The 57,671-nt window shown below is 42.0% G+C and carries 50 protein-coding genes (1 of these 50 running past the window's edge); 19 read left to right on the top strand and 31 right to left on the bottom strand.

All coding sequences use genetic code 11. The features are described 5' to 3' along the window. Positions 1–831, top strand: the end of a protein-coding gene (locus tag EXT43_RS05525; protein WP_062564859.1) for a hypothetical protein. Its footprint begins 1,098 nt before the window's first position; 831 of the gene's 1,929 nt are visible here — the last part of the coding sequence; its start codon lies beyond the left edge, outside the window; it ends in the stop codon at positions 829–831. Positions 832–1,046: 215 nt separating this feature from the next. Here the strand turns inward: EXT43_RS05525 and EXT43_RS05520 are convergent, their stop codons facing one another. Together EXT43_RS05520 and pepB are read right to left on the bottom strand one after the other, a co-directional pair. Then, complete coding sequence (locus EXT43_RS05520; protein WP_054560872.1) at positions 1,047–1,613, bottom strand: phosphoribosyltransferase family protein; 567 nt, start codon at positions 1,611–1,613, stop codon at positions 1,047–1,049. Positions 1,614–1,820: 207 nt separating this feature from the next. After that, positions 1,821–3,116, bottom strand: a complete 1,296-nt coding sequence (pepB, locus tag EXT43_RS05515; protein ID WP_054560873.1) for an aminopeptidase PepB — start codon at positions 3,114–3,116, stop codon at positions 1,821–1,823. Positions 3,117–3,265: 149 nt separating this feature from the next. Here pepB and sfsA point away from each other — a divergent pair, with 149 nt between their 5' ends. The 10 genes from sfsA to mdoH all read left to right on the top strand — a co-directional run bounded on the left by sfsA (position 3,266) and on the right by mdoH (position 13,708). Continuing rightward, positions 3,266–3,985, top strand: a complete 720-nt coding sequence (gene sfsA, locus EXT43_RS05510; protein WP_130166536.1) for a DNA/RNA nuclease SfsA — start codon at positions 3,266–3,268, stop codon at positions 3,983–3,985. A 252-nt stretch (positions 3,986–4,237) separates the two neighbouring features. Then, positions 4,238–4,681 (top strand): RNA polymerase-binding protein DksA, encoded by a 444-nt coding sequence (dksA, locus tag EXT43_RS05505; protein WP_054551179.1) that lies wholly within the window; start codon positions 4,238–4,240, stop codon positions 4,679–4,681. A 20-nt stretch (positions 4,682–4,701) separates the two neighbouring features. Continuing rightward, on the top strand, positions 4,702–5,646 hold the full coding sequence (gluQRS, locus tag EXT43_RS05500) for a tRNA glutamyl-Q(34) synthetase GluQRS (RefSeq protein WP_130166530.1): 945 nt from the start codon (positions 4,702–4,704) through the stop codon (positions 5,644–5,646). A gap of 292 nt (positions 5,647–5,938) precedes the next feature. Beyond that, on the top strand, positions 5,939–7,225 hold the full coding sequence (gene pcnB, locus EXT43_RS05495; protein WP_240701472.1) for a polynucleotide adenylyltransferase PcnB: 1,287 nt from the start codon (positions 5,939–5,941) through the stop codon (positions 7,223–7,225). 2 nt (positions 7,226–7,227) lie between these two features. Continuing rightward, complete coding sequence (folK, locus tag EXT43_RS05490) at positions 7,228–7,716, top strand: 2-amino-4-hydroxy-6-hydroxymethyldihydropteridine diphosphokinase (RefSeq protein ID WP_062564857.1); 489 nt, start codon at positions 7,228–7,230, stop codon at positions 7,714–7,716. A 29-nt stretch (positions 7,717–7,745) separates the two neighbouring features. Beyond that, a complete protein-coding gene (panB, locus tag EXT43_RS05485) occupies positions 7,746–8,540 on the top strand; it encodes a 3-methyl-2-oxobutanoate hydroxymethyltransferase (RefSeq protein WP_062564856.1) in 795 nt (264 codons plus the stop codon). Beyond that, on the top strand, positions 8,541–9,392 hold the full coding sequence (panC, locus tag EXT43_RS05480) for a pantoate--beta-alanine ligase (protein ID WP_062564855.1): 852 nt from the start codon (positions 8,541–8,543) through the stop codon (positions 9,390–9,392). 57 nt (positions 9,393–9,449) lie between these two features. Next, positions 9,450–9,689, top strand: coding sequence for a hypothetical protein (locus tag EXT43_RS05475; protein WP_062564854.1), 240 nt, complete (start codon positions 9,450–9,452; stop codon positions 9,687–9,689). Positions 9,690–10,035: 346 nt separating this feature from the next. Next, complete coding sequence (locus EXT43_RS05470) at positions 10,036–11,754, top strand: glucan biosynthesis protein G (protein ID WP_130166529.1); 1,719 nt, start codon at positions 10,036–10,038, stop codon at positions 11,752–11,754. After that, complete coding sequence (gene mdoH, locus EXT43_RS05465; protein WP_062564852.1) at positions 11,726–13,708, top strand: glucans biosynthesis glucosyltransferase MdoH; 1,983 nt, start codon at positions 11,726–11,728, stop codon at positions 13,706–13,708. The genes EXT43_RS05470 and mdoH overlap by 29 nt, the downstream gene beginning before the upstream one ends. A 52-nt stretch (positions 13,709–13,760) precedes the next feature. Here mdoH and EXT43_RS05460 read toward each other — a convergent pair whose 3' ends face one another. The 12 genes from EXT43_RS05460 to EXT43_RS05405 all read right to left on the bottom strand — a co-directional run bounded on the left by EXT43_RS05460 (position 13,761) and on the right by EXT43_RS05405 (position 27,389). Further along, positions 13,761–14,729, bottom strand: a complete 969-nt coding sequence (locus tag EXT43_RS05460) for a phosphate ABC transporter substrate-binding protein PstS family protein (protein ID WP_054560880.1) — start codon at positions 14,727–14,729, stop codon at positions 13,761–13,763. 91 nt (positions 14,730–14,820) lie between these two features. Beyond that, a complete protein-coding gene (phoR, locus tag EXT43_RS05455; protein ID WP_062564850.1) occupies positions 14,821–16,152 on the bottom strand; it encodes a phosphate regulon sensor histidine kinase PhoR in 1,332 nt (443 codons plus the stop codon). Between the two features lie 56 nt (positions 16,153–16,208). Then, on the bottom strand, positions 16,209–16,898 hold the full coding sequence (gene phoB, locus EXT43_RS05450; RefSeq protein WP_054551169.1) for a phosphate regulon transcriptional regulator PhoB: 690 nt from the start codon (positions 16,896–16,898) through the stop codon (positions 16,209–16,211). Positions 16,899–17,044: 146 nt separating this feature from the next. Next, positions 17,045–17,995 (bottom strand): porin, encoded by a 951-nt coding sequence (locus EXT43_RS05445; RefSeq protein WP_062564849.1) that lies wholly within the window; start codon positions 17,993–17,995, stop codon positions 17,045–17,047. Between the two features lie 400 nt (positions 17,996–18,395). Beyond that, the gene (gene fba, locus EXT43_RS05440) at positions 18,396–19,460 is read right to left on the bottom strand and encodes a class II fructose-bisphosphate aldolase (protein ID WP_054560883.1); all 1,065 of its coding nucleotides are present in this window, start codon (positions 19,458–19,460) and stop codon (positions 18,396–18,398) included. 196 nt (positions 19,461–19,656) lie between these two features. After that, a complete protein-coding gene (locus EXT43_RS05435; RefSeq protein WP_054551165.1) occupies positions 19,657–20,832 on the bottom strand; it encodes a phosphoglycerate kinase in 1,176 nt (391 codons plus the stop codon). 42 nt (positions 20,833–20,874) lie between these two features. Then, on the bottom strand, positions 20,875–21,891 hold the full coding sequence (gene epd / locus EXT43_RS05430; protein ID WP_054551164.1) for an erythrose-4-phosphate dehydrogenase: 1,017 nt from the start codon (positions 21,889–21,891) through the stop codon (positions 20,875–20,877). Positions 21,892–22,342: 451 nt separating this feature from the next. Beyond that, complete coding sequence (locus EXT43_RS05425; RefSeq protein WP_062564848.1) at positions 22,343–22,804, bottom strand: isoprenylcysteine carboxylmethyltransferase family protein; 462 nt, start codon at positions 22,802–22,804, stop codon at positions 22,343–22,345. Next, entirely contained in the window at positions 22,801–23,424 is a 624-nt protein-coding gene (locus EXT43_RS05420) for a 3'-5' exonuclease (RefSeq protein ID WP_062564847.1), read from the bottom strand. The genes EXT43_RS05425 and EXT43_RS05420 overlap by 4 nt, the downstream gene beginning before the upstream one ends. Before the next feature lie 8 nt (positions 23,425–23,432). Then, positions 23,433–25,271, bottom strand: a complete 1,839-nt coding sequence (locus tag EXT43_RS05415) for a DUF294 nucleotidyltransferase-like domain-containing protein (protein WP_062565099.1) — start codon at positions 25,269–25,271, stop codon at positions 23,433–23,435. A 119-nt stretch (positions 25,272–25,390) separates the two neighbouring features. Continuing rightward, positions 25,391–27,115, bottom strand: a complete 1,725-nt coding sequence (locus EXT43_RS05410; protein ID WP_062564846.1) for a sodium:solute symporter family protein — start codon at positions 27,113–27,115, stop codon at positions 25,391–25,393. A gap of 10 nt (positions 27,116–27,125) precedes the next feature. Beyond that, positions 27,126–27,389 carry a DUF4212 domain-containing protein gene (locus tag EXT43_RS05405; RefSeq protein ID WP_054551160.1) on the bottom strand — a complete coding sequence of 88 codons (264 nt, stop codon included), beginning with the start codon at positions 27,387–27,389 and terminating at the stop codon, positions 27,126–27,128. A gap of 387 nt (positions 27,390–27,776) precedes the next feature. Here EXT43_RS05405 and EXT43_RS05400 point away from each other — a divergent pair, with 387 nt between their 5' ends. Next, positions 27,777–31,217, top strand: a complete 3,441-nt coding sequence (locus EXT43_RS05400) for a PAS-domain containing protein (RefSeq protein ID WP_130166528.1) — start codon at positions 27,777–27,779, stop codon at positions 31,215–31,217. Between the two features lie 23 nt (positions 31,218–31,240). Here the strand turns inward: EXT43_RS05400 and EXT43_RS05395 are convergent, their stop codons facing one another. Together EXT43_RS05395 and EXT43_RS05390 are read right to left on the bottom strand one after the other, a co-directional pair. After that, positions 31,241–33,844, bottom strand: a complete 2,604-nt coding sequence (locus tag EXT43_RS05395; protein ID WP_130166527.1) for a DUF2339 domain-containing protein — start codon at positions 33,842–33,844, stop codon at positions 31,241–31,243. 106 nt (positions 33,845–33,950) lie between these two features. Next, positions 33,951–35,312 (bottom strand): hypothetical protein, encoded by a 1,362-nt coding sequence (locus tag EXT43_RS05390; protein ID WP_062564843.1) that lies wholly within the window; start codon positions 35,310–35,312, stop codon positions 33,951–33,953. Between the two features lie 340 nt (positions 35,313–35,652). Here EXT43_RS05390 and purU point away from each other — a divergent pair, with 340 nt between their 5' ends. Then, positions 35,653–36,483 carry a formyltetrahydrofolate deformylase gene (purU, locus tag EXT43_RS05385; RefSeq protein ID WP_062564842.1) on the top strand — a complete coding sequence of 277 codons (831 nt, stop codon included), beginning with the start codon at positions 35,653–35,655 and terminating at the stop codon, positions 36,481–36,483. A gap of 52 nt (positions 36,484–36,535) precedes the next feature. Here purU and EXT43_RS05380 read toward each other — a convergent pair whose 3' ends face one another. Together EXT43_RS05380 and acs are read right to left on the bottom strand one after the other, a co-directional pair. Further along, positions 36,536–37,186 (bottom strand): response regulator transcription factor, encoded by a 651-nt coding sequence (locus EXT43_RS05380; RefSeq protein WP_054551155.1) that lies wholly within the window; start codon positions 37,184–37,186, stop codon positions 36,536–36,538. Positions 37,187–37,282: 96 nt separating this feature from the next. Further along, a complete protein-coding gene (gene acs, locus EXT43_RS05375; protein WP_054551154.1) occupies positions 37,283–39,223 on the bottom strand; it encodes an acetate--CoA ligase in 1,941 nt (646 codons plus the stop codon). A gap of 282 nt (positions 39,224–39,505) precedes the next feature. Here acs and EXT43_RS05370 point away from each other — a divergent pair, with 282 nt between their 5' ends. Both EXT43_RS05370 and EXT43_RS05365 read left to right on the top strand, forming a co-directional pair. Then, positions 39,506–40,672, top strand: coding sequence for a DcaP family trimeric outer membrane transporter (locus tag EXT43_RS05370; protein WP_062564841.1), 1,167 nt, complete (start codon positions 39,506–39,508; stop codon positions 40,670–40,672). 192 nt (positions 40,673–40,864) lie between these two features. Continuing rightward, the gene (locus EXT43_RS05365) at positions 40,865–42,988 is read left to right on the top strand and encodes a TonB-dependent siderophore receptor (RefSeq protein ID WP_062564840.1); all 2,124 of its coding nucleotides are present in this window, start codon (positions 40,865–40,867) and stop codon (positions 42,986–42,988) included. Positions 42,989–43,299: 311 nt separating this feature from the next. On the opposite strand, the gene recA is transcribed toward EXT43_RS05365, so the two are convergent. Together recA and EXT43_RS05355 are read right to left on the bottom strand one after the other, a co-directional pair. Then, complete coding sequence (gene recA / locus EXT43_RS05360) at positions 43,300–44,346, bottom strand: recombinase RecA (protein ID WP_054560894.1); 1,047 nt, start codon at positions 44,344–44,346, stop codon at positions 43,300–43,302. Positions 44,347–44,404: 58 nt separating this feature from the next. Further along, positions 44,405–44,902 carry a nicotinamide-nucleotide amidohydrolase family protein gene (locus EXT43_RS05355; RefSeq protein WP_062564839.1) on the bottom strand — a complete coding sequence of 166 codons (498 nt, stop codon included), beginning with the start codon at positions 44,900–44,902 and terminating at the stop codon, positions 44,405–44,407. A 21-nt stretch (positions 44,903–44,923) separates the two neighbouring features. Here EXT43_RS05355 and mutS point away from each other — a divergent pair, with 21 nt between their 5' ends. Further along, positions 44,924–47,497 (top strand): DNA mismatch repair protein MutS, encoded by a 2,574-nt coding sequence (gene mutS / locus EXT43_RS05350; protein ID WP_055021014.1) that lies wholly within the window; start codon positions 44,924–44,926, stop codon positions 47,495–47,497. 86 nt (positions 47,498–47,583) lie between these two features. Here the strand turns inward: mutS and rpoS are convergent, their stop codons facing one another. Genes rpoS through EXT43_RS05295 form a run of 11 tightly spaced genes read right to left on the bottom strand, consistent with a single transcriptional unit; the run spans position 47,584 to position 55,160 of the window. Continuing rightward, a complete protein-coding gene (gene rpoS / locus EXT43_RS05345; RefSeq protein ID WP_062564838.1) occupies positions 47,584–48,567 on the bottom strand; it encodes an RNA polymerase sigma factor RpoS in 984 nt (327 codons plus the stop codon). Between the two features lie 60 nt (positions 48,568–48,627). Continuing rightward, positions 48,628–49,452 (bottom strand): peptidoglycan DD-metalloendopeptidase family protein, encoded by an 825-nt coding sequence (locus EXT43_RS05340; protein WP_130166526.1) that lies wholly within the window; start codon positions 49,450–49,452, stop codon positions 48,628–48,630. Positions 49,453–49,494: 42 nt separating this feature from the next. Next, positions 49,495–50,073 (bottom strand): YqaA family protein, encoded by a 579-nt coding sequence (locus tag EXT43_RS05335; protein ID WP_054551145.1) that lies wholly within the window; start codon positions 50,071–50,073, stop codon positions 49,495–49,497. An 11-nt stretch (positions 50,074–50,084) separates the two neighbouring features. Further along, entirely contained in the window at positions 50,085–50,723 is a 639-nt protein-coding gene (locus EXT43_RS05330; protein ID WP_054551144.1) for a protein-L-isoaspartate(D-aspartate) O-methyltransferase, read from the bottom strand. Further along, entirely contained in the window at positions 50,713–51,477 is a 765-nt protein-coding gene (surE, locus tag EXT43_RS05325; RefSeq protein WP_130166525.1) for a 5'/3'-nucleotidase SurE, read from the bottom strand. The genes EXT43_RS05330 and surE overlap by 11 nt, the downstream gene beginning before the upstream one ends. Next, positions 51,478–52,506, bottom strand: a complete 1,029-nt coding sequence (locus tag EXT43_RS05320; RefSeq protein WP_130166524.1) for a tRNA pseudouridine(13) synthase TruD — start codon at positions 52,504–52,506, stop codon at positions 51,478–51,480. After that, entirely contained in the window at positions 52,503–52,985 is a 483-nt protein-coding gene (gene ispF, locus EXT43_RS05315) for a 2-C-methyl-D-erythritol 2,4-cyclodiphosphate synthase (protein WP_055198208.1), read from the bottom strand. Before ispF ends, EXT43_RS05320 begins: the two co-directional genes overlap by 4 nt. Further along, the gene (ispD, locus tag EXT43_RS05310; RefSeq protein ID WP_054560902.1) at positions 52,982–53,683 is read right to left on the bottom strand and encodes a 2-C-methyl-D-erythritol 4-phosphate cytidylyltransferase; all 702 of its coding nucleotides are present in this window, start codon (positions 53,681–53,683) and stop codon (positions 52,982–52,984) included. The genes ispF and ispD overlap by 4 nt, the downstream gene beginning before the upstream one ends. Further along, the gene (gene ftsB / locus EXT43_RS05305) at positions 53,673–53,963 is read right to left on the bottom strand and encodes a cell division protein FtsB (RefSeq protein ID WP_054560903.1); all 291 of its coding nucleotides are present in this window, start codon (positions 53,961–53,963) and stop codon (positions 53,673–53,675) included. Before ftsB ends, ispD begins: the two co-directional genes overlap by 11 nt. 22 nt (positions 53,964–53,985) lie before the next feature. Next, positions 53,986–54,618, bottom strand: coding sequence for a hypothetical protein (locus EXT43_RS05300; protein WP_130166523.1), 633 nt, complete (start codon positions 54,616–54,618; stop codon positions 53,986–53,988). Positions 54,619–54,677: 59 nt separating this feature from the next. Then, on the bottom strand, positions 54,678–55,160 hold the full coding sequence (locus tag EXT43_RS05295; protein ID WP_062564834.1) for a DUF2947 domain-containing protein: 483 nt from the start codon (positions 55,158–55,160) through the stop codon (positions 54,678–54,680). A 78-nt stretch (positions 55,161–55,238) separates the two neighbouring features. Here EXT43_RS05295 and EXT43_RS05290 point away from each other — a divergent pair, with 78 nt between their 5' ends. From EXT43_RS05290 to EXT43_RS05280, 3 genes are read left to right on the top strand one after another with little or no spacing between them, the layout of a single operon-like run. Next, entirely contained in the window at positions 55,239–55,457 is a 219-nt protein-coding gene (locus EXT43_RS05290; RefSeq protein ID WP_055021017.1) for a DUF1653 domain-containing protein, read from the top strand. Positions 55,458–55,509: 52 nt separating this feature from the next. Further along, entirely contained in the window at positions 55,510–56,358 is an 849-nt protein-coding gene (locus EXT43_RS05285; RefSeq protein ID WP_054560907.1) for a MoxR family ATPase, read from the top strand. A 1-nt stretch (position 56,359) separates the two neighbouring features. After that, entirely contained in the window at positions 56,360–57,547 is a 1,188-nt protein-coding gene (locus EXT43_RS05280; protein ID WP_062564833.1) for a VWA domain-containing protein, read from the top strand. The last annotated feature ends 124 nt before the right edge of the window (positions 57,548–57,671 follow it).

Here is a 57,671-nt window from a genome sequence, read left to right as displayed (position 1 = left end):
ATCGCTGTAGGTGATGTATTCCCAGTTTGGAGTTATGATGAAGACGCTGGTAAGTGGTCTTTTGAAAGCTATGGTGAAGTTACAGACAATGATAGTGCAGACACGTTTGACGTTTCTGTAGACGTTAATCACTTATCTTATTGGAACTTAGATTACTTCAACAATAATCAATGTTCTAGCGTATCATTCGATATTGTTGACAGTAACGACCAACCAAATGCAGGCCGATATAGTCTAGTAATTGAGAATAACGGTTTCCGCCGTAATGTTCGTAATTTAAGAGCTAATAGAGGCGATTATTCACAAGCTAATATAGCTAATCCTCCTGGCTTCCCTGTTACATTGAAAATACGTCAAAAGGGTGCAAACGTTTTAGCCGGTTTAGCAAGTGATGCGGGTACTACTGCTACGAAATTGAGCGTTAGTAATATTTGTGATTTAGATGGCGAAACTTTAAAGCTAACTACTTCAAACCCTGGCATTATTTCTAAGCAAGTTACTACTCAGTTAGTTTGTAGTAACACTGAAGACTTTGATGTTAACGCTGATCCAGTTCCTACACCTACATATTCTCGTCTATTCTCAGGTAATGCACTTGTAAATACTTACTATGGAGAAGGTGCTACATTTAATGTTGCTTTAGAGGAAGGTTCAAGCTATTCAATTAGATATTATGACTATGGTAATAGACAATGGCTTTCTCAAGATTTAGAGGTAAACACAACACCTGTAACTCTTGATATACCTACAGTTTGTGAAGTTGTTGAGCAACCAATCACAGGTGGTACTGGTGGTACTGGTGGTACTGGTGGTTCTGGTAACGGTGGCTAGTCCACGACGCTAATAAAGCTTTTAAAACCGCGCTTATGCGCGGTTTTTTATTGCCTTTAAAAAATATACATAAACACCAATCTTTTCTTTTTTGATAAGCATCAATGCATTTGTGCAGCTTAAACTACCCTATTATCAATAGGGAGTTTTACGCTCTTAATTTAAGACAATAAAAAAGGCTCACTAAGAGCCTTTTATGAAAAATTTGGACAAGGTTACTTTTCAAGTAAAATGTCGTGGATGTTCGCTAAATCAGATTTACCTTCGATAATTTCGTCTGGCGTTAGGCCTGAAAGTTCATGAGGGAACACTAACCACTCTTCAGACTCATGAATGAAGTAATCTGGCACCATGTCTACCTTTGAGTTCTTCGGCTTGTAATATGGGCATGCAACGCGAATATCACGTGGTAGGTTTAAACGCATTAACTCCGAAAGCTTTTCTTTTAATGCAAAAATACTGCGGCCAGAATCGAACACGTCATCAACGATTAGTAATGAATTGTCTGCATTGGCATTTTCAATGATGTAATGCAAACCGTGAACTTTGATCTCTTTAGATTGCTGGTTAATACCGTAATACGAAGAAGTACGCACTGCGATATGGTCAGTTTCTATACCTTTGTAATCGTAATATTCTTGAACTGCGATACCAATTGGAGCACCACCACGCCAAATACCAATGATGAAATCAGGACGGAAACCATCTTCATAAACTTGTGCCGCAACACGAAATGAATCTTCAAGAAGCTGCTGCGCAGTGATATAGCACTTATCTGACATAAATAGAGACCCCAGTGTGAATTGATCATTCAAGTGTAGCTAATTTAATAAAAACTAACCACAGGATGAGAAAATGTGGGGCGTGATTTTATACTAATTTACTCAAAAAAGCTTGTATCAGTTTGTAAAATTACCCTTTAGATTAAAAAAGCCCCTTAACTTAGATAAAGTTAAGGGGCTTTTAATTAACTAGAAAAAGGTAATTGCTTATGCTTTTTCTAGTAATGTTCTTGCAACGGTACGCATACCTTGTGTTGTTGCGCCTGCAGCCCACTCGCTTGTGCTACCCATGTTAAATGCAGCAGCAAGGTCAATGTGAACCCAACCTTTACCTTCATTTGGCACAAAGCGTGATAAGAAACCAGCCGCATTAGAAGCACCACCGTAGCCACCACCTTTTTGTGGACGACTGTTTGCCGTATCAGCATATGGCGACGGGCAATTTTGTTGGTGCCACTTTTCAAGTGGTAGTGGCCAAGCAGCTTCCATTTCTTGCTCTGCAAAGTCTTGTACGTCACGTACAAGCTCTTTATCAAGACCGAACAATGCATTGTACTCTTGACCAACAGCAACAAGCGCAGCGCCTGTTAGCGTTGCTGCATCAATGATTAATGGCGCGCCAGACTCACCTGCAGCCATTAAGCCATCAGCTAGCACTAAACGACCTTCAGCGTCGGTATTAACGATTTCAACTGTGGTGCCATTTTTATACGTTAAGATATCACCAAGTTTGTAGGCATGGCCTGAAATTAAGTTTTCAGCACAGCATAAGAACAACTTAATGCGTTTGTTGATACCACGGCTAATAGCAAGTGCTAAACCTGCAGTCACAGTTGCTGCGCCACCCATGTCGCATTTCATGCCTAACATGCCTTCACTTGCTTTGATTGAGTAACCACCTGAATCAAACGTAATGCCTTTACCAACTAAAGCGGCTGCAACAGGCGCGTTTTCATCACCAGTTGGGTTGTAATCTAATGCTAATAATACTGGTGGACGTTCACTACCACGGCCTACCGCATGGATACCAATCCATTGTTGCTCTAATAAAGCATCACCTTTAATAATTTGGTAGCTTACGTGCTCAGGTGCTAGTGACTGAATAAACTCAGCTGCTTTACCAGCTAGGCTCTCTGGGAAAATATCATCAGCTGTGCCATTGATCATTTGACGAGCCCACGTCGCAGCTTGCTTTAAAGAAGCCAATTCTTTGCCGTCTGTTTTTGCATTTTCAACAAACTCAATAGCATCTAAATTCTTTGGTGAAACAAAGCCTTGGTAGAAAGCCCATTGTGTTTCTGTACACCAAACATCGCCCACTAAGGCAATATTTTTTAAGCCTTGATTAGCTAACGTACGTGCTGCTTTTTGTACGTTTTTAAGTGTATCTTGCTCAGTTAAATGAACAGTTGCGCCTTGTTCAGTAAAAGAAAGAGCGGCTTTTTCGCCCCAATGTGCGGCAGCGCCCTGCTCGCTAAGTTGAACTAGAAATTTTTCTGACATGTTAGAATACTCTTTGCGCTAAAAATGTTACTCGAGTTTACTACAGCCAACGTCAGTTCCCAACAGCTTGCGATAAATAGCATTATGAGATGTGGTTCAATCCTCGTAATGAATCACTTACAATAAAGAAAAACGAATTACTAAGAGCCATGAAATTTACTCCCGCATTACAAACAGCTACCTTAATTAAACGCTACAAACGTTTTTTAGCCGACTTAAAAACTGCCGATGGCACAGAGTTTACAGCTCACTGTGCTAATACCGGCAAAATGACGGGATGTGCAGAGCCTGGGTTTAAAGCGTTTTATTCAACCAGTGATAATGCTAAACGTAAGTTCCCTCAATCCTTGCAATTAACTCAGAACCAATTCGATCACTTAATATGTGTTAATACCGCGATTGCAAACAAAGTTGTGCAAGAAGCCTTAAATGCAGGCGCGATTGCTGAACTTGTTGACTATCAAAGAATTGCTGCAGAAGTAAAATACGGCCAAGAAAATAGCCGTATCGACTTTTTATTAACAGATAAACATAAACCCCATTGCTATGTAGAAGTAAAATCTGTGACATTGCTTTCGCAAACAGAACCACAATCTGGGCAAGGGTATTTTCCGGATGCAAAAACTGAGCGAGGCCAAAAACATCTGCGAGAGCTAATAGAGATGGTGCAACAAGGGCATCGTGCAGTGCTATTTTTTGCAGTTTTACATGAAGGTATCAATCAAGTGAGTGCGGCAAAACATATCGACTCAAAATACGCCCAACTTTTAACTGAAGCTATAGATAATGGTGTTGAAGTGATTGCTTATAAAGCAAAAATTTCGGCAGAAGAAATTAAGTTGCAAGAAAAATGTGATTTTCTGAACTAAGCTACTCTTTTACGAAAACGACAATAAAAGCACTATTTTAGTTGTATTATTTTTTTTTGCCCATATAACTTAGCAAATTTAAAAAATTTATGGATAGTTAAGGGCTTACAAAACCGCCCATAATTATTTGAGCAATCATTAGCGCAAGGTCAAGAGGATTAATTAAAAATAAATTTGCCTCAGTCTAATGATTCTGCTATTTATAGCCGCCGGCTAACGCTGGGCAAAATATTAAGGATTTAGGAGAAAGTTATGCCAGACCAAAAAAGACTAGGGTTATTGGCTCAGGCCGGGTTAGAACCATATCAGGAACAGCCAGGTGAAGAGTATATGAATGAAGCACAACGTGCTCATTTCAAAACAATTTTAGAAGCTTGGCGTAACGATTTACGTAACGAAGTAGACCGTACTAAATCGCATATGCAAGACGAAGCAGCTAACTTTCCGGATCCAGTAGACCGTGCAGCACAAGAAGAAGAATTCTCATTAGAACTTCGTACTCGTGACCGTGAGCGTAAACTGATCAAGAAAATTGAAAAAACGATTCAATTAATCAAAGAAGACGATTTTGGTTTCTGTGAATCATGTGGTATCGAAATTGGTATCCGCCGCCTAGAAGCGCGTCCTACAGCTGATTTATGTGTAGACTGTAAAACGCTTGCGGAAATTAAAGAAAAGCAATCTGGACGCGGTTAATTACATCCTTTAATTAGCCCATGTCTACCACAGCCGTTAACACGCCAATGCGTGAATATCGTGGCCGCTTTGCGCCATCCCCTTCAGGGCCATTACATTTTGGCTCACTTATAGCGGCTGTGGGTAGCTTCCTTGATGCAAAAGCCAATCAAGGAAAATGGTTAGTACGCATTGAAGATATCGACACAACGCGTGTTGTAAGCGGTGCTAGCGACGATATATTACATACCTTAGAGGCTTACGGTCTTTACTGGGACGAGCCTGTTATATACCAAACCCAGCGTCATGAGCAATACCAAGCCATTGTTGACGAGTTAATTTCGAAAAACCTTGTTTATGCATGTCATTGCACGCGCAAAGAAATTAAAGCAATCGGTGGGGTATACCAAGGCCACTGCCGTTATAAAAACCACGCTTTAACTGATTCAGCGCTACGTTTAACCCAGCAATTTGCAACCAGTCACTACCATGATTTAATTCAAGGTAAAGTGTCTGTTGATAGCCAACTTGCCAAAGAAGATTACTTAATAAAGCGCAGCGATGGTTTATTTGCTTACCAACTGGTCGTAGTCGCCGATGATATTGCACAAGGTATTACAAGAGTCGTTCGCGGAGCTGATTTACTCGAACCGACCGCACGACAACTCAGTTTGTTTAAGCAGCTAAATAAACCGGCCCCAGAATACGCCCACCTACCTTTAGCAGTAGCTAAACCCGGTTTTAAGCTATCAAAACAAAATTACGCTCCGGCAATAGCAAAATCAGATCCAAAGCCCGCGTTGTTCGATGCCTTGCGCTTTTTAGGCTTAAAGCCAGAAAGCTCACTTTTATCGTTAAATATCGAACAGATGTTAGTTTGGGCTATTGAAACTTACCGCCTTGAACACATACCAAAGGTGCAAGAAATACAAGTTAGCGAGGATCCAAACTCTCCTTTTTGTAACTTTGTTACTATTGAAAAATAAATTGCCAATTTTAAAGGCCGAGTAACTTAATTTTTCAGCCCTGCTGGTATATGATAGCGACCCAAAGTGTGCGAATCATCAACACCTTAATTTAGCGCCATTTAAAACACACTGATTACACGTCAATCTCACATCGGCGAAGTATCAAACAAACGCTATACTTGATGAGTCGCAAAGTCCGCGTCGTAGGAGACAGATTATTATTTCTAAGCTTTTTCAATTTTGTCGGCAGATTATTGGCCCAAATGCCACGACATCAAGTGATGCTTTGCCAACGAGCGAGTTACCTTTGGTGATCGAGCGCAGTGAACATGGTATTTCGCGCAAACAATTTAGCCCAAATGCAATCAAAGTATTGTACCGCCTTAAAGAAGGTGGTTTTGATGCCTACCTTGTAGGTGGTTGTATTCGAGATATATTGTTAGGCCAACAACCAAAAGACTTCGACGTTGTAACAAACGCAACCCCTGAGCAAATCAAAAAGCTATTTCGTAACTGTCGCCTAATTGGTCGCCGTTTTCGTTTAGCCCATATCGTGTTTGGTCGAGAAATTATTGAAGTGGCGACCATGCGTGGCCATCACGAAGCCGAAGAAAGCAAAAATCAAATTAGTCAATCAAGTGAACACGGCCAACTCCTGCGTGACAATGTCTATGGCAGCATCGAAGAAGATGCCGAGCGCCGCGACTTTTCGATTAATGCACTTTACTACTCAATTAACGATTTTTGTATTTATGACTATGCCAATGGCATTAGCGCGATAAAAGCAAAACAAATTGAGCTGATTGGCGACCCAGAAACACGTTACCGTGAAGACCCTGTGCGCATGTTACGTGCAGTGCGTTTTGCCACCAAACTAGGAATGAGCATTGCACCTGGCACCGAAAAGCCAATTAAAAGCCTTGCTAACTTACTTGATCATATTCCGCCAGCTCGTTTGTTTGAAGAATCACTCAAATTGTTTTTAAACGGCAAAGCTGAAGAAAACTACTTAATGCTACGCCAATATGGTTTATTCAAAGCATTATTTCCTGCGCTTGATAAAATCTTAGATGCCAACCCTGAAGGCTTTGAGCATACGTTTATCCTGCAAATGTTTAAAAACACCGATAAACGTATTAATGCTGATAAAAAAGTCACCCCAGCCTTTATTTTTGCAGCCTTATTGTGGTTCCCATTGCAGAGCATTGCGAAGAAGTTACAACAACGCGACCAACTTTCAGAGTACGATGCATTTGCACAAGCAATGAACAAAGTGCTGAGTGAAAACGCGCAACAGGTAGCAGTACCAAAACGCTTCACCTTGGGTGCACGCGATATTTGGCATATTCAGCAACGCCTTGATAAACGAGGTGGTCAGCGCGCTTATAGGCTCACTCAACAGCCTCGCTTCAAAGCCGCTTATGATTTCTTATTACTGCGTGTGCAAGCTGGCGAAGAGCAACAAAAAGAGCTTGCTGATTGGTGGACAACCTACCTAAGCCAAGACATTAATGGCCAAAAAGAGATGGTTAAAAACTTAGGACACCAAGGTGGCCCTAAGCGCCGTCGTCGCCCACGCAAGAAAAAAGTAGACTAAGTATGCATACCGTTTATTTAGGTTTAGGTGCCAACTTAAACACACCACGTAAACAAATTCATGCTGCTGTCACTGCCCTAAAAGCATTAAAAGATGTTGAGTTTGTTTGTGTATCCCATGATTACGCAAGCAAACCAATGGGGCCACAAGATCAACCCGATTATGTAAATGCAGTCGCGTGTGTTAAAACTGCACTTAAGCCAGAGCAGTTACTTGATTTAACTCAAGCCATTGAGCTTGAGCATGGCCGTGTTAGAAAAGAAGAACGCTGGGGTCCGCGTACCCTTGATATAGATATTTTATTGTTCGGTAATGACGTGATAGACACCCCTCGCTTAACTGTGCCTCATTATGGCCTAACAGAGCGAGAGTTTGTTGTTTATCCCTTGTTGGAAATTGCACCAACACTTGTACTACCGAATAATCAATCACTTGCTGATATAACAAAAACGTTGCCTTTAAACGATTTACAACAACTCCCTCAGCAGTAATCAACCAAGGCTAAGCCTTAGAGGAAATTATGTCTAAAATCACCGTTTCAACCTTGAATAAAATGAAACAAGAACAACAAAAAATCACCGCATTAACGGCTTACGACGCCAGCTTTGCTAAATTGTTTCATGATAATGGCGTCGAGGTGATCTTAGTCGGTGACTCACTAGGCATGGTATTGCAAGGTGCTGATGACACCCTTGCTGTAACCAACACAGATATTGCATACCATACTCGCTGTGTGCGTGCCGGTAGCCGCGAATTATTTGTGATTGCTGACTTACCATTTATGACCTATGCCAACCCAGCTGATGCCTGTAAAAATGCAGCAGAGCTGATGCGTGCTGGGGCAAACATGGTTAAGCTTGAAGGTGGCGAATGGCTGCACGACAGCATTCGTGCAATGACCCAACAAGGTATTCCAGTATGTGGCCACCTAGGCTTAACACCTCAGTCAGTGCATGTTTTTGGCGGTTTTAAAATTCAAGGTCGTGAGCAATCTCAAGCCGATAAAATGGTCAGCGATGCGAAAGCACTTGAAGCGGCAGGTGCACAGTTACTTGTTTTAGAATGTATTCCAAGTGAGCTTGCTAAACGTATTACTGATGAGCTAAACATTCCTACCATTGGTATTGGTGCAGGTAATCAAACTGATGGCCAAATCTTAGTAATGCACGACCTAGTTGGTATTTCGGCAGGTTATATCCCTAAGTTTTCAAAGAACTTTTTATTAGAAACCGGCAATATGCCAGCAGCAGTGCAAAAGTATTGTGAAGATGTAAAAAGTGGTGCTTTCCCAAGTACCGAACACGAGTTTAAATAAATGCAATCAATCACTGAAATTAAATCGTTACGCAGCCAAATCAAAGCTTGGCGTCAAGCGGGCCTGAGCATTGCGCTAGTGCCTACCATGGGCAATTTACACCAAGGTCACTTTTCACTTGTTGAAAAAGCCAAAACATTGGCTGATAAAGTGGTTGTGAGTATCTTTGTAAACCCGATGCAATTTGGTGCCAACGAAGACCTTGATAGTTACCCGCGTACACTAAACGAAGATAAACAAGGTTTAGCAGATCTTGGTACTGATATCGTGTTTACCCCATCCGTTGAAACAATTTACCCAAATGGTTTAGGCGAGCAAAGCTTTGTCGATGTACCGGGGGTTTCTATGGGTTACTGTGGAGGCTCGCGTCCTGGTCACTTCAAAGGCGTTGCAACCGTTGTCACTAAATTATTTAATTTAGTACAACCTGACTTTGCTTGTTTTGGTGAAAAAGATTTTCAGCAGCTACAGGTTATTAAAACCATGACGCGCGACCTATCTATCCCAGTTGAAATTATTGGCGTACCTACTTGCCGCGAAATCTCTGGTTTAGCAATGAGCTCTCGTAATGGCTATTTATCTGATGAGCAAAAAGACACCGCAAAAGTACTGTTTGCCACACTAAATAATACTGCAACGGCACTTAAACAAGGCAGCGCAGACATTGCAGCTCTTGAGGCAGATGCAAAAGCACAACTTGAAAAGGCAGGACTAAAACCTGACTATTATTCGATTGCAGAGCGCTCTACACTAAAACCAGCCACCGTGGCTGACAAACAACTTGTTATTTTAGCTGCTGCTTATTTGGGCTCAGTACGTTTAATTGACAATTTACAAGTTGAGCTGGATTAAATAGCAACAATCTGGGTAAGATGGATTGCAAAGAAAAGACATAAACTAGGGATAAGCATGAAAAAATTACCAGCAATTGCAGCAACATTGTTTGCTATGACATTACTGTCTGCCTGCTCAAACAAAATTGACAACCCAGAAATGCAGCAATGTGCTCAGCAAAACTATCAATGCGAAGCGAGCTGTGAGCAACAAAGCACCGCTGATGGCTTAGTTCATAAAGTCTGTAGCAACAAGTGCATTGAAGCTTACAACCAATGTAAAGCCAATGCAGAAAAGTTAGGCGAAGTTAAATAACAACGACTCGCTTTTTAAGGCACTGAAAACCTATTCGGTGCCTGCACTCCCCCTCACGATTACAATTTCACTCGCACAATTAAGCCTCTGGTAATTTTGTTCATATTTTTGTTTACCCTTTAAGCTATTCATATTAGGGCAAGCTTTCGTTCATTAAACTTCTCCATATTGGTGACGAATAAACAACTGCAACCGTGTAATTGTTTCGCACTAATTTCAAAATTTTACTCTTCGCATTTAGCTGCACCAACTCAAAGCCATTGAGATTGTTAGTTTTTATTTTGGGTCCAGTAATTGCTATGAGATATGAAAGAATTAACGTGATTTACGGCTAAAGGAAAATTGAATGAAACCAGAAACCCGAACTAAGCTCTTCAGCGCTATTAAAAAGAAGACCTTCTTGGGCGTATTATTAGCCATCAGCGCAGGTCATAGTTACGCAGTTGAAGAACCAGATCAGCCAAAAGCAACTGAAACAGAACAAACAGCCGCTGAGGTTCAAGCAACCGAAAATGAAAAACAGCAAGTAAAGGATAGTGCTGCGGTTGAGCTTAAGCCTGCAATGATCACGATTCCAGAAGAAAAGCTATTTGAAGTTATCACTGCACGTGCGAAGAAATTAGCCTCTGAGCCGTATGTAGCCCCTAAGGAGTTAGAGCTTGAAGCATTAACTAGCATTGGTTATCAGGACTACCGTGCAATTCGTTTTCGTACTGAGCAAGCAATTTGGAAAGATCAAAGCCTGTATGAAGTGCAGTTATTCCACCCAGGCTTCTTATATCGCTCACCGGTTGCAATTAATACTCTTGAGCAAAATGCCGAAGTAAAAAGTTTACCTTTTAAAACAGATTACTATCGTTACGATGCAACTGCTGCCCCGTTAGAGCAAGAGATCAGCACCGCTATTGCCAATACACAACTTGGCCATGCAGGTTTTCGTTTGCATTTTCCACTGAACAACAACCAGTACAAAGACGAAGTAGCTGTGTTCCAAGGTGCTTCGTATTTTCGTTTAGTTGGCCCGCATCAAGTATATGGTCTGTCAGCTCGAGGTCTTGCAGTTGATACAGCACTGAGCTCAGGCGAAGAATTTCCTGTATTCAAAGAGTTCTGGTTAGTAAAACCTGCACCCGAAGATACTACCATCGTGCTTTATGCATTATTAGATAGCCCTTCAGTGTCGGGAGCCTATCGTTTTGAACTAACACCTTCTACTAACACTGAAGTAAAAACCGAGATGCAAATTTTTGCCCGTAAAGACATTAAAAAGCTCGGCATAGCCCCGCTAACAAGTATGTTTTACCACGGTGAAAATAGTACTAAGTTTTTTGATGATTACCGCCCTGAAGTACATGATTCTGATGGCCTATTAATGCAATCAGAACAAGGTCAATGGATTTGGCGTGCACTGAATAACCCGAAGAAATTGAGCGTGACTTCGTTTAGCTACGCGAACCCTAAAGGCTTTGGCCTTGCGCAGCGAGACCGAGATTTTAATAACTACCTTGATACCGAAGCGCATTATCACAACCGTCCGAGCATGTGGATTGAGCCAGTGGGTAATTGGGGTAAAGGGCGTGTTGAGTTAGTAGAGATCCCAACAGATACCGAAACTAACGACAATATTGTTAGCTACTGGGTGCCAGAGCAGCCAATGAAAGCTGGTGACAGCTTAAGTTTTAGTTACAAGCTGTCGACTTTCAATGCCACACTTGCAACTCAAGATAAAGCGAGTGTGTTAAGAACTCGAATTGGTAGTGCAGCATTACCTGGTGAAGACAATCCACCACCAAAAAGCCACCGCCAATTTACCGTTGATTTTAGTGGCGAAACGATTAATCAACTATCTGCTAATTTTGCCATGCAGGCGGATCTTACACTCTCAGCTGGGCAAATAAGCGATAAAACGGTACAGCAGTTACCAAACAATCAAGGATGGCGCGTAGCATTTAAAGTGGCGCCAGAGGGAGATAAGCCTGTTGATATGCGCTTATCGTTAAAACTACGTGATAAAGAAATCAGCGAGGTATGGAGCTATGTCTGGTATCCAAACGACGTCCAATAGTAAAGCATTAAAGGCAACAGCAATGCCATTTAAGAAGACCCGCGCTTGGCTTTTTTCGAGCCTAGCGCTTACCATTACCGCCTATGGCGTGTGGATCATGTTCGATATTTTAAATTCAAACGGCATGACACCGCTTGAGTACGCTTTACTGGCATTATTTACAGTTACCTTCGCGTGGATTGTTACAGCCTTTTGTAGTGGCTGTATGGGCTTTATCTTGCAATTATTTCGTATTGACCCGTTGACCTTAAAACGTCAAAAGCCAATCGAGATTAATCAGCATGCCTTGAGCCAAACTAAAACAGCCATTGTTATGCCTATCTACAACGAAGATACAGAGCGTGTCATCGCCGGTTTTGAAGTAAGTTTACGCTCGCTGGCTAAAACAGGGCAAATGCCGCATTACGACTTTTACTTGCTAAGTGATACGCAAGACCCTGAAATTGCACGTAATGAACTTAAAGCGTGGAATGCACTTACTGAGCGCTTAGGTGATTTAGCAAAGCATACTTTTTATCGTCGCCGTGAAGATAATAAACACCGTAAAGTGGGTAACTTAACTGATTTTTGTGAACGTTGGGGTAGCCAGTACGATCACATGATTGTGCTTGATGCCGATAGCATTATGACGGGTCAATGTATGCTTGAACTGACTTCTAGCATGATCAGCAATCCAAAATCAGGCTTGATCCAAACGATCCCTATTCCAGTTCGCCAAGACACGTTTTTTGGTCGTTTTTTACAGTTTGCATCAATTTTATATAGCCCAATGCTGGCAACTGGTTCTGCTTTTTGGCAAACAAACCAAGCAAACTACTGGGGCCACAATGCGATTATTCGCGTTGAAGCATTCACAAAGTGCTGCGGCCTACCTGTTTTAAAAGGTAATGCCCCATTTGGTGGTGAGATCTTAAGTCATGACTTTGTAGAAGCTTCTCTGCTACACCGCAGTGGTTGGGATGTGTTACTGCTTAGCGATGTTGAAGGCAGTTACGAAGAAGTACCAAGTAACATTCTCGATTACGCGATTCGTGATAGACGTTGGGTGCAAGGTAATATCCAGCATTTAGGTTTACTGCCTAAATCAGGTCTTAAGCTAATGAGTAAAATGCACTTTTTATTTGGTGCCACAGCTTATATTTCATCGTTGATTTGGTTATCTATGCTGGCATTAAGTACCTTAGATGCAGTAACTCGTGCACTTAATAGCGACGTGTACTTTAATCATGCTTATCAACTTTTCCCAACCTGGCAAATTGCTAAAACGGATTTAATTGATTCGTTGTTATTTATTACAGCTGTATTGTTGTTACTGCCTAAATTAATGGGCGTAATTGTGACTTTAGTGCATCGTAATAAAGCCTTTGGCGGTACGATGAAATTAATTGCCGGTTCACTCATCGAAACTATTTTTGCGATTGTGATTGCCCCTTTAATGATGGTGTTTCATAGCTACTTTGTAGTGTGCGTATTTTTAGGCAAAAAAGTTAGCTGGGATGCACAACCTCGCGAAGGCAGAATGGTGCCGTGGAAAGAAGCGATTGGTTATACGTTATTTTCGACTATTACCGCGATTATCTGGGGTTCGGTTGCCTACTATTACACACCGACTTTCTTTTGGTGGTTATCACCTATTTTAGTAGGCCTTATTTTAGCAGCGCCAATTGTACGCTATTCAAGCAGCATCGGCTTAGGTGTGAAAATGCGAAAAATGGGTTTATTTTTATGTCCAAGTGAAGTTGAAAACGATGATACCTTAGCGGCACTTCGTGTACATCAACAAGAAATTGGCTTGCCAAAAGATGAACACGCTGACTTTAATGTACCAGCATTACCTAATGAATACCCAACGGTAATGCCTATTCAAAGCTTTAAGGCACCCTCAGGCAAAAAGCGCAAGCAAGTACGTATTGCTCAGCAACGTATTAAAGCCAAGCTCTTTGCCAAAAGCTAAACGAAAAAAAACCGCTCAATGAGCGGTTTTTTCATCTATGTCTGTATGGTTGTTACAGAAGGCCTAGCTTTTTAAGTTCAGCCATTGCCATTTTGCCTGAAAGTGGCACATAACCATCTTTCTCAACAATTTTTTGACCATCTACAGAAAGAACCATTTTTAAGAACTCTGCATCGATTGGTGAAAGCGGCTTGTTAGGGTGCTTGTTCACGTAAACATATAAGAAACGAGATAGTGGATATTTACCTGTTGCTACATTTTCTAATGTTGCATCAACAAAGTTATCGCCTTTCTTAGAAAGTGGTACTGTACGTACACCTGATGTTTTATAACCGATACCTGAGTAACCAATCGCGTTCACAGAAGAAGAGATTGACTGTACTACAGATGCAGAACCTGGTTGTTCGTTTACATTGTTACGGAAGTCACCTTTACAAAGGGCTTTCTTCTTGAAGTAACCGTAAGTACCTGATACTGAGTTACGACCGTAAAGCTGGATATCTTTTGCAGCCCAATCACCCTCAAGACCTACTTCGCTCCAACGGTTAACTTGTTCACTTGCACCACATTTACGTGTAGAAGAGAAAATCGCATCAACTTGGTCAATACGTAAACCTTTGATTGGGTTATCTTTGTGTACGAATACAGCTAGAGCATCGATTGCAACGCGAACTTCAGTTGGCTTGTAGCCGTAACGCTTTTCGAATGCTTCGATTTCTTTTGACTTCATACGACGGCTCATTGGGCCGAAGTTTGCTGTACCTTCAGTTAATGCTGGAGGAGCAGTTGAAGAACCCGCTGCTTGGATTTGAATGTTTACGTTTGGATAGAAGCGTTTGTACTCTTCTGCCCAGAACGTCATCATGTTTGCAAGAGTGTCAGAACCAACAGATGAGAAGTTACCAGAGATACCACTTGTTTTAGTGTACTCAGGCATATCTTTATCAACTGCAGCTGCTTGTGCTGATACAAATGTTGTTACAGCCACACCCATTGCGGCAACGAGATTTTTGAATTTCATAGGGGTTACTCCGATTTGTTCGTCCCATTTCCTAACTGCGGTCTACTCTAATGACACTAGATGACAGTTAGATTACCCTTAAATGACATTTTTATGACTTTGCAGTTTTTTCTATTTTTTCTTCAATACGTACGACTTTTTCGCTACCAAATGCAAACGCAAAGGTAGAGCCCTGTCCTAATTTACTGCTGATATCTAATCGACTGTCATGCCTTGTAAGTACATGTTTTGTAATTGCTAAACCTAGCCCAGACCCACCTGTCGTTCGGCTACGAGCTTTATCGACACGATAAAAACGCTCGGTTAAACGGTTAATATGCTCTGCGGCAATACCATCACCATTATCAGTCACACTAAATGCGGCTTGGTTATTTTTAAGCTGCCAATCAACCACAATCTTGCCACCTGGCTTGGTGTAATGAATGGCATTAAAAACAAGGTTAGAAAAGGCACTACGTAATTCGTCTTCGGCCCCTTTAATGTCTAAACTCGTATCAACATTAAATATAAGCTCATGGCCTTTGTCTTGGTTCAATGACTGTGCTTCGGTTTGAATATAGGTAAGAAGCTGCGGCACATTGACAGGCTTATCGTTATCTTGACGACGTGCCCCTTCAATACGCGACAAAGACAGTAATTGATTGACCAAGCTATCCATACGCTTACATTGTTCAAGCATGGTTGTTTGCGCTTTTTGCCACATTGCAGGAGGTGGTAAGCTATCTGAATCAAGCATTTCTAAGTAACCGGTTACCACAGTAAGCGGTGTTCTCAGCTCATGAGAAACATTGGCCACAAAGTCTTTACGCATCTGCTCAAGTTGCTTTAAGCGAGTAACATCACGCACCACCATCATCAACTGTGAACTCGCATAGGGCATAACACGAAACTCTAAGGTTTGATCGTAGCTGTGGCCACCATCAAGCTCGAGCGGTTCATCGAAACAAGCTTTATGCATGTACTTTGCAAACTTAGGATCGCGAATAAGATTATCTAAGCGTTGCCCATGATCGGTAGGCCATTGTAAACCTAAAACCTTTAAAGCCAATTGGTTACACCAAATAATGCTAAGATCTTTTTGTAATACGACAACCGCATCAGGCACAGCTTCGGCACCATCACGAAAACGGCGTATTAAGTCTGCCAATTCATTGCGTTTTTTACGGTTGCGGTGTTGTAAATGATAGATCCCTTCAAAGACTTGCTCCCACGCTCCCTCCCCTTCGGGTGGGTTAAAACTACGTTGATTAAGGAGCCAATCGCTGAGGCGATATAATTGATGATAATGCCAAATTAAAAGTGCAAAAGAGCCTAAAAATAAAAGCAAAAAAGGCGCACCTACAAGTACGCCAACTAATAACAAGGGTAAGAAATACATAAACAGGCGTTTTGCTAACGCCTGTTTATTCACTACTCGATACATACACTCACTTTACCTTAAGTATGTAAATTAGCTTGTTAAGGTCATTGCCATGACACTTATAATTTACTTGAAAAACGATAGCCTGCACCGCGAACGGTTTGCACTAAACGGTCATGCCCTAATGGTGCAATCGCTTTACGTAGACGGCGAATATGTACATCAACAGTACGGTCTTCTACATATACATTTGTTCCCCATACATGATCAAGTAATTGTTCACGGCTGTAAACACGTTCAGGATGCGTCATGAAGAAATGTAGTAATCTAAATTCAGTAGGCCCCATATCTAATTCACTACCTTCTGATGTTACACGGTGTGAGATTGGGTCAAGGCGTAAGCCATGAACTTCAATGGCTTCTTCTAATGAGGTTGGTGAAACACGGCGAATAACCGCTTTAATGCGCGCCATTAATTCTTTAGGAGAAAATGGTTTGGTTACGTAATCATCAGCACCTACTTCAAGGCCGCGTACTTTGTCTTCTTCTTCACCGCGAGCAGTCAGCATAATGATAGGGATCTGACGAGTATATTCGTTTTGCTTAAATTTCTTAGCAATTTGAATACCGCTACCACCAGGTAACATCCAATCTAATAAAACCATATCTGGGTATGGTTCAACCATAGCTTCAATCGCAGAGTCATAATCTTCTGCTTCAATTGCTTGAAAACCATTTTGCTCTAAAACAAAAACCAGCATCTCTCTGATAGGCGCTTCGTCATCGACGACTAGTACTTTACGTGACATTCCAATTTATCTCTTTCGTTAGCGAACTGGTTTCATTATTATGACTAAGTATGACATTTTTATGAAAGTCTAACGAGTAATTGAAAAAGCGCAAAAGAATCAAAGCAAAAATAGCCATTTTTTACGCTTAAATAGTAAATTTCGGATTAAAAGTCATACCTTAAAGTGACTGCAAGATGATCTTCATCAGCATTATTATCTAGTGAAAATTGCGTATACCACATGTACATACGTGCTTGTTTTGACAGGCTTCGTTCAACACCAACAGAAGTACCGCTACCCGAATCTTTCAATTTACCAAAGCTGCCATCAGTATCTTGATATTGCGCCAGCAACTTATATTTATCTATTTTGTAAGATGCGCTCACCAAAAAGCCATCTTCTTTGTCAGAACCTGTGACTTTTTCGCTTTGTTGATACATACCGCCTAGGGTTAAATCGCCTAATTGGCCTTGCGCCGTAAACCGTGTTGTATCATAACCGGCTACTTTACTGTCGTGGGCAACACTTACAAAGTAAGGCGCTTTTTTAAATTTACTATCACCATACATAAATGCCGCAGAAACACCGGTTTCTTCATCTTGTTTGGAGTTATCTTCAGCAATATAGGTGACCACAAATTGCATATTGCCAACAATTGGCGAACTGTAATGAACCACATCACCAAGGCGATTTTCACCATTGAACAAGGCTTTAACATCACCATTAAAGTCGTTCATTAAATCAATTTTACCCTGCGATACTTTTAACGCCGTATCGTGACGACCAAGCACTACCTGCCCATAACTGCCTTGTAGACCAACATATTGATTACGCGCAGTAATATTCTCTTCAGTTTTACCATCGCTATCTTGATCTGCCGCATTTACTGCAAATTCAAACTTATATACGGCTTTTAACCCATCGCTTATTTCACCGCTGCCTTTGATCCCCATACGAGAGTTATAGCTCTCAATAGAAGTTTCGCTGCCATCGCCAGTGTCGCTATTAGCAACCCCTAAATGGGCCCGACCATACACATCTACAGCTTCGGCAGCACTATGAAAAGAAATAATGCACATTGCAAAGCTCGACAACATCATGGCAGGTTTATTCATGGTAGCGATCCTCAATTTAAGCAATAACTTAAAAATCGAACATAAAGGGCTTTTGGTCAAGCCGAGGAGGAGATATTTCACATAAAAATCACGGATCACTGATCTACCAACTTAATCAGATCAGGATCAGATTTTTACTAAGAAGATCAACTTCAGATCAGTTTTTTACTTAGAGAATAAGATAACTTGTTGATTTAATGTTAAGGCGCTCAGCATTTCGTTTAAAAGATGAGCAAAGAAAAGCCTGTGATCAGTATACAACTAGTAAAATCATGATCCGTGAAAGCTAAGGTTAGTAAAACAGTGATCCTGAAAAACACGAGTAAGTATATCGCTGATCCGCCTTGATCGAATCATATAAAAAACCGGCATAAAGCCGGCTTTTTCACTTTACTATCAATCACTTGATTTGTGGATCAAGTTCACCTGATAAGTATTTAAGATGCATATCATCTAAAGAGATTGGCTTGATCTTACCAGCTTGACCTGCCGTACCAAATGCTTCGTAGCGAGCAACACAGATCTCTGTCATTGCTTTCGTTGCTTCAGCTAAGTATTTACGTGGATCAAAGTTAGCTGGGTTTAAAGCTAAGTGACGACGAATTGCACCTGTTGATGCTAAACGAAGATCGGTATCGATATTAACTTTACGAACACCATATTTAATACCTTCGATGATCTGCTCTACTGGCACGCCATACGTTTCAGGAATTTCGCCACCGTATTGGTTAATCACTTCTAACCACTCTTGTGGCACAGAAGACGAACCATGCATTACTAAGTGTGTGTTAGGAATACGCGCGTGGATTTCTTTAATGCGATCAATCGCTAAGATATCGTCTGTTGGTGGACGAGTGAACTTGTACGCACCATGTGATGTACCACAAGCAATAGCAAGTGCATCAACCTTAGTTTTACTAACGAAATCAGCGGCTTCTTCAGGATCTGTTAGCATTTGATCAGTAGACAATTTACCTTCAGCACCAACGCCGTCTTCTTCACCTGCTTCACCTGTTTCCAGTGAACCTAAAACACCTAACTCGCCTTCAACAGACACACCACAAGCATGTGCCATTTCAACTGTTTGACGTGTTACATCAACATTGTATTCGTAGCTTGAAGGGGTTTTACCATCAGACATTAATGAGCCATCCATCATAACTGACGAAAAGCCTAACTGGATTGAGCGCTGACATACACCTGGTGAAGTTCCGTGGTCTTGGTGCATTACAACTGGGATATGAGGCCATTCTTCAACGGCTGCTAAAATCATATGACGAATAAAAGGGGCACCAGCATAGGCACGTGCGCCTGCTGAGCCTTGTACAATTACCGGGCTGTTTGTTTTGTCAGCCGCTTCCATAATTGCACGCATTTGCTCTTGGTTATTAACGTTAAACGCAGGTACGCCGTAACCATTTTCAGCTGCATGATCAAGAAGTTGTCGCATACTGATTAAAGCCATTTGGTATTCTCCAAATTGTATCGACAGTAGTTTCCTACTATCTAGTTTGAACGGATAAGTTATTTTTTGATGCATCACTGCATCACGAAAAGCTCGCGCCTACCGTAACAGCTGTAAATAAAACGAGGGTGAGAGGTATTTTATTAACAGCTAAACCAGCGTAATTACCTAATAACTACGCTGGCATACGCACTAATTACTTAGCACGTTCTTCAAGCATAGCAACTGCTGGTAATTTTTTCCCTTCTAAAAATTCAAGGAAAGCACCACCACCGGTTGAAATGTAAGAAACTTTATCGGCAATGCCGTATTTATCAATCGCTGCAAGCGTATCACCGCCACCAGCAATCGAGAATGCACTTGAGTTAGCAATCGCATCAGCAATAGCACGTGTGCCGTTGCCAAATTGGTCAAATTCAAATACACCAACTGGACCATTCCATACAACAGTGCCCGCATTAGCAATGATTTTTGCTAATTGGTTTGCTGTATCAGGACCAATATCGAAGATCATGTCTTCGTCTGTTACTTCATTCACATCTTTTAATGTCGCCACTGCAGATTCTGAGAACTCATTACCTACAACAACATCAGTTGGTACCGGGATTTCACCGTTATTAGCTTTTGCCGCAGCACTTAATTTGTTTGCTTCATCAATTAAGTCAGCTTCAAATAAAGATTTACCTACTGGGTGACCTGCCGCTGCGATGAAGGTATTAGCGATACCACCACCCGTTACAAGTTGATCAACCACTTTCGAAAGTGAATCAAGTACAGTTAACTTAGTCGATACTTTAGAGCCACCAACAATAGCAACCAAAGGACGAGCTGGGTTATCAAGCGCTTTACCTAGTGCGTCTAGCTCTGCCGCAAGTAGTGGACCTGCACACGCAACATCAGCAAATAAACCCACACCGTGAGTCGATGCTTGTGCACGGTGAGCCGTACCAAATGCGTCCATTACGTAAACATCACATAATGCAGCTAGTTTTTTAGACAGTGCTTCGTCGTTTTTCTTTTCGCCAGCGTTAAAACGCACGTTTTCGAAAACAACCACTTCGTTATCAGCAACGTCTACGCCTTCTAGGTAGTCTTTTTCAAGACGAACTGTTTGCTCAAGGGCATCATTTAAATAATTAACCACAGGGGCAAGCGAAAACGCTTCATCATATTCCCCTTCCGTAGGGCGGCCAAGGTGTGACATCACCATTACTTTAGCGCCTTTTTCTAACGCTAATTTGATAGTTGGTAATGCTGCACGAATACGTGCATCAGAGGTCACTTTACCTTCTTTTACAGGCACATTTAAATCTTCACGAATTAACACGCGTTTGCCGTTTAAATCTAAATCTGCCATTTTAATGACCGACATGGACTTCTCCTTAGTTAACGATACTAATATTATATTTATAAATTATTGGCTTACAGCCATCATCGCACGCGCAGTGTCGAGCATACGATTCGCAAAGCCCCACTCATTATCGCACCACACTAACAACTTTATCAGTCGTTTATGACTAACACGTGTCTGAGTGCCATCTATGATACAAGAATGTGGGTCATGATTAAAATCTACCGATACCAATGGCTCTTCTGTGTAGCTTAAAATACCGTCAAGGCGGTCTTTTGCAGCTAACTTAAGTGCCTGATTGACAGTCGCTAAATTCACATCGGTATTCACTGTTACACTTAAATCCATCGCCGTCACATTGATAGTTGGTACCCTAACAGCAATGGCTTCGAAGCGACTATGAAACTTAGGCAAAATACGCTCAATACCACGAGCAAGCTTTGTATCTACCGGAATAATAGACTGGCTTGCAGCGCGAGTACGACGTAAATCATGATGATACGCATCAATCACTTGCTGATCATGCATCGAGGCATGAATCGTTGTAATAGCCCCAGATTCAATCGAAAATGCGTCATCCAGCACTTTAATTACTGGCACAATACAGTTTGTGGTACATGAACCGTTTGAAACAATCGTATGTTCAGCTTTTAGCTCATCATCGTTAATACCATACACAATTGTGGCATCAACATCAGCATCTGCAGGCTGTGAAAACAATACTTTTTTTGCACCAGCAGCCAAGTGTAGTTCTGCATGTTCACGAGAGTGATACACCCCAGTACATTCAAGAACCACATCAACATCAAGAGTTTGCCAAGGTAGTTCTGCAGGGTTTTCTTCTGCAAATAAGGCTATAGAGTCGTTAGCAACCGTTAAAGTATCTTCGCCAAGATTAACAGGGAATGAAAAGCGGCCGTGAGATGTATCGTATTTAAGGAGATGGGCAATGCCCTTAGGGTCGGCTAATTCGTTAATAGCGACAATTTTGATTTGATCTTCAAGCCCTGATTCATACAGTGCACGGACGATATTGCGCCCGATTCGACCAAAACCATTAATTGCAAGTTTGATTGCCATGAAGAAGAAAATCCACTCTATTTGCTTGCAGATAAAGGCAACTGCCTTTTAGATGGCGGTATTGTAATCGACCTTTGAAGTTTTTATAAGAGGGCAAGGTAAATAAAACTACTTTAACAACCCTAGATGGCTCAATTTTGGGAATCGACCTGAAGAGTTTTTATAAGAGGTCAGCCAAAATAAAAATTGCTTAGCATGTTTTAGATGGCGCAGTTTTGGTAATCGACCTTACACATTTTTATAAGAGGGCAAGGTAAATAAAACTACTTTAACAACCCTAGATGGCTCAATTTTGGTAATCGACCTGAAGAGTTTTTATAAGAGGTCAGCCAAAATAAAAATTGCTTAGTATGTTTTAGATGGCGCAGTTTTGCTAATCGACCTTACACATTTTTATAAGAGGGCAAGGTAAATAAAACTGCGTTAGCAACCTCAATCTTACTTTTTTCCTTTATAGCCAGCGACGAACAGATTTTTTGTATTGCTGGTATGCTGACCCAAACTTCTCTGCCATAAACGTTTCTTCTGGCATAATTTGAAATCGATTCATATAGAGAATAAATACCGGCAGCATTATAAAACTCGCAATATTACCAAGATAAATTCCCCAACCAACTAACATTAATAACATACCTACATACATTGGGTTACGGCTAAATTGATAAACACCACTTGTAACAAGACTCGCCGACTTTTCTGGAATTCGAGGGTCAACGGTCGTGCCTTGCTTGCGAAATTGATAAACCCCTAATAAAGCAAACATCACACCTGAAAATGCTATGAGTAGTGCTACAAAAGGTGATACAAAAAACGAGAAGCTAAAACTCGTAAACAACTCAGCTGTGCCCCACATCATCAATGCAATGATCAGCAGCAGCGCGACTGGAGGAATTTTTAATTCTAACTGATTCACACAAGCTCCCCTACTTTCAATGCCTTACCACGACTAATTTGATGACACTGGGCTAAGAATAACTCGGCCGTTGCCATGGCATCAGTAAGGGCATGGTGCGAGCTGTAATGCGGTAAGTTGTAGCGTTTACGGCATTCGCTAAGTGTTAAATCATCGTGGCCAATTTCGTGGCCTTGCTGGTGCAGGCGTTTTTTTTCAATAACAAAGGTATCAAGAATTAAACGCGCTTTTGCATCTAAGCCAAGCGTTCTGCAGGCCTGTTTTAAAAACCCCCAATCAAGTGCCGCATTATGAAACACTAAAATGCACTCACCAAAATGCTGATGCAGCTTGCCAAGAATGATTTCGAGGCTTTCACCAGTATCTATGTCTTGTTTTGCAATACCGTGATAAATCGGGCTTTGTTCTAAGCTTTGCACGTCTTTATTTATTAAATGCTGCGCACCGCTGAGCTTAATGCACTGATCTTCTATCATTACCCACGCCACTGAGACAATTTCGTGCTGGCGAGGGTCAAGGCCCGTTAATTCCATGTCTATCACTACGTAGCGCTCTTTATAGGCATCGGCTGCCAAGAGTTGCTTACGTGCTAAATACCGACTTAACCAGCGTTTAACCATAACGCCTCCTATAAACTACCGCGAGCAAATTTAAATGCGGCCGCTTGCTGTGCCTGTTTAACCAAATAAAATGCTTCTTTTAATTGATGTCGCTCTAATGAATTCAACGCATTTGGGTTAATACAGTTGCTAGGCAATCCCTCTTCGTTAATTTGCGTACCTAAACGCAGCTGGGTTAAAAAGCGCCAACAGTCTTTTAGGTTATATAAGTCATCTTTATTGAGTAGCGAAAATTTCATTAACGCATCAATACGCTCTTGCGTATTAGCACGCTGAATACCCGCTTTAAGCGAATATAAACGTACTATGTCGTTGATGATCACCACACCGCGTTTTTTTAAGTCGAGGTACTTATGCTGCTTTTCGTCAGTTTCTAATTTAAATTGATTAAACAAACCAATAGGCACTGGCGTATTTTTAATGTCGCTGGCCATAGCTGCATAGAATAAGTCGTTTTTAGAAATGCGTTTTAGCTGCTCACAAAAGCGCGCATATAAGGTGGTTGAGCCTTCAATAAAACGTAGATCAAAAAATATCTTACAATTGAGCATCGCCTCTGGTGTGGGTGAGGTGATCCACTTATGAAACTTTTCTGTCCAAGCATTAATGCCCATACGGCACTGTGCATTGCTCGCCATAATATTGCCAGGGCAACGTTTTATACCGCACTCAATTAAGTGCTCACAGACATACTCGCCCATGCGCTTAAAGTAATCGTGTTGTTCTTCTGTTAAATCATCAGGTAACAACAGGCCATTATCTTGGTCAGAATGCAGTGTTTGTTCTTCTCGCGCTTGTGAACCAAAACAAATAAAACTAAAGCTGGTTGGTGCCGCGCCATTATCTTCTTGGAACAAACGGATCAAACGCGAAGTCAGTGCATCGGTTAAGCCACTTAATAATTTACCAATCAAGGAGATATCATCAATATTGTTTGAAAAACCTTTTAATAAACCGGGTATCTCTTGCGAATAACGCTTTAAGTCAACCACGCTGTGCGCTTTGTAAATTCGCCCAATTAATTGTACTGGGTCGCTTTTTTGCTGACGCAGTAAATCAGTACTGGTGAGCATACCAAGCGGTTTATGATGTTCATCAAGCACTGGTAAATGGTGAATATTATGCTTAAGCATTAAGTGCAGCGCCGAAAACACGCGGTTATTTTCAAAAATAAACTTGGGTTTACACGTCATGATGCTACTTACTGACTCTTGAGGGTCAACCTCATCGGCCAATACGCGGTTGCGTAAATCTCGGTCGGTGACAACCCCAACGAGGCGATCATGTTCAGTTAGCATAATCGACGAAACACCCTGTTGTTTCATTTTTTTAGCGGTTTGACGAATACTTGCATCAGGAGCCAAGGTAACGGCTTTGCGATTCATCAATTCGCAAATTTTCTTCTCCGACCAACTGTCGTTTTGACTTTTATAATGAGACGACAATAAACGGTTTTTGTGGGCGCGAACAAAGTATTGCTCAAACACTTTATACTCACGGCGTAAGTAATCAAATGCCGCTTGGTTTAGCATGTAAACAATGCCTTCCTTTTGCACTGAAATGCTATTTTGAATCGCTTCGCCAGTTAACAGTGAAGGAAAACCAAAGTAATCGCCACTCGATAACTTAGTAATCACATCGCCTTTTGGGTCGACTAAATCATAATCGCCAGAGCGAATTAAAAATAATCTGAGATTATCTGAACTTAACCACTGATTTTGATTTTCGCGGGTCAGATAAATAATATCGAGATGGTTTACAAAATACTCACTGGCAGCACCATCAAGCTGATTAAATGGCGTTTGCTGCATCACAAATTGGGCGACTTCCTGTTGCTCGGTATTCATGGTCATTCTCGCTATAAAATAGAGACAATATCTACACTACCCCTGTTTGAAATAAATAAAAAGCCCGACTTAAGTCGGGCTTTTGAACTTCAAGAGTGTGTTCTTATAAAATGGTTTTATTAGTGCGCGTGTGCTGCGCTCGAACCTTTAGGGTTACGGATACCTTCAACCATTTCTTGGATTTCAACTGGTGTTTCAGCCGTTAGTTTAAGTACGATAGCTGCAACTACAAAGTTAACAATCATACCAACAAGACCGATACCCTCAGGTGAAATACCAAATAACCAGTTTGCAGGTGCATTCAATTCAGGGCTTACGAACTTGAAGTAGATAATATAAGCCGCTGTGAATGTAATACCTGTCACCATACCCGCAATCGCACCTTCTTTATTCATCTTCTTAGAGAAGATACCCATAATGATGGCTGGGAAGAAGCTCGCCGCTGCTAAGCCGAAGGCAAAGGCAACAACCGAGGCCACGAATCCTGGCGGGTTAATACCAAAGTAAGCTGAAATTACAATCGCTATCATCGCAGCTAGGCGCGCTGCTAGTAGCTCTTGTTTGTCACTTATATCTGGTTTTAAGGTACGTTTTAATAAGTCATGCGATACCGAGGTCGAGATCACCAATAGTAAGCCAGCTGTTGTTGATAGCGCTGCTGCGATACCACCTGCTGCTACTAATGCAATCACCCATGCTGGTAAGTCTGCAATCTCAGGGTTTGCAAGTACCATGATGTCGCGGTCAACTTTAACTTCGTTTGCACTGTTTGGATCATCAATCTTACCTGCTGAGTAGAACATTTTGCCGTCACCATTTTTATCATTAAAGGTGATTAGGCCTGTTCTTTCCCAGTTTTTAACCCAAGCTGGTGCTTCAGCGTACTCTGTACCGCTACCGTCTTTACCGTTAATTGTATCAATCATGTTTACACGAGCGAATGACGCTACAGCTGGTGCTGTTGTATAAACAATTGCAATGAAAACAAGTGTCCATGCAGCTGAGATACGCGTGTCTTTAACACGAGGAACAGTGAAGAAACGAACGATTACGTGAGGTAAACCTGCAGTACCAACCATTAGTGCGCCTGTGATTGCGAATACATCAATCATGCTCTTTGAGCCTTCGGTGTACTGCGCAAAGCCAAGCTCGGTACTGAGCCCATCTAATTTATCGAGTACAAACTGTCCTGAGCCATCGCTAAGCGTTGCACCAAAACCTGTTTGTGGGAAGAAGTGACCTGTCATCATCATTGAAATGAAGATTGCTGGAACAAGGTAAGCAAATACCAGTACACAGTACTGAGCTACTTGCGTATATGTAATCCCCTTCATACCGCCTAATACAGCGTAGAAGAATACAATCACCATACCAATGTAAACACCGGTCTCAATATCTACTTCTAAGAAGCGAGAGAAAACCACACCTACACCACGCATTTGACCTGCGATGTATGTGAAACAGATAAAGATGGCGCATAAAATTGCAACAACTCGTGCAGCTTGTGAGTAATAACGGTCACCGATGAAATCTGGCACCGTGAACTTACCAAACTTACGTAGGTAAGGTGCTAAACAAAGTGCAAGTAATACATAACCACCTGTCCAACCCATTAGATATACACCACCGTCATAACCCGCAAACGAGATAATACCCGCCATTGAGATAAACGATGCCGCACTCATCCAGTCAGCAGCGGTTGCCATACCATTTGCTAGCGGCGGAACACCACCACCTGCAACATAGAATTCATTTGTAGACCCAGCACGAGCCCAGATTGCGATGCCGATATAAAGCGCAAAGCTTAAACCGACGATAATAAACGTGAGTGTTTGAACATCCATTGCTTAGCTCCTATTCGTCTACGCCGTATTTTTTATCTAACGTATTCATTTTGAAAACGTAAACAAAAATCAAAGCAACAAAGGTGTAAATAGCGCCTTGCTGGGAGAACCAGAAGCCGAGTTTAAACCCAAAGAAACGTATCTCGTTAAGTACGTCTACCAGTAAAATGCCGAAGCCAAATGACACGACAAACCAAATTGCTAATAATTTAAATAGCAGTGCGAGGTTTTCCGCCCAATAAGCTTTTGCTTGTTCTTCATCTTTAAAAGCCATTTTTTATCCCCTTATGCATTACAAGAAAGTAATGAGTGGTATTAGTTGTCATTAACTAAGTTAGCAAGGGTTCTGATTTATGGAATTGAGACCATAGTCGTAACAGCCAGTTTACGTTTACGTAAACTGTAAAACACTATTTGTTAACAAACGGTAAAAAATAATAATTAACAACAACTTAACCTATAAAGATAAATTTGCGAAATAGCGAAAATAGTAAAAACGAATGATCTGCGACATTAGTCTAATAAAGATACATAAAACAGTACTATTCATTAATTTTCAACAACTTACATTTCATTAATTATTACTGCAAAAAATCTTGCCATCGAAATCGCGCATAATTCTGGTAAGGTAGTGTTATTACAATAATTACTGAATTTAAACATGACAGCTGCGCTTTTATTTGTTGCACTCGCCTATATTGGCGTGTTGTTTTGGTTGGCAAATTGGGGAGACAAAACCACTCCTCTTGCTAAAAGAATTAGTCACCACCCATTTGTTTATTCTTTTTCATTAGGGATTTACTGTACGTCTTGGACCTACTACGGTTCAGTTGGTACAGCAGCCACCAGCAGTTGGAATTACTTACCTATTTTAATCGGCCCTGCGTTGCTTTTTTTCTTTGGCCAAGGGTTTTTACGCAAATTAGTACTGGTCAGTAAAAAACAAAATATTACGACCATCGCCGACTTTATTTCAGCTCGCTATGGTAAACGGCAAACCACCGCCATTATGGTAACCATTATCGCTTTATTGGCGACGATTCCGTATATCGCACTGCAATTAAAAGCACTGAGTAGCAGCTTCTTACTACTGCAAAACGACGATCGTATTTCTGGCTCTGTGCTGGCCCTTTCGGCAACACTCATTATGGCGATGTTTGCGATATTCTTTGGTACTCGTAAAGTCGATGTAACCGAATATCGCTCAGGGCTAATGCTCGCTGTCGCCTTTGAATCTATGATTAAGTTATTAGCTTTGGTGGCCGTTGCTGGGCTTGCTTTATACACATTATTTAATTTAACTACGGTGCAAACAGAGCAGCTAACGGGCTCAATTTGGCAGCACTGGCAGAACTTCGACTTTTTTAGCTTTAACTTTATCGGCCAGTCATTAATGGCAGCAGCGGCGATTATTTGTTTACCAAGGCAATTCCACGTAACTGTGGTCGATAACCAAGATAAACGCCACCTTTATACAGCCCGCTGGGCATTCCCCCTGTATTTATTACTGACTGCTGCAATGATATTCCCTATTGCAACGGCAGCTATTCACCCAGGCATTGGCAGTGGCTTCTCACCAGATAGCTTTGTATTGGCCCTACCGCTGATGCACGAAAACGCCTTTTTAACGACCTTTGTATTTATCGGAGGTCTATCAGCGGCTACAGCGATGATTGTTGTAGCCACACTCACGCTCAGTACCATGATTTCAAACGATGTAGTGCTGCCGTTAATGCTGCGTCGTAAGTTTAAACGTAACCTCATTACTAGCAGCTATAAGTCGCAAATCCTGTTAGTGAGACGCTTCACAATTGCTGGCATTTTGATTTTGTCGTATTTCTACCAGCAATGGTTTGGCCATGGTAAAGCGCTGGCTAGTATGGGTTTAGTGGCCTTTTCTTTGGTATCGCAATTACTCCCAGCTATTGTTGGCGGCTTATACTGGCGAAAAGGCCATGCTTATGGTGTTTATGCTGGGTTATTAGCAGGCTTTATTTGCTGGGTTTTGTTCTTAATGCTGCCTATTTTAGATGCAGGCAATACCTTAAACGCAGAGCTGCAACAAACACTTATTACTCGTGGCACCCTAATCGCCTTATTTGCCAATATTGGCTGTTACATAAGTTTTTCGCTCGGTGCAGATGAGCGTTTAATTGATAAAATTCAAGCAGCTGCTTTTGTTAATCCAAAAGAGCAAGCGGTATTCGCAAGACGTTTAAATAAAAACGTAAAAGCCACTGTTTACGACTTTAAAGTACTGCTACAGACCTTCTTAGGTGTGCAGCGCTCGCAGCAAGTGCTGGCTCACTTTGCGTTGTCGCATAACTTAGACGACAACAACGCGCACCCAGAACCTGAGTTTATTGCTTATTGTGAGCGCGCCTTAACCGGTGTACTTGGCGCCTCTTCAGCACAAGCGCTGATCCACACGGTTGCTTCTGGTAAACGTATGGCCTTTGAAGAAGTGGTTAACTTTTTTGATGAAACCACACAAGCCCTGCAATTTAATCAAAACTTATTATTTACCTCTCTCGAAAACCTCAGCCATGGTATTTCGGTTGTTGATAAAGAACTTAATTTAGTGGCGTGGAATAAGCGCTACGCAGAGATGTTTGCCTACCCAGATGACTTTCTCGAAGTAGGCCAACCAATTGAAGATGTGCTTAGATACAATGCCGAGCGCGGTGAATGTGGCCCCGGTGAAGTTGAACGCCATGTAGAAAAGCGCGTGCAGCATCTTAAAAACGGCACGCCCCATCACTTTATTCGTCACCGCCGTAATGGCCAAGTGTTCGAAATGATTGGTAACCCACTGCCTGATGGCGGCTTTGTAACAAGTTTCTCTGATATTACCACGCATATCGAAACGCAAAATGCGCTTGAAGAAGTAAACATGGATCTTGAAAACCGCATTGAAGCGCGTACTCAAGAAATCCGTACTATCAATAAAGATTTACAAGCACAAATCGATAGCCGAGTACAAACTGAGCAAGCACTTACTTTAGCCAAAAAAGAAGCTGAGCAAGCTAATGACAGTAAAACGCGATTTTTAGCCTTGGCTAGCCACGATATTTTACAACCGCTGAATGCGGCGCGCCTATATCTTGCAGCTATTGATGATAAAACCCTTTCGAGCAACAACTTAAATAACTTTGAAAAGCTGGGTGCAAGCTTAGATTCAACGGTGCATTTGATGTCGGCGCTGTTAGAAATTGCCAAGCTCGAGCAAGGAGCAATGACCCCTACTCCGCGTCACTTTAGTATTGATGACATACTTGCCCCACTGAAAAATGAATACGCCATTATGTCGAGCGAAAAAGGCTTAAAACTGACAGTGCGTTCAAAGGGAATTATCGTTCATAGTGATATCACTTACTTACGCCGAATTATTCAAAACTTGGTGTCAAATGCGGTTAAATACACCGATAGTGGCAGAGTTTTAATTGCTTGTCGCAAACGCAAACATCATTTACGGATTGAAGTATGGGACACAGGCCCCGGCATTACAGAAGTAGAGCAAGCGAAAATCTTCAATGACTTTTATCGTATTGAAGCCGGTGATAACAAAGGGGTTGGCCTTGGCTTAGGAGTTGTAAAACGAATGGCCGACTTACTTTCTTTACGTTTAGATGTAAGTTCAACACCTGGCAAAGGTAGCCGCTTTAGTATTGAAGTACCTTATGGTGAAAGCCAATTTATTCAACAAAAAGATACGCCTAAAAAAGGGGTTGAGAACCGCAGTGCAATGAACATTATTGCTGTGGATGATGACCCTGAAAACCTTAATGCCATGGCAAGCCTATTGCAAAAGTGGCAGGCAAATTATCAGCTCTTTGATCAAGTTGAAACCGTGATGGCCTATGCCAAAGAGCACCGAGCGCCCGATGTGATCTTAATGGATTACCAGTTGGGTCATGATTGCGATGGCATCACGCTTATTAAAACCCTAAGAGAAATTTGGCAAAGCCCAGTGCCTGCCATTTTAATCACAGCGGTGCGTGATGAAGCCCTAAAACAGCAAACCAAAGAAGAGCAAATTCATTACCTTAGTAAACCTGTTAAGCCCGCAAAACTTAAAGCACTGCTTAACCACAGTACTTAACCAACGTTTTTAACAACATCGATTTAAGGCAAAGCAGTAGGCTTTGCCTTAAATTTTTGGAACAACCAACTAAGCCCAACTAACGACAAGCCTAAGCCGATAAACGAAATAGCTCGCAGCAACCCGGTTAAGTTTGCCATATCAATCAAGAACACTTTTAACACCACCAGCGCCAATAAGCCAATGCCGAGCTTTTGTAATACCGTAATGGTTCTTAACTGCCCCACCACAACCACCAAGGCACCGATAACAAGCCAAACTAAAGAATAACTGTAAAGCTCGGCATCTGAGGTTGGCAAAGCAATATTTATAAACTCGCCTTGCCAGTTATGGCGAATTTCCGCATTGATATATAAAACACTCATCACACCTGCAAGTGCTGTAAACAGCTTTTGTAAATAGTGCTGAGATTTAGTCAGTTGGCTTGCCCAAATTGCAATACAGGCGGGGACTAACCAAAGTAATAGTAACCAGTTAATAATCGGCCAACTGCCTATATTTATCGGCTCAAAAAACGGATTTACAGCAGTAAAGCTTTTCAGTATTAGTAAGCCACTCAGTGTTAATAACGCAAAACCTGCTACTTGATAGAGTTTTGCCAATTGCGCAGTAAAGCGTGAACGCAGTAAATAAATACAACCTAATATACCCCAGTTACAGGTTAATAAAATATGCTCATACACAGACAAGTTCTCAAAGTCTGGGTAGTGCCCCACCAACTGATAGCTCGTCTCTGTGGTAAGAAATAAAGCAATACAATGAAGCGTTGCACCTTCTAGCCACACCCGAACAGATTGCTGCTGCCAGTGCCTCGCTGCAAAGTAAAATAAGCAAGCGCAAACTGGGTATACAACCAAACTCCAGTGCACACCGAGCAGCAACGCACCACTGTAATCAGCTGACCAAGGTGCAAAGCTTAACCTAACTAGTAAAGCGCCAACTAAGCTCTTAAGCGGCCAAGTAGGTATGCTGAGTGACTGTTTATTGACATAAAAACTGATCAACAACACTTGCGCAGCAAGCGCTAAGGTCAAGCTGTTGCCTTCAAGGAGCATGGTTAACGCTAAGCTAATATTGGCATTACCGCCAAGCCAGTAACTAAATACCCGCATTGGATTTGTGCTATTAATTGATAACTTAAATAACCAAGCAGACAGTGCCAGTAATACAAAGCACCAAACCGGATACGCCGTCATCAAGGCATGTTCGGGAGTGATGACATATAAGCAACTAATAATCACAAAACTTGAAAGTGAAGCAAGTAAAGCAAAACCTAAGCGTTTAGGGTATTTACGACCAAACAAAAACCCATAACCCGCAAACAAAGCAATAAAAAACAGCCCTGCTCCGTAATTTTGCCGAAATACAAAAAGCTGCTCAGAGTAATCAACAGAATTGTATTGCCCTGTTAGCAAACACATTACACTCACCACAGCTAGTATCAGCCAGTGATCCCATGCACTGTTTTTTAATACCAAAAGAAGCAGTAAAGCCACTAACGACAACATACTAAGCTGCCAAGTAAGCAGATCATTATGACTGATGAGTAAAAGGTAAAGTGGCACGACAACAGCTATCAACAGAGGGTTGTCGGGCAGTTGCTTAAGTAGTGTTTTAAAGCGATGTGGACGGTATTCTATTTGTTTAATACTCAGCCCTAGGCGCGGAATCGCAATTAACAATACGATGCTAAATAGAGCATAAAGATTAATAAACCAATGCAGGTTTTTAGCTGCACTCATCGCAACTAAGTAATACCAGCCTAAATGACCTGCCCATAACAGATACCACAGCCAATGCCGTTTTACGTAATGCGCGACTAGCGAAGCAGAAACACTAACAAAAGCAACATAGGTTAGCAGCGCTATAAAGTCATTGCTCCCGGTATTGACCCAAACCGGGACACTGTAGGCGCCAATAATACCAATGACCGCAAGCACTGGACCAAAACGCAGAGCCATCCAGCTTGCTGCTACAGAAACTAAGGTTAAAATGCTAAATGCAGGTAAAGCTTGCAGTAAGCCATAATGGCTGTAGGCCAGCAAGGTCAATGCAAAACAACTAATAAAGCCGCCACTTGCCAGCGCCGCGGGAATATAGTTGCTAAACCCATCAAAGATAATACCTTTGCGATGTAAAACCTCCGCCGCAACAATTAAGCTCAAACCAAAAATAGCGCCAAGCGTGAGTCGCATGGTTTCAGATAATAAGCCTGCCTCCAGTGAATAGCGGGCTAAAAAGATACCGCCAAAGGCAAGTGCAACCGCTCCTACCCAAGTTAACCAATTGGCTTTGATTTGTGTAACGAGTTGGCTTACTAGCTGATTTAAAGTCGCAGGCTTGGATTTTGTTTGCTCTGGCTTTTTAGGGATAGCCTCAATCGGCTCAATAACGGCTTTCGGCTCTGGTTCAAATTTTGCTGTGTCAGTCAGTTCGGCGTTTGAATTATCAAACTGGTTTGCAGTATTTGCTTGTGGATTATGACTATATGTCGCGTTAAGCTTTACTCGAAGAGCAGCTACTTCTCGCTTTAAACTGGAGAGTTGAAAAAAGGCAAAAATACCCGCAATGGAGCCACCGACAACAACTAGTGCTAGTAATACTAGTAACGCAATACCGCCATCCATACTCTCTCCTTGTGTATGCTTTAAACAAAAAAAGCAAAAGCCTTAATTGTTTATACAATAAACACTTAGCAAGAGTAAATAAACAACGATATTGCGTTTTAGCCGGTTAAGACTGTTCAGTCACCGTACGCTCTAAGGTCATTTTAAAACCTGAGTCTGTGGTTTCATCGTGTTCAATCACTAAGATATAGTTACCCTCTTCAGTAAAATCCATATCGCTTTGTTGTAATAACACAATCTGTTGACCATTATCTTCAAACACCACATAAGTTGTATAAACTTCGTTATCAACTACCTGCTCTTGTTGGTCGTATTGATCTAACCCTTCAACAACATTGCTAGTATCTTCAACCGTTTCACCATTGAGGGTGAAGTACACATCAACTTCGTCAATTTCTTGCCCTGCATAGCTATCAATTAAGTTAACCACAGTAACTGCGTGACTGTAACTGCTTGGAGTTAGGTTTTCTTCAATGGTCATCATACGAGGGCCGTAATCTTTGTCATTGTAGAAAAGACCAACCGCACTTTGCTCACGCTCTAATGTCATTAAGAAGTTATCAACAATAGTATCGCCAGCTTCATCTAACATAGCGACACTATAACTATTTGGTGACATGCTCATGTATTCAGAGTAACTATCGTTGCTAACAACTTCGGTGTTGGTCGCCGTTGTGCCTCGGGTTACTTTAAACTGGGTTTGCGTGTAATCATCTATTGTATTGATAAAACGCAGCTGACCTTGCGCGTCTTGGTGGTTTAGTTGTGTTACTGAGCTACTAGCCGTCACAACATCAAGCGTAATGCCATCTTCTTCTGTTGCATAACTTGGACGGATCATCGCCATGTACGTTGCTTCATCATTAAAGTACACGGTTGGTGATTCAAAAATCACATCAGTGCTGCCGCTAGAGGTAATATAAATAGTGTAATAACCTTCCTCAAGCGTCGCTAATTCTGGCTCAACGAGGTATTGCGAAGTCATTAATAACTCAGCGGTATCAAATAACCCGTCGTCAGTAGCAACGTATACATCGTAAAGGTTATCTTCACCAACGATATTAAAAAAGCCAACATTGAATTCATCTTCATCGCTTGACGTCGGCACACTGAGCTCAGTAAAAATTGGTTCAGCAAAATCACCGTTCATTACTAGCAACTGAGTTTGATCATTTTTAATTTTGATTGTTTCTTCATCGATGGTGATATAACTATCATTGGCATCAACATATTCAAAACTGAGTTCATACTCCCCCGAACTGTAGTTATGACGAGTTGATACATCACCAAAATCTGCGCCCGAACGTTCAGTGTCATCAACAAATAAACGTGTGTATGGGCTGTTGTAAGAGCCATTGTACAGTTGCACATAGCCACTGTTGCTACTGCTGCTGTCATCGCTTGAACAGGCAGCCAGTACCGAAAGCAAACTTGAGGCAACAATTGTTTTAAGCAGAGTGCTTTTCATGGAATTTTTTCCTTATTGTTTGTAATACCCCATTCTGACTCGAATAGTGCGAAAAAATTCTATGTTTTACAAACTATTACCTTCACTTACAGTTACTTACGATAAGGTTAAAAAGTGTAGAAAATGATGTAGAAAAGCACTTAATTAATCATAATTATGGACAGAAAATCATATTTATAGTGAAAGCAGCTTACTTTTACACGAAAAGTAAATAATGATTACATTTTAGGCGCTTATGCAATCAAATCAGATAAATTATTAGATAGTTAAATTTGCGCTATGCAGCACAAAAAAATTAGCAAATAATGGTGTTCACACAAACGGGATTAGAATGAGGACTATGAACACGATTTTAACCACACAATGCGATGATGATGTTGGTCTAATTGCCAAGATCACCGGTCTTTGTCATCAGCATAATTTAAACATTACACGTAATAACGAATTTGTAGATAAAGACGCTAAACGCTTTTTTATGCGTACAGAGTTAAGCGGCGTTATTTCAGATGATTTTTTATCAAGCCTTGCTGAGCTACTTCCTGATGGCGCAGAGCTTGCCCTGCACAGCAGCGAAAAAACTAAAGTGGTATTGCTTGCCACTAAAGAAGCGCACTGTTTAGGTGGTGTATTACTAAAGCAATTCGAAAAAGCCTTAAACATCGAAGTACTGGCTGTGATTGCCAACTACGCCGACTTAGCGCCACTGGCTGCAGGCTTTGATGTGCCATTTCATGTGGTATCGCACGAAGGCTTAAGCCGTGCGGAGCATGATCAACAAGTCGGTGATTTAATTGCCAGCTATCAGCCTGATATCATCGGCCTTGCTAAATATATGCGTATTTTAAGCCCTGAATTTGTGGCGCGCTTTGAAGGTAAGATTATTAATATTCACCATTCATTTTTGCCAGCCTTTATTGGCGCAAAGCCTTACCATCAGGCATTTGAGCGCGGTGTAAAAATTATTGGCGCGACCGCTCACTTTGTTAATAATGAGCTCGATGAAGGGCCGATTATTTTACAAGATGTGACGCATGTCAGTCATGCTGATACCGCAGAGATGATGGCAAAAATGGGTAAAGATGTAGAGAAAACTGTGTTCTGTAAAGCGCTGCAACTCGCATCTGAACATAAACTGTTTATCAATGGTAATCGAACCGTGGTGTTCGCTTAAGCAATAAAATGAAGAGGCTGAGTGGCCTCTTTATTGTTTTTATTATCTTTTGTTATGCCGACTCAATAGGCTCTAATTGTAACTTAGAGGCAATTAATACCGCTTGAGTACGGTTATACACACCTAGCTTTCTAAAAATTGCTGTAATGTGTGCTTTAACGGTTGCTTCAGAAATATGTAACTCGTAAGCAATCTGTTTGTTTAACAAGCCTTCGTGCAAGTATTGCAACACCTTGTATTGCTGCGGCGTCAGTGAAGCCACTTGCGCTGCAATTTCTTTGTCTTCGCCATCTACGGCAGCCACTTTATCTTTAAGCTCAAGTGGAAGCCAAACATCGCCTTCAAGAATGTGGTTAATTGCCAGCGCAATATCATCTGATGAAGATGATTTAGGAATAAATCCCATCGCACCATAACCCATTACTTTAGAAACTACATTGATGTCTTCGCTGCCAGAAACAACAGCTATTGGTAAGCTTGGATAGTCTTCGCGAATGCGAATAAGGCCGTATAAATCGCCATTGCCTGGCATGTGAAGGTCTAGTAGTAAGATATCAAGATCTTCTTGCTCGCTCAGCACCTGCAAGGTGGTATCAAAGTTTTCCGATTCAAACACTTCTAAATCAGCGAACTTAGCACTCAATGCCCCTTTCAGCGCTTCACGAAATAACGGATGATCGTCCGCTATTAAAAACTGACTCATGGTTCACTCCTAATAAATTCGGCTGACACCTATTTCTAAGTGACAGCCGATATACTACGTTTAGAATCAACTTCTAATCAAGTTTTTAACGCGATTTTAACGATTTAATCGGTTTTCGATTAGCTCATCAACAACGCTCGGGTCGGCCAGTGTAGAAGTATCTCCAAGCTGTTGGTGCTCATTTGCCGCAATTTTACGTAAAATTCGACGCATGATCTTACCAGAACGAGTTTTCGGTAAACCTGGAGACCATTGGATCATATCTGGTGATGCAATTGGGCTTAACTCTTTACGAACCCAGTTACGTACCTCTTTTGTTAGTTCATCGCTCACTACAACACCCTCATTTGGAGTGATGTAAACATAGATGCCCTGACCTTTAATATCATGCGGGTAACCTACGACTGCAGCTTCTGCTACTGCTTCGTGAGCAACCAATGCACTTTCGATTTCTGCAGTACCTAGGCGGTGACCTGATACGTTAAGTACGTCATCTACACGGCCTGTGATCCAGTAGTAGCCATCTTCATCACGACGACAACCATCACCTGTGAAGTACACGCCTGGGTATGCTGAGAAATAGGTTTGTTCAAAACGTTCATGGTCGCCATAAACTGTTCGTGCTTGTGATGGCCAGCTATCTAAAATAACAAGGTTACCGTCAACCGCACCTTCTAGTGTATTACCCTCAGCATCAAATAATGCTGGTGCAATACCAAAGAATGGACGTGTTGCTGAGCCTGGCTTCATATCTGTCGCACCTGGTAATGGTGTGATCATGATGCCGCCAGTCTCTGTTTGCCACCAAGTATCTACGATTGGGCAGTTTTCGTTACCAATATGTTCGTAATACCATGCCCACGCTTCTGGGTTAATTGGCTCACCTACAGAACCCATAACACGAAGACTTTTACGAGTTGAAGTCGCTGTTGGCTCATCGCCTTTCGCCATTAGAGCACGAATAGCAGTTGGTGCTGTGTAAAGAATAGTCACGTTGTGCTTATCAATTACTTCACCCATACGGCCCGCTGTTGGGTAAGTTGGTACACCTTCAAATACGACTTGCGTGCAGCCATTCACTAATGGGCCATAAGCAATGTAGCTGTGACCTGTGATCCAGCCCACATCGGCACTACACCAGAAAATATCGTCTTCTTTAAGATCAAATACATATTCATGTGTCATTGATGCATAAACAAGGTAACCACCGGTAGTATGAACCACACCTTTTGGTTGACCCGTTGAGCCTGAAGTGTAAAGAATGAAAAGCGGATCTTCTGCATTCATTGGCTCTGGTTCACACTCAGCCGGTAAGTCAGCGACAAGCTCATGCCACCAAACATCATGACTATTCCATTCAACTTCACCACCCGTTAGCTGATGAACAATAACGTGCTCAACGGTGGTTACAGAGTCTTGTGATACCGCTTCATCAACATTTGCTTTAAGTGGTACGCAGTTGCCAGCACGGCGACCTTCGTCTGAAGTAATTACCACTTTAGCGCCTGAGTCATTAATTCGGTCAGCAATCGCTGATGGAGAGAAACCACCAAATACTACAGAGTGAATAGCACCAATACGCGCACACGCTTGCATAGCGTAAATAGCCTGCGGTGTCATTGGCATGTAAATAGCGACACGGTCACCTTTTGATACACCTAATTTTTTAAGGCCGTTGGCTAGCTTAGCTACTTCGTCGTGAAGCTGTTGGTAGCTAATATTTTCGTTGTGTTCAGGGTTATCGCCTTCCCAAATAAGAGCTGTTTTATCGGCTTTAGTGGCAAGGTGGCGGTCAATACAGTTGTAAGAAGCGTTAAGTTGGCCGTCTTCATACCAGCGAATGCTGATGTGGCCTTTGTCGAATGAGGTGTTCTTTACTTTGTTATAAGGAGTTGACCAATCAAGGCGTTTACCGTGCTCTCGCCAAAATCCTTCAGGGTCATCAATAGATTGCTTGTACAGTGTATTATATTTATCGTTATCAACTAGTGCTGCATTCTTGATATGCGCTGGTACTGGATAGATACTTTCTGACATTGTTGTCGTCTCCATTTTAATTACTTGCCTACGGCCTGCTTCAAGGATCACTCAGCAAAGCCCCTGAAAGTATTAGACCTTAGTTGTATATCTTGTCATTTAACAAAAAACTTTAAAATTGCCTTCTATAATCTAGTCCAATGTTAGGTTGGATGCGATTTAACTACCCATTCCACCTTAGTCTAATAGACCAATAGATAATTGAGAGAAGTCATTTCTTAAACAACAGTGATACAACAACATTAATGCAATCAACAAGTAGCTTCGACAGGAATACACATTATGACAACAACAAAAGTAACCGCATTAAAGACACTCACAGCTTCAGCTGTTTTATGTGCACTTGCAGGTACCGCTAACGCCGCAACCATTGGTAACACAGACGTTTCTTATGGTGGCTATGTAAAACTTGATGCTATGTGGAGTGATTACTCTGCAGGCGTACCAGCTGGCGGCAGCATTGGCCGTGACTTCTATGTACCAGGTACAACACCGGTAGGCGTAGACAGCGATAGCGATGCAGTATTTGACATGCATGCCCGCCAATCTCGCTTTAACCTAGGTACAGCAACAAAATTAGACGATGGGAAAACCATCAAAACTAAAATTGAAATAGACTTTATTGCTTCAGCGCCGGGCGGTAACGAACGTGTTAGTAACTCTTACGCGCCTCGTATTCGTCAAGCATTTGTGACTTATGATGGTTGGTTATTTGGTCAAGCTTGGTCAAACTTTCAAAACGTAGGTGCATTACCAGAAACACTCGACTTCGTCGGTCCTGCAGAAGGTACTGTGTTCGTACGTCAAGCACAGGCACGTTACACTACCGGTAATTGGTCATTCTCTATCGAAAACCCAGAGAGCACAGTCACAGTTGGCGGCGCACGTGTAGCTACTGATGATGCATCAATGCCTGACTTTACAGCACGTTACGCACATAAAGCTGACTGGGGTGAATTAGTATTTACCGGTCTTGCTCGCCAGTTAACTTATAAACAAAATGGCATTGATGCAGATACATCATCGTTCGGTATCAGTGCATCTGGTAAAGTAAATTTTGGCCAAAACAACCTTAAATTTATGTTAACTCAAGGCTCAGGTTTAGGCCGCTACATTGGTTTAAACGTAGCCAATGGTGCTGTGCTTGACGGTGATGATTTAGATGCAATTGATTCAACATCAGGTTTCATTGCCTATCAACAACACTGGAACAGCCAATGGCGCTCAACTTTCCTTTATTCATTCTTTTCAGCAGATAACAACACAGATTTACTTGCTGTGACTGGCGACCCTACAGAAATGAGCCAAAGCTATAGTGCCAACCTTTTGTATTCGCCTGTTAAAAAGCTTACATTTGGTGTTGAGTTTAAACATGCTGAGCGTGAGTTAGAAAGCGGTGCTGACGGCGATATGGACCGTCTGCAGTTCTCTGCAAAATACGTATTTTAAGATTTAAACTTATTTTACTTCCTGAAGCGGCTTCGGCCGCTTTTTTTATATCTCCTTTTTATATTTCTGTGCCCTTTAAACTTTTTTGCAAACAATTACTCACTAAAACAGCAAACCCTAATTGCAAATTATTTTCATTTAGATTAAATTACGCATTAATTTCACTATTCATTGAACTAATTGGAACTTTGCATGTCATCAACAAAATTTTTGCGCTTATCTCAATTAAGCCTTGTGACCTCAGCACTTTTAAGTGGCCACGCTTTTGCAGAACAACAAAAAGAAGAACAAGCAATTGAAAAAATTGCCGTGTATGGCCAGCATCATAAAAACTACATCACTGAAGAAGCACAGTCAGCAACCAAATTAGGGCTAACAATTAAAGAAACGCCACAGTCAATCTCTGTTGTATCACGTGCGCTAATGGATGACTTCTCACTCGATAACCTTAATGCTGTACTTGAAAGCACACCGGGTGTCACTGTTGAGCAAATAGAAACTGACCGTACTTATTTTAAAGCTCGTGGTTTTGAGATCACCAACTTCCAAGTTAATGGCATGGGTATGCCGCAAGACAACGGTTCAATCCAAGGTACTCTTGATACTTCTATTTTCGATAGTGTTGAAATTGTACGTGGTGCCAATGGTTTAATGACAGGTGCTGGTAACCCATCAGCAACAGTCAACATGGTTCTAAAGCGCCCTACTTATCAAACGCAAGTAAATGCGTCTGTATCGTATGGTTCTTGGGATAACAAGCGTTTAGAGCTTGACGCTTCAACTGCTATCAACGAAAACCACGCTGTACGTGCTGTATTTACCAAGCACAAAACTGAGTCATACCTTGACCGTTACGAGCAAGATAAAACAATTTATTACCTAGCCTACGAAGGCCAGCTAACTGATAGCACAGTAGTAACTGCAAACTATGTAAATCAAAAGAAAGATGCTGATAGCCCACTGTGGGGTGCCTTACCGCTTTATTACAGCGATGGTTCAGCAACAAACTTTGACGCTTCAACTAGCACAGCGTCTGATTGGTCATACTGGAATAACACAACTGAGCAGCTGTTCTTATCAATTGAGCAAGCAATTACCAATACTTGGTTCTTAAAAGCCAGCTACGCACACCTAGAAAATGAGCAAGACTCAGAGCTTTTCTATGTTTATGGTACACCTGATAGAGAAACAGGTCTTGGCTTAACGGGTTATGCGAGTGAATATGACCACAAAGATAAGCACGATATTTTAGATATTTACGCAACGGGTAAATTTGATTTATTTGGTATGGAACATGATCTGTCGTTTGGTGTAAACCAAGCAGATATGGATAACAAAGATAAATCATTGTATGACCGTACAACAGGCAATGGTTTCCCTGCAATGCCTGAGCTAGGTGGTTGGGATGGTGTTGCGCCAGTGCCAACACTTACCGATGGTTTAACAGGTGCTGATATCACCAGCCGTCAACGCTCAGCGTATATTTCAACACGTATCCGTGCAACTGACTCATTCAGTGTGTTAGCAGGTGTGAGCCAAGTAAATTGGGAAACTGAAGGTGCCTCTTACGGCGTTGCAAAAGACAAAGATAGCGACCAAACTGTGCCTTACTTCGGTGCTGTGTATGATATCAACGAAAGCTTCTCAACTTATGCAAGCTACACAGAAACCTTCGTACCGCAAACAGAGCGTGACATCAATGGCGATTACTTAGATCCAATCACAGGTAAAAGCAGCGAAGTTGGTGTGAAAGCACAGCTACTTGATGACGACTTATTTGTAACAGTTGCTTACTTTGACGCTAAACAAGTTGGCCTTGCTGTTGCTATCCCTGATTCATTACCTGATGACACTCGCTACTATGGCGCAGATGGCATTAACAGCGACGGTATTGAAGTAGAACTTAGTGGTCAAATCAACGAAACACTGAGTGCGAGCTTTAGCTACAGCAACCTAAACATTGATGGTGATGAGTTAGTAAAAGACTACACACCTGAAAACCAGTTCAAACTTGCTGTAACTCATAAAGTGCCTGAGATTGATGGTTTAACCTTTGGCCTAAACTATCGTTGGCAAGACGATACAAAGCGCGTACAAGTGCGTGATGCGGCAACAAATGCTGCACTTATCACCACAACGCAAGATGCGTACGGCCTATTAAACCTAATGGCAACCTACGATATTAACGACAATATGAGCGTTAACTTGAACGTTAATAACGTGACCAACGAAAAGTACATCCATAGTCTTTTCTGGGCTCAAGGTTATTACGGCGCACCGCGTAACTACTCAGTGTCTTTCAACTGGCAGCTGTAAGCTTGAGCTAGAAGCTGTAAGCTGTAAGCTGTAAGTTTTAAGCTGTAAGCTGTAAGCTGAAAGTTTTAAGCTGTAAGCTGTAAGTTTTAAGCTTTAAGCTTTAAGCTTTAAGCTTTAAGCACATGAAAGAGTTGCAAGAGTAAAGTTTACCTTTTCTAACTTTACTCTCGCTAACTTTACTCTCGCTAACTTTCCCCTTGCTAACTTTACTCTCGCTAACTTTCACCCATAAAAAAACCGCTAACTATGTAGCGGTCTTTTTTGTGTTAAGTGCGGGTCAAATCACGCTTAACTGTACTCTTTTGCGGTGTTTATAGCTCGTCTTCAGCTAATAGGCCTGCATCTTCACCATCTTCTGGTTGTTCTGTTGCCTGAAGTAATAGCATCTCACGTAACTTACCTTCGATCTCATCTGCGATCTCTGGGTTGTCTTTTAAGAACTTAATTGAGTTTGCTTTACCTTGACCAACTTTGCTGCCATTGTAGCTGTACCAAGCACCTGATTTTTCAACAATCTTATGCTTAACACCTAGGTCAATTAACTCGCCTTGTTTAGAAATGCCTTCGCCATACATGATGATGAACTCAGCTTGTTTAAACGGCGGAGCAACCTTGTTTTTAACAACTTTAACGCGAGTTTCGTTACCAACAACCTCGTCGCCTTCTTTCACAGAACCAATACGACGAATATCGATACGTACTGAAGAGTAGAATTTAAGTGCGTTACCACCTGTTGTTGTTTCAGGGTTACCAAACATAACACCAATTTTCATACGGATTTGGTTGATGAAAATACATAGTGTGTTTGAACGCTTGATGTTACCTGTAAGCTTACGTAATGCCTGTGACATTAAACGAGCTTGTAGACCCATGTGTGAGTCACCCATGTCACCTTCGATTTCAGCTTTAGGTGTTAAAGCTGCTACCGAGTCAACAATCACAACATCAACAGCACTTGAACGAACTAACATGTCACAGATTTCTAATGCTTGCTCACCAGTATCTGGTTGAGAAACAAGTAAGTCATCAATGTTTACACCCAATTTTTGTGCGTATACAGGATCTAGAGCGTGCTCAGCATCTACGAATGCACACGTTTTACCTTGCTTTTGAGCTTCAGCGATAACTTGTAAAGTAAGCGTTGTTTTACCTGATGATTCAGGACCATACACTTCAACAATACGACCCGTAGGCAAACCACCAATACCTAGTGCGATATCGATACCTAGTGAACCTGTTGAGATTGCTTCAATATCTAGGGCTTTATTGTCGCCCAGTTTCATAATTGAGCCTTTACCAAATTGACGCTCAATTTGTGATAAAGCAGCGTCTAAGGCTTTTTGTTTGTTATCGTTCATTCTGTTCTCCAAATCCGGCTAATGCAGACAGTATACTGTATGAAATCACAGTATCAAGCTAATTTTCAGATTTTATCAATTCAATTATATTTTTTAATGAGTAAACAATAGCTTGCAGTCTAACTTCAGCTCGATCGCCAGAGAAAACTTGCTGACTTGGGTAGTTTTGACCAGCAAAATGAATGCAAAACCATACTAATCCCACAGGTTTATCCAGTGTTCCACCACCGGGGCCTGCTATTCCCGAAATAGCTATTGCGATATCTGAATTTGCTGCTTTTGCTGCCCCCGATGCCATTTCAACAACGGTTTGCTCACTCACCGCACCAAAGCTGTTTAAGGTCTGCTCGCTAACGCCAATGAGCTCATGTTTTGCTTGGTTACTATAAGTGACAAACGCTCGATCAATATAATTAGAACTGCCTGGGGTATCGGTTAGTGCATAACTCACTCCACCACCAGTGCATGACTCTGCGGTAGTGATCCATAAGCGTTTATCCGTTAAAATAGCTCCTAATTTCGCAGCAAGTGTTTTAATCTCTTGATGTAATTCCATATTCAGCCTTTGGGTAAATACATGTCGTTTGATCTTTATGCACCGCACACTATAAAACAACAAACCCCTATGATGCAGCAGTATCTAAAAATAAAAGCCGAGCACCGGGATATTTTATTGTTTTATCGTATGGGCGACTTTTACGAACTTTTCTTTGATGATGCCAAGCGTGCAGCGCAACTTCTTGATATTTCTCAAACCCATCGAGGTAAAGCCGGTGGCGATCCCATTCCAATGGCAGGCGTACCCTATCACGCAGTCGAAAACTACTTAGCTCGCCTTGTACAAATGGGTGAGTCAGTAGCTATTTGTGAACAAGTTGGTGACCCAGCGACTAGCAAAGGCCCTGTTGAGCGTAAAGTTGTACGTATTGTTACACCGGGCACAATTTCTGACGAAGCGTTATTACAAGAACGCCAAGACAACTTACTAACCAGTGTATGGCAAAATAAACAAGGCCTATATGGTATTGCTTACTTAGATATTAACTCTGGCCGATTCAATGTGTTAGAAGTTAATACCGATGAAGCATTTAGCTCAACATTACAGCGTTTAGCCCCTGCTGAGCTGCTTTACAGTGAAACATTTGCAAATGTGCACTTAATTGAACATATCAAAGGTGCGCGTCGTCGCCCAGAATGGGAATTTGATCTAGATACAGCGCAGCATTTACTTTGCGATCAATTTGGCACCAAAGATTTAGTTGGTTTTGGAGTAGACAAAGCACACGCAGCTTTAGTCGCTGCAGGCTGCTTAATGCAATACGTAAAAGACACTCAGCGTATAGCCCTGCCGCATATTCGTGCAATCACCCTTGAACAAAACGAACACGCGGTGATCTTAGATGCAGCAACTCGTAAAAACCTTGAACTAACGGTTAATTTATCGGGTGGTTACGAAAACACTCTTGCACAAGTACTTGATAAAACAGCCACAGCTATGGGGTCACGCTTATTAAAGCGTCGTATTCATACCCCTGTGCGCAGCAAAACAGAGCTCAACTCTCGACTAAACGCAATTAGCGCAATTATCGATGCGCAATTATGTGGTGAGCTACAAGAGTCATTAAAGCAAATTGGCGATATTGAACGTGTTATTGCACGCCTAGCGCTTTGCACTGCTAGGCCGCGAGATTTAACGCGCCTGCGTAGCGCGCTGCAAGCTCTCGCGCCACTTCACGAACTATTACTAGATGCTAACGATCCGCGTATTAGTCAAATTATTGCTAAGTCGCAACAGTTACCTGAACTACAAGATTTACTAGAGCGTGCTGTAATCGAAACCCCACCGGTGCTTATTCGTGATGGGGGTGTGATTGCACCAGGTTACAACAGCGAACTTGATGAATGGCGAGCGCTAAGCCAAGGTGCTACCGATATTCTTGAAAAGCTTGAAGAGCGTGAGCGTGAGCGCACTGGCATTAGCACCTTAAAAATTGGTTATAACAAAGTGCATGGCTTTTTTATTGAAGTAAGCCGCGCTAACTCACATTTAGTTCCTGCGGATTATATTCGCCGCCAAACGCTAAAAAATAATGAGCGCTATATTATCCCAGAGCTTAAAGAGCATGAGGATAAAGTACTTGGTAGCCAGTCAAAAGCGCTAGCGCTTGAAAAACAGCTTTACGAGCAACTCTTTGAGTTTATTGCTCCGCACATTGAGCAGCTACAAACAATGGCAGCTGTTCTAGCAGATTTAGATGTACTGAACAATTTAGCCGAACGTGCACAAGCGCTTAATTATGCTAAGCCAACTCTGTGCGATAACGATAACATCAGTATTAAGCAAGGTCGCCACCCGGTAGTAGAGCAGGTAATGAAAGACCCGTTTATAGCTAACCCTGTAGAGCTTAATAACGACCGTAAAATGCTGATTATCACAGGTCCAAATATGGGTGGTAAATCGACCTATATGCGCCAAACTGCACTTATTGTTCTAATGGCTCACATTGGTTGTTACGTTCCTGCTGATAGTGCAGAAATTGGGAATATTGACCGTATCTTTACGCGTATTGGCGCAAGTGATGACCTAGCATCAGGACGCTCAACCTTCATGGTTGAAATGACCGAAACAGCAACTATTTTAAATAACGCCACAGCACAATCACTGGTACTGATGGATGAAATTGGTCGCGGTACCTCAACTTATGATGGCTTATCGCTTGCCTATGCAACGGCTGATTATTTAGCATCAAAAATTGCCGCTAAGACCTTATTTGCAACCCACTATTTTGAGTTAACCGAACTGGCCGAGCAAAAAACGGGGTTAGTTAATGTGCACCTAGATGCCATTGAGCACAACGACACCATTGCCTTTATGCATACCGTGCTTGAAGGCGCAGCAAGCAAGAGCTTTGGTTTACAAGTTGCTGCCTTGGCTGGTGTACCAAAAGCGGTTATCCAACAAGCAAAACAAAAGCTTAAAATGCTTGAGAACCATCAACCTGTTACTGCTCCTATTGAGCAACAACAGCAAACATTAAGTTTTGATGATGAGCCTTCTGAGCTTGAATTAACCTTAAAACAGCTTGATCCAGATAGCTTAACGCCAAGACAAGCACACCAACTACTGTATCAATTAAAAGATTTACTGTAGTGAAATAAAAGAGGCATAAAAAAAGCTGACGTAACGTCAGCTTTTTTGTGTGTTCTAGACCCGAAGGCCTATGTATTGTTGTCAAATTAGGTGAATTGGTCGAATAGGCTATCTGTACTTAACCCTTCGTGTTGCAAAATGTCTTTTAAGCGACGTAATGCTTCAACTTGTATTTGTCTTACACGTTCCCGTGTTAAGCCAATTTCACGACCAACATCTTCAAGGGTTGATGGCTCATAGCCTAGTAAACCAAAACGACGAGCAAGTACTTCACGCTGTTTCGGGTTTAACTCTCCAAGCCAATCAACAATGTGCTTGTTAATGTCATTACTCTGTACTTCGCCCTCTGGACCATAGTCTTTCTCATCGGCGATAATATCTAATAACGCTTTGTCATTTTCACCGCCGATAGGTGTATCCACCGAGGTGATTTTTTCGTTTAAACGCAGCATCTTAGTGACATCTTCAACCGGCTTATCTAAGCACTCTGCAATTTCTTCTGCGGTTGGTTCATGGTCAAGTTTCTGCGTTAATTCACGGGCTGTTCTTAAATAAACATTAAGCTCTTTAACCACGTGAATAGGTAAACGAATCGTACGTGTTTGGTTCATGATGGCACGTTCGATAGTTTGACGTATCCACCAAGTTGCATAAGTTGAAAAACGAAAACCACGTTCTGGGTCAAATTTCTCAACGGCTCTGATAAGGCCTAAATTACCTTCTTCAATAAGGTCTAGTAGCGCAAGGCCACGGTTGTTATAGCGGCGGGCAATTTTCACCACTAAACGTAAATTACTTTCAATCATTCGCTTGCGAGAGGCTTCACAGCCTTTCAGTGCTTTTCGAGCAAAATAAACTTCTTCTTCTGCGCTTAGCAGCGGAGAAAAACCAATCTCACCAAGATACAGCTGTGTAGCATCTAAATTCTTGGCAACTTCTTCTTTTGCAAAAATTTCATCTTCGTTGTCGACTTCTTCAAGTAATTCAGAAGACTCTTCTTCGACTACCGTGTCATCAAATTTATCGTCAATCGCGTCAGTTTTTTTCTCAAGTTTTGCTGTGTGACCCATAAGCGTCCTCCCGAGCAAATATGTGATTGAGCTAAATCACTTTATCAATACCCTAAATGGCTAAGGTAGATACTTAGCAGGATTGACTGCTTGACCCCGATAACGAATTTCAAATCTCAAAGCCGTAACCGAAGAGTCTGAACTGCCCATTTCTGCTATTTTCTGCCCTGCCTTTACTTCCTGTTTTTCCTTTACAAGCAACTTTGAATTGTGCGCGTAAGCGCTTAGGTAATCATCATTGTGTTTCAATATGATTAAATTACCGTAACCCCTCAATGCGTTGCCCGCGTATACCACAGTTCCATGTGCAGCAGCTAAAACAGAAGCCCCTTGTTTATTAGTGATCTGTAATCCTTTAAAACCGTTCTCTTTATTAGAGAAGCGTTTTGTGACTTTACCTTTTGCAGGCCAGCCCCATACAACTTTGGCATTAGAATTACGCTTTTTTTCACTAATTATTTTGTTGGCTTGTTTCTGAACATACTCTCGTTGTTTTGGCTGATCAAGCCCTTTCTTTAATTTTTTGTTATTTTTTTGTATAGAAAAAGTAGACTTTTTACTCGAATTCGTATATTTTTTCGTCTTTTTTGATTTTTGTGCCGATTTTGTGAGCGAAATACTCTGCCCAGGGAAGATGGTATAAGGTGCTGGAATATCGTTTATTTTTGCGAGCGTTCGAAAATCTTGCTGAGCGCTAAAAGCAATTGAATACAAAGTATCGCCCTTTTTGACTACATATTTTGAGCCAGAGATATTTACTTTGCGTGTGGCGGGTTTAACTTTATTATCTAAACTACTAACCGGTGCCGGTGCTTCGCGAGAAGTACAACCAAAGAGCAAAATACTAAGAAACAAAGTAACATAGACTGTTAACTGCCTGCTCATCGTAAAATGCTCCTTATCGTACTAGTTTAATGGTTTTGCGGGTTATCGTAGTAAAAAGTACGCAACCACAACTAAAACAACTAATCCCCAGCCAAGCGCTTCAACATATTGACGTAATTTTTGCTCCATTTTAACGCCGCCCCACTTCATTAAAGCCGACACTAAGAAGAAACGCGCGCCACGACCTATTGCCGAGGCAATTAAAAATGGCAAGAATGCCATTTGCATCAAACCTGCACCTATGGTGAAAACCTTATAAGGTATAGGAGAGAAGCCCGCTAAAAACACCACCCATACACCATAGTTTTCAAACCAACTTAGCGCTGTGTCAAATTTAGCTTGCCAACCCATTTGCGCAATCAGCGGCTCAACTACAGGTTCGAATAACCAAAAGCCAAGTAAGTAACCTAAAATACCGCCAATCACTGAAGCAATAGTCGTAAAGCTGGCAAAGCGCCATGCTTTATCTGGCTGAGCAAGCGACATAGGGGCTAGCATGACATCCGGTGGCACCGGAAAAAAAACAGATTCAGCAAAACTCATCCCTGCTAAATAACGCTCCGCATGACGGTGTTTAGCCCATACCAGCGCCATATCATATAACTTAGTAAACAACTTCAAAGTATAACGTCCTATTCAATATCACCAGGTACCAAAGGTACAAATCTTACTGGTGCAACTTTATGTTCTGTAAATGTATCGCCATTTCTAACGACCATCATTAATTGCTGATCTTGCTCACCGATAGGTGCAATCATAACGCCCCCATCAGCAAGTTGTGCCAGAAGTCCTTGTGGCATAGTGGCCGCAGCGGCAGTAACAATAATCCCCTCAAATGGAGCTTGCGACTGCCAGCCTTGCCAACCGTCACCGTGTTTCATGGTGACATTATATAAATCAAGCTTATGCAAACGGCGTTTTGCTTGCCATTGCAATGCTTTAATACGCTCTACCGAGCACACTTTAGTGAAGGTTTTTGCCAATATTGCCGTTTGGTAGCCAGAGCCTGTGCCAATTTCGAGCACTTTATCACGTACGCCTGCTAAGCGAAGCAGCTCTGTCATGCGTGCGACAATATATGGCTGCGAAATCGTTTGTCCTTGACCGATTGGCAATGCGGTATTTTGATAAGCTTTGTGCTGCAAAACATCATCAATAAAAATGTGTCTGGGTGTTGAGGCAATCGCTTCAAGCACCGTACTGTCTTCTACACCCTCGCGTTTTAATAATTCAGCTAATGCCAATGCACTGCGATTATAATTAGTCAGCACTATTAATCTCCATATTTGCTAACCAGCTATCGACGGCTTGTAAGCTCTCTTTCGCCGTCATATCAACACTAAGTGGGGTCACTGATGCATAACCATTATTAATGGCATAAAAATCAGTGCCTTCACCTGCATCACTTTCAGCACCAAGGGTACCATACCAATAAATGTCACGGCCCCATGGGTCTTGTTGCTTCGTCATGGTTTCAGCTTTATGACGCGAACCTAAACGGGTTACCTTAACTCCTTTAAGCTCTGTAAGCGGAATATCTGGCACGTTTAAGTTGATGATTTGATCTTTCGGTAATGGGTGCGATGCCAACTCTTTGATAATACTCACCGCAACCGCAGCTGCAGTTTCAAAGTGATTTCCTTTTTTAGAACATAACGACACTGCAATGGCAGGTAGCCCTAAGTGACGGCCTTCAGTGGCAGCGGCAACGGTACCTGAATACAAGGTATCATCACCTAGGTTGGCGCCGTGGTTTATTCCTGCAACCACTAGATCTGGCTGCTGCTCGACTAATTCATTAACTCCCAAATGCACACAGTCAGTCGGCGTGCCATTAATCGAAATAAAGCCATTATCAAGGGTGGTTGCACGCAATGGGTTCATGAGCGTTAATGAATTACTTGCGCCACTACAATTACGATCTGGCGCTACTAAGGTCACATCTGCTATTTGCGTCAATGCATGATACAAAACCGCAATCCCTTTAGCATGTACGCCATCATCATTGCTCAATAAGATTTTCATTTACGCATCCTTTTGTTTTTGTTCTCTGGGGCTTGCATCTTGATAGTCCACCAGCTCACGCAGCAGGGCGGTAGCAAAACAGCCTTTTGGTAAACCAAAACTTAACTTTAAAGTAGTTTCATCAATCGTTTCAACAGCTAATGAATCAGGAATAAGTCGTAACATTCTACGCTCATTCTTAAGGCCAAGTTCGCTAAGGCCATCTATCCAAGACTGATAAGGTTCGAGCCACACTTTTTCGGTTTCGGTCAGGCCTTTTTCGCCTTTACCAACCATAGGTGCCGACATCACAATATCGCCAGACGCTAAGCGCGCAATATTGTCATCACTAATATTGTCTTCAAAAAATGCATTACTGCCGCTGAGCATAAACACTTCGCGGTGCATTGTTTTCGCAAGGCCATGCTCAGCAACCCGCATACTCACGATTTCATTAAATACATAAGAGCGCGCAGCTGAAATAACTAAGCCACGCAATTTTTTATCGCGGATACGCTCTCCAGCAAACATGCGCTTTGCCATTTCAAGGTTGTGACCACCATGCCCAAAGCGCTGCTCGCCAAAGTAATTAGGCACACCAGCACGCACCGCGTTGATACGGCACAAAATATCCAGCGGCTCAGTGACATTACGTAATGTAATGGTAAAGCGGTTACCTTTATGACAACCGGTTCTGAGCTTACGGTTATGGCGCTGTTGCGATATTACAAAAAACTGCTCGTTATTCAGTTCGCTAAATTCTATGTGCTTTTTAATGGGAACTGGCACGCTAAACCATTGGGTACACACGCCATGACGGTCTTTTAAGCCTGCATAACTCACATCACGTGGAGATACCCCTGCTTTTTCGGCAATGCGTTTCGCAATAAACTGAGTATTTTCGCCTTTTTTTACAACCTGCAAGCAAACATGTTCACCAGAACCGGTAAACTCAATACCTAAGTCTTCATCAACCATGAAGTCTTCAGCATGGGTTTTAAAGTCAGCCTTAGAAAGAGGTTTACCGTATAGGTAGTTTAACTCACTCATGCGCTTTGTTTGCTCATAATCACCACTGCGTGGCTTGAGATACCTTCTTTACGACCTTCAAACCCAAGCTTCTCAGTGGTTGTTGCTTTCACATTAACTTGTGAAATATCAGCTTCAAGGTCTTGGCATAAGTTTTCACGCATAGCTTGAATATGTGGCAACATTTTTGGTGCTTGCGCAACAATCGTGACGTCGGCATTGCCAAGTACATAACCTTGCTCTTTAGCAAGCCCAACCACGTGGCGTAGTAAAATTCGGCTATCAATATTTTCGTATTCGCTAGCAGTATCAGGGAAATGCTTGCCAATATCACCCATTGCCAATGCGCCTAAAATGGCATCACACAATGCGTGAATGGCAACATCACCATCTGAATGAGCTAAAAAGCCTTGTGGGTAATCTATTTTTTCACCACAAATTACCAACGGGCCTTCGCCGCCAAATTTGTGTACATCAAAGCCATGGCCAATTCGAATCATGAGGTACTCTCGTTTTGTTGTTTTTGCAGTAAAAATGCTGCTAAATCTAAATCTTCTGGGGTGGTGATTTTAATGTTGTCACTGCGACCTGCAACCAGCTTAACAGGCTGCTTAGCCCATTCAATTGCCGATGCCTCATCAGTGATAGTCACACCATTTTTAAGGGCACTTGATAGCGCATTAGTAAGCGCTTGATAAGGGAAAAGCTGAGGGGTGAGTGCCTGCCATAAATCATCACGTGGCACCGTTTGCTCACTGTGGGTATGACCGCGCTTAATGGTGTCTTTTACTTTTGACGCTAAAATACCGCCTTCATTGGCAGCGATACATTCAGTTATTAAACGCTGAATATCAGCAAGACACACTAACGGCCTTGCCGCATCGTGAACAAGTACCCAATCAGGTGGGTTGTCAGCAAGTGATAGCAAGGCGTTAAGCACAGAATCAGCGCGCTCTTTACCACCACTCACACGCTCAATACGCTTATCTATGTGTGGTAAATCAGCAAAGTAGCCGTCATCATCGCTAATTGCTACTTTGATGGTGTTTAATTCGTTAAGTTCTGCAAGTTTACTTAGGGTATGTTCTAAAATAGTTTTACCCGCAAGTTCAATATACTGCTTTGGCGCCGAATGCTGCATTCGACTGCCAACTCCCGCAGCGGGAACAATGGCGGTGATAGTTTGCTTAGTGTTCATTTTGCTGTTGACCTGGTAATACGCGAATAAAGGTTTCGCCAGGTTTAATCATTCCTAATTCATTACGCGCCCGCTCTTCGATGCCCTCTTGACCGAGTTTTAAGTCTTCAATATCGGCTTTGAGCACTTTATTGCGCTTTAATAATTTCGCATTGGTGTCTTGATGAGAGGTAACCGCTTGTTTTAAACGAGTGTAATCTTGCACCCCATTATGGCCAAACCATAAGCGGTACTGAATAAATAAAGCCAAACACAACAAGGCGAATTGAAAAACCCGCATTGAACACTCCTTCGCGGTTAAATTAAGTCAAAGGGCGTTTTAAATTACGCCAATTTATATTGCTTGCTAACAGCATTTCTCTTAATGACAAACGCTTAGGTGTGATGCGTTTATTAAATTGCCATTGATGACCGCAACACGCCGCTGCCATCACCGCCTTTGCAGGCTTAAGCAATTGAATATGCGTGTTTTCTAGCGATTCACCGGAAGTATCAAACCAACCAAGCTCGTTGCAATGTACCTTATTGTCGCTTACTTGATCTAAGCTGTCTATGCGAACGGTTGTACATTGCTCGTCATTAATTAACACGGGAACAATTAACCCGCGCTTAGCATGTTGACTATAAAAGTCTTTTGAGTCTCTTTTGTTATAAACAGGCGGCGTTGTTTTTTGTTTTTCAAGCCAACTGCCATTTTGTGAATCGAGCTGTAGTGGCGCATCACCACTGACAATACGCATAGCTAAACGCTCAATATAGTAAGGCAGGCTTGCTAATAAACGTTTTAGCCTTGCTGTATCAGGTTCATCAACTAAACGCGGGATCTCACGAGCATAAAATGCATTACATAACTGCGCATACAAAGCTTGCTCGGCATCAGTTTGCCAAATTTCGGCTTGTTGCGAGTGTTCGCTCTGTGAAGTTGGTTTAGACAATGCGCGCTCTTATAAAACAATTGCTTGACTGTTTTATAGCATAGAGCGTTTATTGAGCGCTACTTTACTGCGCCTTTTTTACCCAATTTTGCGTTACCAGTTTCTAAAAACTGCACCACTGCATCACGCTTTTTACCTAATAACAAACTACCATCAGCTAAAAACATAAAGTTTTGCCAACAACGTTTAAAAACGGCAAAGCTGGTTTCAATAATATTGTCGCGAGCCATGCAAAAATAAACAGTGGTGTTTGCTTCCCACTCTAAGTGGTTAAGGATTTCTTCTGGTAACTGCTCATCGCCCGCTTCCCATGCACTTTCCCAGTTAATGGTCTCTGAAAAGCTGTCGTCTTTGCCGCACCAATCTGTTTTATCAAAAAAGTCAGGGTGATCATGCTCGCGGCTCACCATAGTAGTCCATAAAACCGCAGCGCGTTCAGCGCTCATTGGTTTAATTTGTGCTGCGTCTTCGCTGCTTATCGGCATATCTTTATGACGAAAAACCCAGGCTTTTTTGTATTCATCTAACGAAATATAATTCATAGTTTAGGCAGTTTGTTTCAGCGTAAAATGTGCAAACTGCAATTATACCCAAATGACTCCAAGATGCGAGATAAACACATGACAATCAAACCCGGTATTTACCAACATTACAAAGGTCCAAAATACAAAGTTGAATATGTTGCTACTCATAGCGAAACGAATGAGCCACTGGTAATTTATCAAGCGCTATACGGCGAATTTGGCATGTGGGCACGCCCGCTTAGTATGTTTACAGAAACCGTCACTGTGGAGGGTAAAACGATACCGCGTTTTGCATACCTTTCAGACGCCGACTAACTGTGGCATCATGACGCTATTAATCACTGCTCAGACCAGATAAGGTGACATCGTGCTTTTTAATTCAACCGACAACTACATTGCCAGTAACTCATTAAAACAAGCGGTTAACGCAGCGATCTTGCTCGAAAAACCGTTGCTAATAAAAGGTGAGCCTGGCACAGGTAAAACCATGCTGGCCGAGGAGCTTGCAAAAAGCTTAGACACCACACTAATTCAGTGGCACATCAAATCAACCACTAAGGCGCAGCAAGGCCTGTATGAATATGATGCGGTATCGCGCCTTCGCGACAGCCAGTTAGGTGACGAGCGAGTGCACGATATCAGCAACTACATTGTAAAAGGGAAATTATGGCAAGCCTTTACTTATGGTGAGCAACATAACAAGCGCCCTGTACTATTGATTGATGAAATCGACAAAGCCGATATTGAATTTCCCAACGACTTGCTATTAGAGCTCGATAAAATGGAGTTTCATGTTTATGAGACCGGCGAGCGCGTTATTGCAAAGCAACGTCCGATTGTGATCATTACGTCGAATAATGAAAAAGAGCTGCCAGATGCCTTTTTACGTCGTTGTTTTTTCCATTACATTGATTTTCCAAGTAGTGAAGAAATGGCGCAAATTATCGATGTGCATCACCCTCACGTTAAACAAGACCTAGTTCGCCAAGCACTTGAGGTGTTCTTTAATCTACGTGACGTAAACGGCATTAAGAAAAAACCATCAACCAGCGAATTACTTGATTGGTTAAAACTGCTGATGGCTGAAGATATAGATGCTAAAACACTGCATGATAAAAGCCAAAAAGGCGGCTTAATGCCAATGTTTGGCGCGTTATTAAAGAACGAGCAAGACATTAGCTTAGTCGAAAAACTTGCGTTTATGAGCCGCCGTTAAGATGTTAATTGCGTTTTTCTTCAAGCTTCGCGAATACCGCTTACCTGCTAGTTTGCGAGAGCTACTTGATTTGATCAATGCGCTCAAGCAAGGGGTTATTTTTGCCGATGTTGACGCGTTTTATTACTTAGCGCGTACCATCATGGTCAAGGATGAAACCCACTTTGATCGTTTTGATAAAGCCTTTGCAGATTACTTTAGTGGTGTGGCCGACCTCGATCTGCTCGAAAGCTTAAAACAGCAACATGCCTTGCCTGATGATTGGCTACGCAAAGAGTTTGAAAAGCACTTAAGTGAAGAAGAAAAAGCGCAATTACAAGCCATGGGCGGCCTTGATAAACTCATGGAAACCCTCAAGCAACGCCTTGAAGAGCAGCAAAAGCGCCATGCTGGAGGTAATAAGTGGGTAGGTACCGGTGGCACTTCGCCATTTGGCGCCTATGGTTATAACCCTGAAGGTGTGCGTATTGGTCAAGACGGTAACCGACATCGCCGTGCGGTAAAAGTATGGGATAAACGCAGCTACCGAAACCTTGATAGTGACCGTGAAATCGGCTCGCGCACCATTAAACTCGCTCTAAAAAAACTTCGTAAATTTGCCCGTACTGGTGCAAGCGATACTCTCGATTTAACCGAAACCATTCGCGCAACCGCAAAGCAAGGCGGCATGCTCGATGTAAAAATGGCACCAGAGCGCCATAATGCGGTAAAAGTATTGATGCTGTTTGATATCGGCGGTTCAATGGATGATTACATTCATACCTGTGAAGAGTTATTTAGTGCCGCCCACAGCGAATTTAAGCATCTTGAGTTTTACTATTTTCATAACTGTTTGTATGAGCATGTTTGGCAAGACAACGAACGTCGTCACTCTAACGTCATTGATACCATGACCTTGATTAACAAGTTCACCAGCGACTACAAGGTGATCTTTGTTGGTGATGCCACCATGGGTCCTTACGAAATAGCCTACCCCGGTGGCAGCGTTGAGCATTGGAATGAAGAACCCGGCAGCGCTTGGCTAAACCGCATAACCAATCACTTTGATAAAGTCGCCTGGCTCAACCCACAACCCGTTGAACACTGGCGCTATTATCAATCGATAGATTTTATAAAGCAGTTAATGGACAACCGCATGTACCCACTCACGCTAGATGGGATTAGTAATGCGATTAGGGAGTTGAGTTAAAGTTAGAAAGTTAGAAAGTAGAAAGTAGAAAGTAGAAAGTAGAAAGTTAGAAAGTTAGAAAGTTAGAAAGTTAGAAAGTTAGAAAGTTAGAAAGTTAGAAAGTTAGAAAGTTAGAAAGTTAGAA

Origin of the sequence: Pseudoalteromonas sp. CO109Y, assembly GCF_004208935.1 — a bacterium.
GTDB classification, from domain to species: domain Bacteria; phylum Pseudomonadota; class Gammaproteobacteria; order Enterobacterales; family Alteromonadaceae; genus Pseudoalteromonas; species Pseudoalteromonas shioyasakiensis.
The sequence above is the reverse complement of the archived record's forward strand: the minus strand, read 5'-3'. Positions and strand labels throughout refer to the sequence as shown.

What these genes read in the sequence shown, in the direction of transcription:
- EXT43_RS05520 (WP_054560872.1), bottom strand. Translation starts at nt 1,613, where the DNA reads ATGTCAGATAAGTGCTATATCACTGCGCAGCAGCTTCTTGAAGATTCA.
- pepB (WP_054560873.1), bottom strand. Translation starts at nt 3,116, where the DNA reads ATGTCAGAAAAATTTCTAGTTCAACTTAGCGAGCAGGGCGCTGCCGCA.
- sfsA (WP_130166536.1), top strand. Translation starts at nt 3,266, where the DNA reads ATGAAATTTACTCCCGCATTACAAACAGCTACCTTAATTAAACGCTAC.
- dksA (WP_054551179.1), top strand. Translation starts at nt 4,238, where the DNA reads ATGCCAGACCAAAAAAGACTAGGGTTATTGGCTCAGGCCGGGTTAGAA.
- gluQRS (WP_130166530.1), top strand. Translation starts at nt 4,702, where the DNA reads ATGTCTACCACAGCCGTTAACACGCCAATGCGTGAATATCGTGGCCGC.
- folK (WP_062564857.1), top strand. Translation starts at nt 7,228, where the DNA reads ATGCATACCGTTTATTTAGGTTTAGGTGCCAACTTAAACACACCACGT.
- panB (WP_062564856.1), top strand. Translation starts at nt 7,746, where the DNA reads ATGTCTAAAATCACCGTTTCAACCTTGAATAAAATGAAACAAGAACAA.
- panC (WP_062564855.1), top strand. Translation starts at nt 8,541, where the DNA reads ATGCAATCAATCACTGAAATTAAATCGTTACGCAGCCAAATCAAAGCT.
- EXT43_RS05475 (WP_062564854.1), top strand. Translation starts at nt 9,450, where the DNA reads ATGAAAAAATTACCAGCAATTGCAGCAACATTGTTTGCTATGACATTA.
- EXT43_RS05470 (WP_130166529.1), top strand. Translation starts at nt 10,036, where the DNA reads ATGAAACCAGAAACCCGAACTAAGCTCTTCAGCGCTATTAAAAAGAAG.
- mdoH (WP_062564852.1), top strand. Translation starts at nt 11,726, where the DNA reads ATGTCTGGTATCCAAACGACGTCCAATAGTAAAGCATTAAAGGCAACA.
- EXT43_RS05460 (WP_054560880.1), bottom strand. Translation starts at nt 14,729, where the DNA reads ATGAAATTCAAAAATCTCGTTGCCGCAATGGGTGTGGCTGTAACAACA.
- phoR (WP_062564850.1), bottom strand. Translation starts at nt 16,152, where the DNA reads ATGTATCGAGTAGTGAATAAACAGGCGTTAGCAAAACGCCTGTTTATG.
- phoB (WP_054551169.1), bottom strand. Translation starts at nt 16,898, where the DNA reads ATGTCACGTAAAGTACTAGTCGTCGATGACGAAGCGCCTATCAGAGAG.
- EXT43_RS05445 (WP_062564849.1), bottom strand. Translation starts at nt 17,995, where the DNA reads ATGAATAAACCTGCCATGATGTTGTCGAGCTTTGCAATGTGCATTATT.
- fba (WP_054560883.1), bottom strand. Translation starts at nt 19,460, where the DNA reads ATGGCTTTAATCAGTATGCGACAACTTCTTGATCATGCAGCTGAAAAT.
- EXT43_RS05435 (WP_054551165.1), bottom strand. Translation starts at nt 20,832, where the DNA reads ATGTCGGTCATTAAAATGGCAGATTTAGATTTAAACGGCAAACGCGTG.
- epd (WP_054551164.1), bottom strand. Translation starts at nt 21,891, where the DNA reads ATGGCAATCAAACTTGCAATTAATGGTTTTGGTCGAATCGGGCGCAAT.
- EXT43_RS05420 (WP_062564847.1), bottom strand. Translation starts at nt 23,424, where the DNA reads ATGGTTAAACGCTGGTTAAGTCGGTATTTAGCACGTAAGCAACTCTTG.
- EXT43_RS05415 (WP_062565099.1), bottom strand. Translation starts at nt 25,271, where the DNA reads ATGAATACCGAGCAACAGGAAGTCGCCCAATTTGTGATGCAGCAAACG.
- EXT43_RS05410 (WP_062564846.1), bottom strand. Translation starts at nt 27,115, where the DNA reads ATGGATGTTCAAACACTCACGTTTATTATCGTCGGTTTAAGCTTTGCG.
- EXT43_RS05405 (WP_054551160.1), bottom strand. Translation starts at nt 27,389, where the DNA reads ATGGCTTTTAAAGATGAAGAACAAGCAAAAGCTTATTGGGCGGAAAAC.
- EXT43_RS05400 (WP_130166528.1), top strand. Translation starts at nt 27,777, where the DNA reads ATGACAGCTGCGCTTTTATTTGTTGCACTCGCCTATATTGGCGTGTTG.
- EXT43_RS05395 (WP_130166527.1), bottom strand. Translation starts at nt 33,844, where the DNA reads ATGGATGGCGGTATTGCGTTACTAGTATTACTAGCACTAGTTGTTGTC.
- EXT43_RS05390 (WP_062564843.1), bottom strand. Translation starts at nt 35,312, where the DNA reads ATGAAAAGCACTCTGCTTAAAACAATTGTTGCCTCAAGTTTGCTTTCG.
- purU (WP_062564842.1), top strand. Translation starts at nt 35,653, where the DNA reads ATGAACACGATTTTAACCACACAATGCGATGATGATGTTGGTCTAATT.
- EXT43_RS05380 (WP_054551155.1), bottom strand. Translation starts at nt 37,186, where the DNA reads ATGAGTCAGTTTTTAATAGCGGACGATCATCCGTTATTTCGTGAAGCG.
- acs (WP_054551154.1), bottom strand. Translation starts at nt 39,223, where the DNA reads ATGTCAGAAAGTATCTATCCAGTACCAGCGCATATCAAGAATGCAGCA.
- EXT43_RS05370 (WP_062564841.1), top strand. Translation starts at nt 39,506, where the DNA reads ATGACAACAACAAAAGTAACCGCATTAAAGACACTCACAGCTTCAGCT.
- EXT43_RS05365 (WP_062564840.1), top strand. Translation starts at nt 40,865, where the DNA reads ATGTCATCAACAAAATTTTTGCGCTTATCTCAATTAAGCCTTGTGACC.
- recA (WP_054560894.1), bottom strand. Translation starts at nt 44,346, where the DNA reads ATGAACGATAACAAACAAAAAGCCTTAGACGCTGCTTTATCACAAATT.
- EXT43_RS05355 (WP_062564839.1), bottom strand. Translation starts at nt 44,902, where the DNA reads ATGGAATTACATCAAGAGATTAAAACACTTGCTGCGAAATTAGGAGCT.
- mutS (WP_055021014.1), top strand. Translation starts at nt 44,924, where the DNA reads ATGTCGTTTGATCTTTATGCACCGCACACTATAAAACAACAAACCCCT.
- rpoS (WP_062564838.1), bottom strand. Translation starts at nt 48,567, where the DNA reads ATGGGTCACACAGCAAAACTTGAGAAAAAAACTGACGCGATTGACGAT.
- EXT43_RS05340 (WP_130166526.1), bottom strand. Translation starts at nt 49,452, where the DNA reads ATGAGCAGGCAGTTAACAGTCTATGTTACTTTGTTTCTTAGTATTTTG.
- surE (WP_130166525.1), bottom strand. Translation starts at nt 51,477, where the DNA reads ATGAAAATCTTATTGAGCAATGATGATGGCGTACATGCTAAAGGGATT.
- EXT43_RS05320 (WP_130166524.1), bottom strand. Translation starts at nt 52,506, where the DNA reads ATGAGTGAGTTAAACTACCTATACGGTAAACCTCTTTCTAAGGCTGAC.
- ispF (WP_055198208.1), bottom strand. Translation starts at nt 52,985, where the DNA reads ATGATTCGAATTGGCCATGGCTTTGATGTACACAAATTTGGCGGCGAA.
- ispD (WP_054560902.1), bottom strand. Translation starts at nt 53,683, where the DNA reads ATGAACACTAAGCAAACTATCACCGCCATTGTTCCCGCTGCGGGAGTT.
- ftsB (WP_054560903.1), bottom strand. Translation starts at nt 53,963, where the DNA reads ATGCGGGTTTTTCAATTCGCCTTGTTGTGTTTGGCTTTATTTATTCAG.
- EXT43_RS05295 (WP_062564834.1), bottom strand. Translation starts at nt 55,160, where the DNA reads ATGAATTATATTTCGTTAGATGAATACAAAAAAGCCTGGGTTTTTCGT.
- EXT43_RS05290 (WP_055021017.1), top strand. Translation starts at nt 55,239, where the DNA reads ATGACAATCAAACCCGGTATTTACCAACATTACAAAGGTCCAAAATAC.
- EXT43_RS05280 (WP_062564833.1), top strand. Translation starts at nt 56,360, where the DNA reads ATGTTAATTGCGTTTTTCTTCAAGCTTCGCGAATACCGCTTACCTGCT.